62 protein-coding genes and 1 tRNA gene (1 of these 63 running past the window's edge) are annotated in these 57,671 nt (G+C 33.1%); 29 read left to right on the top strand and 34 right to left on the bottom strand.

The genetic code is table 11. The annotated features are described in order from the left end of the window. Positions 1-104 precede the first annotated feature (104 nt). Positions 105-1,010 carry an IS982 family transposase gene (locus tag CSW08_RS00460; RefSeq protein WP_106657880.1) on the top strand — a complete coding sequence of 302 codons (906 nt, stop codon included), beginning with the start codon at positions 105-107 and terminating at the stop codon, positions 1,008-1,010. Positions 1,011-1,070: 60 nt separating this feature from the next. On the opposite strand, the gene CSW08_RS00465 is transcribed toward CSW08_RS00460, so the two are convergent. Continuing rightward, positions 1,071-2,039 (bottom strand): endonuclease/exonuclease/phosphatase family protein, encoded by a 969-nt coding sequence (locus CSW08_RS00465; RefSeq protein WP_106657947.1) that lies wholly within the window; start codon positions 2,037-2,039, stop codon positions 1,071-1,073. A 74-nt stretch (positions 2,040-2,113) separates the two neighbouring features. On the opposite strand from CSW08_RS00465, the gene hflX reads away from it, so the two are divergent. After that, positions 2,114-3,331 carry a GTPase HflX gene (gene hflX / locus CSW08_RS00470; RefSeq protein ID WP_106657948.1) on the top strand — a complete coding sequence of 406 codons (1,218 nt, stop codon included), beginning with the start codon at positions 2,114-2,116 and terminating at the stop codon, positions 3,329-3,331. A gap of 50 nt (positions 3,332-3,381) precedes the next feature. Here the strand turns inward: hflX and CSW08_RS00475 are convergent, their stop codons facing one another. From CSW08_RS00475 to CSW08_RS00515, 9 genes are all read right to left on the bottom strand, one after another. Continuing rightward, positions 3,382-3,864, bottom strand: a complete 483-nt coding sequence (locus tag CSW08_RS00475; RefSeq protein WP_106657949.1) for an ExbD/TolR family protein — start codon at positions 3,862-3,864, stop codon at positions 3,382-3,384. A 29-nt stretch (positions 3,865-3,893) separates the two neighbouring features. Beyond that, positions 3,894-4,505 carry an ExbD/TolR family protein gene (locus tag CSW08_RS00480; RefSeq protein WP_106657950.1) on the bottom strand — a complete coding sequence of 204 codons (612 nt, stop codon included), beginning with the start codon at positions 4,503-4,505 and terminating at the stop codon, positions 3,894-3,896. A 2-nt stretch (positions 4,506-4,507) separates the two neighbouring features. Further along, entirely contained in the window at positions 4,508-4,936 is a 429-nt protein-coding gene (locus CSW08_RS00485) for a hypothetical protein (RefSeq protein ID WP_106657951.1), read from the bottom strand. A gap of 21 nt (positions 4,937-4,957) precedes the next feature. Beyond that, positions 4,958-5,725: a MotA/TolQ/ExbB proton channel family protein gene (locus CSW08_RS00490; protein WP_106657952.1), complete on the bottom strand. Its 768-nt coding sequence runs from the start codon at positions 5,723-5,725 to the stop codon at positions 4,958-4,960. Between the two features lie 72 nt (positions 5,726-5,797). Continuing rightward, positions 5,798-5,885: transfer RNA gene (locus CSW08_RS00495), tRNA-Ser, on the bottom strand. Between the two features lie 74 nt (positions 5,886-5,959). Continuing rightward, a complete protein-coding gene (locus tag CSW08_RS00500; RefSeq protein ID WP_106657953.1) occupies positions 5,960-6,991 on the bottom strand; it encodes an asparaginase in 1,032 nt (343 codons plus the stop codon). A gap of 2 nt (positions 6,992-6,993) precedes the next feature. Next, entirely contained in the window at positions 6,994-7,761 is a 768-nt protein-coding gene (locus CSW08_RS00505) for a TatD family hydrolase (protein WP_106657954.1), read from the bottom strand. A 65-nt stretch (positions 7,762-7,826) separates the two neighbouring features. After that, positions 7,827-8,561 (bottom strand): tetratricopeptide repeat protein, encoded by a 735-nt coding sequence (locus CSW08_RS00510; RefSeq protein WP_106657955.1) that lies wholly within the window; start codon positions 8,559-8,561, stop codon positions 7,827-7,829. Positions 8,562-8,656: 95 nt separating this feature from the next. Continuing rightward, a complete protein-coding gene (locus CSW08_RS00515) occupies positions 8,657-9,238 on the bottom strand; it encodes an RNA polymerase sigma factor (RefSeq protein WP_106657956.1) in 582 nt (193 codons plus the stop codon). Between the two features lie 135 nt (positions 9,239-9,373). Between CSW08_RS00515 and CSW08_RS00520 the strand changes: the two genes are divergently transcribed. From CSW08_RS00520 to CSW08_RS00545, 5 genes are all read left to right on the top strand, one after another. Continuing rightward, positions 9,374-9,811, top strand: a complete 438-nt coding sequence (locus CSW08_RS00520; RefSeq protein WP_106657957.1) for a hypothetical protein — start codon at positions 9,374-9,376, stop codon at positions 9,809-9,811. 174 nt (positions 9,812-9,985) lie between these two features. Next, positions 9,986-10,960, top strand: coding sequence for a hypothetical protein (locus CSW08_RS00525; RefSeq protein WP_106657958.1), 975 nt, complete (start codon positions 9,986-9,988; stop codon positions 10,958-10,960). A gap of 340 nt (positions 10,961-11,300) precedes the next feature. Continuing rightward, positions 11,301-13,256 carry a DUF7849 domain-containing protein gene (locus CSW08_RS00535; protein WP_449393982.1) on the top strand — a complete coding sequence of 652 codons (1,956 nt, stop codon included), beginning with the start codon at positions 11,301-11,303 and terminating at the stop codon, positions 13,254-13,256. Positions 13,257-13,275: 19 nt separating this feature from the next. Continuing rightward, entirely contained in the window at positions 13,276-15,864 is a 2,589-nt protein-coding gene (locus CSW08_RS00540) for a CHAT domain-containing protein (RefSeq protein WP_106657961.1), read from the top strand. Further along, a complete protein-coding gene (locus CSW08_RS00545; RefSeq protein WP_106657962.1) occupies positions 15,833-16,276 on the top strand; it encodes a retropepsin-like aspartic protease family protein in 444 nt (147 codons plus the stop codon). Before CSW08_RS00540 ends, CSW08_RS00545 begins: the two co-directional genes overlap by 32 nt. A 599-nt stretch (positions 16,277-16,875) precedes the next feature. Here the strand turns inward: CSW08_RS00545 and CSW08_RS00550 are convergent. From CSW08_RS00550 to CSW08_RS00565, 4 genes are all read right to left on the bottom strand, one after another. Beyond that, on the bottom strand, positions 16,876-17,616 hold the full coding sequence (locus CSW08_RS00550) for a succinate dehydrogenase/fumarate reductase iron-sulfur subunit (RefSeq protein ID WP_106658037.1): 741 nt from the start codon (positions 17,614-17,616) through the stop codon (positions 16,876-16,878). Between the two features lie 94 nt (positions 17,617-17,710). Next, on the bottom strand, positions 17,711-19,723 hold the full coding sequence (locus tag CSW08_RS00555) for a fumarate reductase/succinate dehydrogenase flavoprotein subunit (RefSeq protein WP_106657963.1): 2,013 nt from the start codon (positions 19,721-19,723) through the stop codon (positions 17,711-17,713). Between the two features lie 10 nt (positions 19,724-19,733). Then, positions 19,734-20,411, bottom strand: a complete 678-nt coding sequence (locus CSW08_RS00560; RefSeq protein ID WP_106657964.1) for a succinate dehydrogenase cytochrome b subunit — start codon at positions 20,409-20,411, stop codon at positions 19,734-19,736. A 115-nt stretch (positions 20,412-20,526) separates the two neighbouring features. Beyond that, positions 20,527-21,759, bottom strand: coding sequence for a hypothetical protein (locus CSW08_RS00565; protein WP_106657965.1), 1,233 nt, complete (start codon positions 21,757-21,759; stop codon positions 20,527-20,529). A 159-nt stretch (positions 21,760-21,918) separates the two neighbouring features. Between CSW08_RS00565 and CSW08_RS00570 the strand changes: the two genes are divergently transcribed. Continuing rightward, positions 21,919-23,211, top strand: a complete 1,293-nt coding sequence (locus tag CSW08_RS00570; protein ID WP_106657966.1) for an aminopeptidase P family protein — start codon at positions 21,919-21,921, stop codon at positions 23,209-23,211. Positions 23,212-23,275: 64 nt separating this feature from the next. Here the strand turns inward: CSW08_RS00570 and CSW08_RS00575 are convergent, their stop codons facing one another. After that, positions 23,276-24,598 carry an aspartate kinase gene (locus CSW08_RS00575; RefSeq protein ID WP_106657967.1) on the bottom strand — a complete coding sequence of 441 codons (1,323 nt, stop codon included), beginning with the start codon at positions 24,596-24,598 and terminating at the stop codon, positions 23,276-23,278. A 294-nt stretch (positions 24,599-24,892) separates the two neighbouring features. Between CSW08_RS00575 and CSW08_RS00580 the strand changes: the two genes are divergently transcribed. The 4 genes from CSW08_RS00580 (at position 24,893) to CSW08_RS00595 (ending at position 26,977) form a co-directional block, all read left to right on the top strand. Further along, a complete protein-coding gene (locus CSW08_RS00580; protein WP_106657968.1) occupies positions 24,893-25,549 on the top strand; it encodes a hypothetical protein in 657 nt (218 codons plus the stop codon). Further along, positions 25,550-26,326 carry an alpha/beta fold hydrolase gene (locus tag CSW08_RS00585; protein WP_106657969.1) on the top strand — a complete coding sequence of 259 codons (777 nt, stop codon included), beginning with the start codon at positions 25,550-25,552 and terminating at the stop codon, positions 26,324-26,326. A gap of 61 nt (positions 26,327-26,387) precedes the next feature. Beyond that, a complete protein-coding gene (locus CSW08_RS00590) occupies positions 26,388-26,654 on the top strand; it encodes a hypothetical protein (protein WP_106657970.1) in 267 nt (88 codons plus the stop codon). Positions 26,655-26,722: 68 nt separating this feature from the next. Next, positions 26,723-26,977, top strand: coding sequence for a hypothetical protein (locus CSW08_RS00595; RefSeq protein WP_106657971.1), 255 nt, complete (start codon positions 26,723-26,725; stop codon positions 26,975-26,977). Here the strand turns inward: CSW08_RS00595 and thiL are convergent. Beyond that, the gene (gene thiL / locus CSW08_RS00600; protein ID WP_106657972.1) at positions 26,974-28,020 is read right to left on the bottom strand and encodes a thiamine-phosphate kinase; all 1,047 of its coding nucleotides are present in this window, start codon (positions 28,018-28,020) and stop codon (positions 26,974-26,976) included. The genes CSW08_RS00595 and thiL overlap by 4 nt on opposite strands. Positions 28,021-28,180: 160 nt before the next feature. Between thiL and CSW08_RS00605 the strand changes: the two genes are divergently transcribed. The 17 genes from CSW08_RS00605 (at position 28,181) to CSW08_RS00680 (ending at position 42,187) form a co-directional block, all read left to right on the top strand. Next, positions 28,181-28,510: a HesB/IscA family protein gene (locus tag CSW08_RS00605; RefSeq protein WP_106657973.1), complete on the top strand. Its 330-nt coding sequence runs from the start codon at positions 28,181-28,183 to the stop codon at positions 28,508-28,510. 35 nt (positions 28,511-28,545) lie between these two features. Further along, complete coding sequence (locus CSW08_RS00610; protein ID WP_106657974.1) at positions 28,546-28,917, top strand: four helix bundle protein; 372 nt, start codon at positions 28,546-28,548, stop codon at positions 28,915-28,917. Positions 28,918-28,945: 28 nt separating this feature from the next. Next, positions 28,946-30,394 (top strand): Fe-S cluster assembly protein SufB, encoded by a 1,449-nt coding sequence (gene sufB / locus CSW08_RS00615; RefSeq protein WP_106657975.1) that lies wholly within the window; start codon positions 28,946-28,948, stop codon positions 30,392-30,394. A gap of 69 nt (positions 30,395-30,463) precedes the next feature. Beyond that, on the top strand, positions 30,464-31,228 hold the full coding sequence (sufC, locus tag CSW08_RS00620) for a Fe-S cluster assembly ATPase SufC (protein WP_106657976.1): 765 nt from the start codon (positions 30,464-30,466) through the stop codon (positions 31,226-31,228). Positions 31,229-31,302: 74 nt separating this feature from the next. Then, the gene (gene sufD, locus CSW08_RS00625) at positions 31,303-32,616 is read left to right on the top strand and encodes a Fe-S cluster assembly protein SufD (protein WP_106657977.1); all 1,314 of its coding nucleotides are present in this window, start codon (positions 31,303-31,305) and stop codon (positions 32,614-32,616) included. A 166-nt stretch (positions 32,617-32,782) separates the two neighbouring features. Further along, complete coding sequence (locus CSW08_RS00630) at positions 32,783-33,997, top strand: aminotransferase class V-fold PLP-dependent enzyme (RefSeq protein WP_106657978.1); 1,215 nt, start codon at positions 32,783-32,785, stop codon at positions 33,995-33,997. Positions 33,998-34,185: 188 nt separating this feature from the next. Continuing rightward, a complete protein-coding gene (locus CSW08_RS00635; protein WP_106657979.1) occupies positions 34,186-35,388 on the top strand; it encodes an MFS transporter in 1,203 nt (400 codons plus the stop codon). Positions 35,389-35,432: 44 nt separating this feature from the next. Then, positions 35,433-35,594 (top strand): hypothetical protein, encoded by a 162-nt coding sequence (locus tag CSW08_RS18040; RefSeq protein WP_157831403.1) that lies wholly within the window; start codon positions 35,433-35,435, stop codon positions 35,592-35,594. A 155-nt stretch (positions 35,595-35,749) separates the two neighbouring features. Then, positions 35,750-36,814, top strand: coding sequence for a zinc metalloprotease (locus CSW08_RS00640; protein ID WP_106657980.1), 1,065 nt, complete (start codon positions 35,750-35,752; stop codon positions 36,812-36,814). 74 nt (positions 36,815-36,888) lie between these two features. After that, positions 36,889-37,671 carry an META domain-containing protein gene (locus CSW08_RS00645; RefSeq protein ID WP_106657981.1) on the top strand — a complete coding sequence of 261 codons (783 nt, stop codon included), beginning with the start codon at positions 36,889-36,891 and terminating at the stop codon, positions 37,669-37,671. A gap of 125 nt (positions 37,672-37,796) precedes the next feature. Beyond that, positions 37,797-38,219, top strand: coding sequence for a SufE family protein (locus tag CSW08_RS00650; protein ID WP_106658038.1), 423 nt, complete (start codon positions 37,797-37,799; stop codon positions 38,217-38,219). 80 nt (positions 38,220-38,299) lie between these two features. Beyond that, positions 38,300-38,626, top strand: a complete 327-nt coding sequence (locus CSW08_RS00655; RefSeq protein ID WP_106657982.1) for an SUF system Fe-S cluster assembly protein — start codon at positions 38,300-38,302, stop codon at positions 38,624-38,626. A 51-nt stretch (positions 38,627-38,677) separates the two neighbouring features. Further along, a complete protein-coding gene (locus CSW08_RS00660; RefSeq protein WP_106657983.1) occupies positions 38,678-39,202 on the top strand; it encodes a GNAT family N-acetyltransferase in 525 nt (174 codons plus the stop codon). A gap of 168 nt (positions 39,203-39,370) precedes the next feature. After that, positions 39,371-39,778 (top strand): energy transducer TonB, encoded by a 408-nt coding sequence (locus CSW08_RS00665; protein ID WP_106657984.1) that lies wholly within the window; start codon positions 39,371-39,373, stop codon positions 39,776-39,778. A gap of 67 nt (positions 39,779-39,845) precedes the next feature. After that, the gene (locus CSW08_RS00670; RefSeq protein ID WP_106657985.1) at positions 39,846-40,352 is read left to right on the top strand and encodes a DUF2480 family protein; all 507 of its coding nucleotides are present in this window, start codon (positions 39,846-39,848) and stop codon (positions 40,350-40,352) included. Between the two features lie 71 nt (positions 40,353-40,423). Then, on the top strand, positions 40,424-41,362 hold the full coding sequence (locus CSW08_RS00675) for a DUF3078 domain-containing protein (RefSeq protein WP_106657986.1): 939 nt from the start codon (positions 40,424-40,426) through the stop codon (positions 41,360-41,362). Positions 41,363-41,494: 132 nt separating this feature from the next. Continuing rightward, positions 41,495-42,187 (top strand): porin family protein, encoded by a 693-nt coding sequence (locus CSW08_RS00680; RefSeq protein ID WP_106657987.1) that lies wholly within the window; start codon positions 41,495-41,497, stop codon positions 42,185-42,187. On the opposite strand, the gene CSW08_RS00685 is transcribed toward CSW08_RS00680, so the two are convergent. The 18 genes from CSW08_RS00685 to CSW08_RS00770 form a co-directional block, all read right to left on the bottom strand. Further along, a complete protein-coding gene (locus tag CSW08_RS00685) occupies positions 42,182-42,790 on the bottom strand; it encodes a hypothetical protein (protein WP_106657988.1) in 609 nt (202 codons plus the stop codon). The two genes, CSW08_RS00680 and CSW08_RS00685, sit on opposite strands and share 6 nt — an antisense overlap. Next, a complete protein-coding gene (rpoN, locus tag CSW08_RS00690; RefSeq protein WP_106657989.1) occupies positions 42,787-44,247 on the bottom strand; it encodes an RNA polymerase factor sigma-54 in 1,461 nt (486 codons plus the stop codon). The genes CSW08_RS00685 and rpoN overlap by 4 nt, the downstream gene beginning before the upstream one ends. Before the next feature lie 84 nt (positions 44,248-44,331). Next, entirely contained in the window at positions 44,332-45,765 is a 1,434-nt protein-coding gene (asnS, locus tag CSW08_RS00695; RefSeq protein ID WP_106657990.1) for an asparagine--tRNA ligase, read from the bottom strand. A 103-nt stretch (positions 45,766-45,868) separates the two neighbouring features. Beyond that, positions 45,869-48,268, bottom strand: a complete 2,400-nt coding sequence (locus CSW08_RS00700; protein ID WP_106657991.1) for an efflux RND transporter permease subunit — start codon at positions 48,266-48,268, stop codon at positions 45,869-45,871. A 57-nt stretch (positions 48,269-48,325) separates the two neighbouring features. Continuing rightward, complete coding sequence (locus CSW08_RS00705) at positions 48,326-49,597, bottom strand: hypothetical protein (protein ID WP_106657992.1); 1,272 nt, start codon at positions 49,595-49,597, stop codon at positions 48,326-48,328. A 71-nt stretch (positions 49,598-49,668) separates the two neighbouring features. After that, positions 49,669-50,226 (bottom strand): ribosome recycling factor, encoded by a 558-nt coding sequence (frr, locus tag CSW08_RS00710; protein ID WP_106657993.1) that lies wholly within the window; start codon positions 50,224-50,226, stop codon positions 49,669-49,671. A gap of 49 nt (positions 50,227-50,275) precedes the next feature. Next, positions 50,276-50,983, bottom strand: a complete 708-nt coding sequence (gene pyrH, locus CSW08_RS00715) for a UMP kinase (protein WP_100613451.1) — start codon at positions 50,981-50,983, stop codon at positions 50,276-50,278. A gap of 124 nt (positions 50,984-51,107) precedes the next feature. After that, a complete protein-coding gene (tsf, locus tag CSW08_RS00720) occupies positions 51,108-52,082 on the bottom strand; it encodes a translation elongation factor Ts (protein WP_106657994.1) in 975 nt (324 codons plus the stop codon). An 84-nt stretch (positions 52,083-52,166) separates the two neighbouring features. Then, complete coding sequence (gene rpsB, locus CSW08_RS00725) at positions 52,167-52,955, bottom strand: 30S ribosomal protein S2 (protein ID WP_106657995.1); 789 nt, start codon at positions 52,953-52,955, stop codon at positions 52,167-52,169. 239 nt (positions 52,956-53,194) lie between these two features. Then, entirely contained in the window at positions 53,195-53,581 is a 387-nt protein-coding gene (gene rpsI / locus CSW08_RS00730) for a 30S ribosomal protein S9 (protein WP_106657996.1), read from the bottom strand. Next, positions 53,581-54,036, bottom strand: coding sequence for a 50S ribosomal protein L13 (rplM, locus tag CSW08_RS00735; protein ID WP_106657997.1), 456 nt, complete (start codon positions 54,034-54,036; stop codon positions 53,581-53,583). Before rplM ends, rpsI begins: the two co-directional genes overlap by 1 nt. A gap of 285 nt (positions 54,037-54,321) precedes the next feature. Beyond that, the gene (locus CSW08_RS00740; RefSeq protein ID WP_106657998.1) at positions 54,322-55,143 is read right to left on the bottom strand and encodes an RES domain-containing protein; all 822 of its coding nucleotides are present in this window, start codon (positions 55,141-55,143) and stop codon (positions 54,322-54,324) included. A 40-nt stretch (positions 55,144-55,183) separates the two neighbouring features. Beyond that, positions 55,184-55,426 carry a hypothetical protein gene (locus tag CSW08_RS00745; RefSeq protein ID WP_106657999.1) on the bottom strand — a complete coding sequence of 81 codons (243 nt, stop codon included), beginning with the start codon at positions 55,424-55,426 and terminating at the stop codon, positions 55,184-55,186. A gap of 6 nt (positions 55,427-55,432) precedes the next feature. Further along, the gene (locus tag CSW08_RS00750; RefSeq protein WP_106658000.1) at positions 55,433-56,071 is read right to left on the bottom strand and encodes a hypothetical protein; all 639 of its coding nucleotides are present in this window, start codon (positions 56,069-56,071) and stop codon (positions 55,433-55,435) included. A gap of 17 nt (positions 56,072-56,088) precedes the next feature. Beyond that, entirely contained in the window at positions 56,089-56,505 is a 417-nt protein-coding gene (locus tag CSW08_RS00755; protein ID WP_106658001.1) for a hypothetical protein, read from the bottom strand. Positions 56,506-56,513: 8 nt separating this feature from the next. Then, positions 56,514-57,095 (bottom strand): hypothetical protein, encoded by a 582-nt coding sequence (locus tag CSW08_RS00760; RefSeq protein ID WP_106658002.1) that lies wholly within the window; start codon positions 57,093-57,095, stop codon positions 56,514-56,516. A gap of 142 nt (positions 57,096-57,237) precedes the next feature. Continuing rightward, complete coding sequence (locus CSW08_RS00765; protein WP_238987172.1) at positions 57,238-57,519, bottom strand: helix-turn-helix domain-containing protein; 282 nt, start codon at positions 57,517-57,519, stop codon at positions 57,238-57,240. A gap of 7 nt (positions 57,520-57,526) precedes the next feature. Continuing rightward, positions 57,527-57,671, bottom strand: the 3' end of a protein-coding gene (locus CSW08_RS00770) for a type II toxin-antitoxin system RelE/ParE family toxin (protein WP_106658004.1). 209 nt of this gene lie beyond the right edge of the window; 145 of the gene's 354 nt are visible here — the last part of the coding sequence; its start codon lies beyond the right edge, outside the window; its stop codon occupies positions 57,527-57,529.

Below are 57,671 nucleotides of genomic sequence, written 5' to 3' on the forward strand. Positions count from 1 at the left end.
TAACGTGAGTTCGACGTAAAAAAGTTGATTTATTTATAATAAAAAAGCGAAAAATTTAGTAAATTAAAGTTCTGAATTTCAATTATATAACTAAATATTTCGCTATGATTTCCGATTCTAAAATTACTGAAATTTTCTGTTCTATTGATGATTTTTGTCTTGAATTTGTCCCTTTTTGGCAAAAAAGCCTACTGGCCAATGGAAAAAAGCGCACCAGAGCTTCAAAAATGGGCCTCTCTGAAGTAATGACCATTCAAGTGCTTTTCCATTTATCCGGGTATAAAACCTTCAAGGATTTTTATATAGGCTATGTCTCAAAACATCTAACCAGTTATTTTCCAAACCTGGTATCCTATAATCGTATGGTGGAACTCAAAGGGCAAAGCTTTATGCCCCTGGCTATTTACCTCAAAGTTTGTGGATTGGCAAATTGTACGGGGATTAGTTTTATAGATTCTACGCCCCTAAGGGTTTGTGACAAGCGAAGAATTAACCAACATAGGGTATTCAAGGATTTGGCACAAAGGGGACAATGTTCCCTGGGTTGGTTCTATGGTTTCAAATTGCACATAATCACCAATGACCAAGGCGGTATCATTGATTTTATGATAACTAAAGGCAATGTGGATGATAGAAAACCTTTACGCTTCAAAGCCTTTGTTAAAAAGCTGTTTGGGAAGCTCTTTGGTGACAAAGGCTACATCTCCAAAGATCTATTTACTGAGTTGTTCTATAATGGAGTGCATCTGGTAACCAAGCTTAAAAAGAACATGAAAACAAAACTATTGACCCCTGTGCAAGATGCTTATCATTTAAGAAAAAGGGCCATTATCGAAACTATTTTTGACCAACTCAAGAACATTTGCCAAGTTGAACATTCTAGACATAGAAGCGTAACCAACTACTTCAATAATATTTTTGCCTCACTTATTGCCTATAATTTTAAAGATAGAAAACCTTCTTTAAAAAACAACTTCGTCGATACAAAGCAACTGTATTTAACTTTATAATTACATCGAACTCACGTTAACTTAATTATTTAATGACGGTTAATAGTTTAAGTGATTATTTTACTTCTTAAAAATAGCATACACCGGAAAGTGATCACTATAACCCCCAGTGTATTTTTTACCAGCATAGGTTCTAAAAGGAGAGCCTTTATAATGACCTCTATAAGTCTTTAAGAAATCATCATCAAAAATATTGGCTTTAAAAAACTCAAACTGGTTTTCTGAGCTTTTAAAAAAATTAAAGGAAAGGATGATTTGGTCAAACAAATTCCATTTTCTATTGTGTATGGTCGAGCCCCTACTAAAAGAACGAATCGTTTCCATAGGGTTGTGCAGTTGGTTGGTCTCAACTAAGGCTCTAATACTGTCGCTAAAGGGTTCATCATTAAAATCGCCCATAACAACAATTTTAGCATCGACATCCCCTGTTCTTAAAAACTGTATAATCTCACTCACTTTATGGCTAGAAGCCATCCGTTTGTACTCGGTTTCTTTTTCGCCTTCGCGTCTGGATGACCAATGGTTTATAATTAAGTGAATTTTTTCTCCATCTAATAATCCACTCACCAATAAAATGTCTCGGGTAAAGCCTAAATGACCCTGGTCATTAACTAAGTCTATTGAAAACGTTTCAGAATGTGTTACTTTAAAAACGGTTCTGTCATAAATGAATGCCACATCAATACCACGTTCGTCTAAAGAGTTGTAATGAATATAATTATAGTTGCAGCCTTCAAGGTTTGGTTGGCTAATAAGGTCTTTAATAACTTTGGCGTTTTCAATTTCTGCCAACCCAACCAAAGCGGGGTGTTTTCCTGTTTCGAGCCTACCAATATTTGAAATGGCAAAACTTAGTTTTCTAAGCTTATTTTCATACCGTTGATACGTCCATTTTTTTACAGAATTAGACGTGTAATCGTTGTCATTAGTTCGCTGGTCATCATAAACATCAAATAGGTTTTCACAATTATAAAATGCCAGGGTTTGCATATCGTTCCTTACTAAAATGTCTTCCAATGAATCTGTCATAAATACAAATAAACCCCAAAAATATAAAAATTAAAATGGCTGTAATTATGTAACTTTGTACATTAAATTTTTTTATGTTAGAAAAGAAAGATATTACTTTAGAAAGAGCTGTTTTAATAGGGATTGTTACTAAAAATCAAGATGAAGATAAATCTAAGGAATATTTAGATGAGTTGGAGTTTTTAACATTTACTGCTGGTGGCTATGCCGTAAAACGCTTTACGCAAAAGATGGACATGCCCAACCCTAAAACCTTTATGGGAACCGGTAAAATTGAAGAAATAAAGCAATATATTGACGACAATGATATTGGAACCGCCATTTTTGATGATGAACTCTCGTCTGCGCAAGAACGAAACATCAGTAAAATTCTTAATTGCAAAGTATTGGATAGAACTAATTTAATACTCGATATTTTTGCTCAACGTGCCCAAACCAGTTATGCTAGAACACAAGTGGAATTAGCGCAATGTGAATATTTATTGCCGCGATTAAGGGGTATGTGGACGCATCTTGAGCGACAAAAAGGAGGTATTGGTATGCGTGGTCCCGGTGAAACCGAAATAGAAACGGATAGACGTATAGTACGTGATAAAATTTCCCTTCTAAAAGAACGTATTAAAACAATAGACAAACAAATGTCTGTACAGCGTGGTAATCGTGGAGCAATGGTAAGAGTTGCTCTGGTTGGTTACACTAATGTTGGTAAATCTACTTTAATGAACGTGATTAGTAAAAGCGAAGTATTCGCCGAAAACAAACTGTTCGCCACATTAGATACTACCGTGAGAAAAGTGGTGATTCAAAATTTGCCATTTTTGTTAAGCGATACCGTTGGGTTTATTAGAAAATTGCCTACCCAATTGGTAGAAAGTTTTAAAAGTACACTTGATGAAGTTAGGGAAGCCGATTTATTACTTCATGTAGTTGATATTTCGCATCCTAATTTTGAAGAACATATAGAATCTGTCAACAAGATTTTAGGAGAAATTAAAAGCAATGATAAGCCCACCATTATGGTGTTCAACAAGATTGACGCCTATGAAGCGGAACCTTTTGATAAAGAAGATTTGACCGTAGAGAGAACAAAAGCCAATTATAGTTTAGACGAATGGAAACGTACTTGGATGGGCAGGGTAGGCAGAAACAATGCCTTATTTATTTCGGCATTGAACAAACAAAATTTAGAAGATTTTAAAAAGAGGGTTTATGATGAAGTTCGAGAAATCCATGTAACTCGTTTTCCTTATAACAAGTTTTTGTATCCTGATTATGACGAATCTCAAGAATAAAAAAACGCTTCTGAAAAGAAGCGTTTTTTTGTGTATGATAACAGAGATTACTATTCAGCATTTGCTGACACATCACCTGTTCCTGTAGTATAGTTTATTTTTAAAGCATTGGCTTTTCTTAGCTCTTGCTTAACATCACCAACGATACCCATATTAGATTTTTTATCAACCTTTAAGGATACTGTTATAAAAGGAACAAGTTCTTCTCTTAAAGCAGCTCTTTCTTGGTTTATAAAAGGGACTATTTCGCTTACATCAGCAAAGTCATCATTTAACTGTATTCTGGCTTCTGTACCAAATTTAGAAGCATAATTGTCGCTAGGTTTTCCAATATAAATATAACTTATTGGATTCTTCTTATCTAGTTTTTCTACTTGATTTGCTAATGGTAAAATATTAGCTATTTTAAGAGTGTTCTCTCTCATTACCGTAGCCACCATGAAGAAGAATAACAACATGAATACAATATCAGGCAATGCTGCTGTATTAACTGGAGGCAAACCCCCATCCTTTTTTTTATTAAATTTTGCCATAATTGTTGTTTTTTTCTAAATGAAAGTTATTATTGTACTTCAGATAATTTTTGAGGAATCTCTAATTGTATCTGCTCAATAACTTCTTTTAACTTAGTTTTATTACCCCCCCATCTTACATCATCATGCTTAGCCTGCATTTCAATAAAATTCATATTAGGAAATCCTTTTTGTGCTCCTATCTCAAGAGCCCTTCTATTCCTTAATTCATTGTAAGCTGCTACCAATTCATTTTGAACCGATATGTATGCCGCATAAGATGTTTGTCTTTCATTTTTTAAAGAGATTACTGCTTTATCTGTTGGGTTGTCTGAAGACGCTGGGTCTCTTTTGCCCTTACAAAAACTACAAGTACCATCACCATTATTATCCAAAAACTCAATGGCAGCTGCTCTTAAATCTTTAATTTCCATAAGATTATCTTCTACTAACAATTGGTCATTATTATTAAGCGATACAGTAAAAATGTTTTTTTGTCTAATAATAGGAGGTTCTGTTTCGCTATCATCAATAGGAGGCAGTTTTCTGCTAATCCCTGAATCTTTAGGTATGGTTGTAGTAACCAAGAAAAATATTAATAATAGGAAGGCAATGTCGGCCATTGAGCCTGCATTAACTTCGGGTGCTGCTCTTTTTGCCATAATTATTTAGATATTTTTTTAAATCCAGAAAAGACCATAGATGCTATTGCCAAAAACCCTAAAATATAAAAAGCAATTAAACCTGCCCCTACGTTTTTAGATATGGCTTCTGTAATACCTAATCCTTTACTGTTAAATGGTGTTAAGTCTAAATCTGTGCCGGATGATAAAACATATGATATAAGAATAACTGCTATAAATGCACCAACAGACATTAACGTCTTTTTGATATTTCCAGAGAACAATCCTTTTATCACATAAATTAAAACCAGTATAAGTACAATTGCTAAAATTACATAAGCAACCATTAGCATATTTCCACTCATATTTATTGCAGTAGCCTCATCTCCTGATATAATCACTAAAGCAAGTCCTGCCCCAATGACACTAAGAATGATCGCTACAATCTTTAATATTTTATGTAAATCCATAAATTTATTTTTTTATAATGATTACTTCTTTTGTCTGATTAACAAATCCATTAACGTGATAGAAGCATCTTCCATGTCGTTAACAATGCTATCAATTTTTGCAATGATGTAATTGTAAAATATTTGAAGTATAATGGCAACAATAAGTCCAAATACTGTAGTTAAAAGGGCAATTTTAATACCACCTGCTACCAAAGCTGGGTTCATATCTCCTGCTGCTTCAATTTTATCGAATGCATCAATCATCCCTATTACTGTACCCATGAATCCAAGCATCGGTGCTAATGCGATGAATAATGAAATCCAAGACACGTTTTTCTCTAATTGTCCCATTTGAACACCACCGTAAGCTACAACAGCCTTTTCAGCAGCATCTAAACCTTCGTCGGTTCTGTCTAAACCTTGATAGTAAATAGAGGCAATAGGGCCTTTGGTGTTTCTACAAACTTCTTTTGCGGCTTCTACACCACCAGAAGCTAAAGCATCTTCTACATCTTGGGTTAATTTTTTTGTGTTAGTTGTAGAAAGGTTTAAAAAGATAATTCTCTCTATAGCAATAGCTAAACCAAGAATTAAACATAATAATACAATCCCCATGAATCCTGGGCCTCCTTCAATAAACCTCTTTTTTAATTCTTGATGAAATCCCAACGTTTCTTCGGCAGGAGGGTCATCTTGTGTTACACTAGCTACGGTGGTTAGAGCTGCGCTAGTAGTTGCAGTAGTTGCATTAACAGTTCCAAAAGCCATCATTCCTGATATGGCAAGGATAGAAAATAATCTTTTCATGTTCAAATCTTGATTTATTAGTTAAAGTGTTAAAGATATAAAAAAAATACGTTAAAAAAATAAAAATATCAGCAGAGAGGAAGGGATTCGAACCCTCGATACGCTTTTGGCGTATACACACTTTCCAGGCGTGCGCCTTCGACCACTCGGCCACCTCTCTTTATTCTGAGAATTTTATTTTAGGCAGGCAAATAACAAAAAAATTGTTAAATGCTAAAACTTTAAAAGTTAATTTTATGACAATTCTCCTCGTAACGACATTTCATAGTTTGTTTTGAACTCTTCATAGGAAAATCCACCTTCCAACATATGCATAAGTTTGCAAATAGCAGATTCTGTCGTCATGTCCCTTCCTGAAATAATCCCTATCTCTTTAAGTTGACTACTGGTCTCATATTGCCCCATATTAACGCTGCCACCAATACATTGGGTTATGTTAATAATATATATTCCTTTTAAAATAGCTTCCTTTAATAAATTGATAAACCAAGTTTCCGTCATGCAGTTTCCAGCACCAAATGTTTCTAAAATAACACCTTTTAATTGCGGCGTGTTTAATATGGTTTTTAAAAACACTTCGGTTATTCCAGGGAATAGTTTGATTAGTGCGATATTGGTATGTAATGTTTTATGAACTTTTAAAGGATGGGTCACATTTGGTTTCCATAAATAGGGATAGTTAATTTTTAAATGAACCCCAGATTCTGCTAACTCTGGATAATTTGAAGATGCAAAAGCTTCAAAGTTTTCAGCATTAATCTTGGTGGTTCTATTGGCTCTATATAATTTATATTCAAAATATAAACAGACTTCAGTAATTACGGGTTTGTCCTCATTTTTTAAAGATGCTAGTTGAACGGATGTAATTAAGTTTTCCTTGGCATCGGTGCGTAAATCTCCAATAGGTAATTGGGAACCAGTAAAAATAACAGGTTTGGATAAATTCTCTAGCATAAAGCTTAGTGCAGAGGATGTATAACTCATAGTATCGCTTCCATGTAATATTACAAAGCCATCAAACGTATGGTAATGGGATTCTATGATGTCTGAAATTTGCACCCAATGATTGGGGTTCATGTTACTAGAATCTATGGGGTTTTTAAATGAAAATGTATTGATATTGCAATCTAATTGTTCTAACTCTGGAATTTTATCCAAAAGATTTTTAAAATCGAAAACACGCAACGAGCCAGTTTCAGGATCTCGTATCATGCCTATGGTGCCTCCCGTATATATAAGTAATATGTTTGATTTGGTTTTATGCATACTTAAATTTTGAAAATGTCTTTAGAATTTTGAGTTGTAATGTCTGCTATTTCTTTTGAAGGCATATTATATAGTTGTGATAATTTTTCCAACACCTCTATGATATAAGCGCTCTCATTTCTTTTACCTCTAAATGGAACAGGTGCTAAATATGGCGAGTCTGTTTCTAAAACAATATGCTTCAAATTTATTTCATTTAAAAACTGGTCAATTTTTCCGTTCTTAAAAGTTATTACCCCACCTATACCCAATTTCATATTATAGGAAATGGCTTGGTTCGCTTGTTCAATTGTACCTGTGAAACAATGGAAAATTCCAAATAATTCATCACTCTTTTCAGTTTCTAAAACTTCAAAGATTTCATCGAAAGCTTCCCTGCAATGAATTACTATGGGTAACTTATATTTTTTAGCTAATTGAATTTGGTGTTTAAACGCTTCTTGCTGAATACCAAGTGTTGACTTATCCCAATACAAATCAATGCCAATTTCACCTACTGCATAAAATTTTCGTTTTGCGAGCATGGCTTCAACATACCTTAACTCGTCTTTATAATTATCTTTAACATGCGTTGGATGCAAGCCCATCATTAAAAAAATATTTTTGGGATAATCCTTTTCAAGTAGAAGCATTGATTCTGTATATGTAGAATCGATGGCTGGAATAAAAAAACGTGAAACGCCTTCATTTAATGCACGAGTTATCATGGCATTTCTATCTTCATCAAAAGCGTCGCTGTATAAATGAGTATGCGTATCGGTAATTATCATTCGGTAAAAATAAAAAAGTCACCATTAAATTGGCGACTTTCTCATTATCTATTTTATTGGTTATTTTAATCTAATTTTTTTATAAGTTTTTGAGCTTCGTCATAATCGTCTGCATCTTCTGGAATGGTTTTTAAAATTTCTAAACACGCATCGTAGTCTTTTTGTTTTAAATCACTTAATGCCAAATACCAAATAGCTTTGTTTTTATATGCCGATTGTCCTTTGCTCAAACTAGTTAATAAACTTTCGGCCATTTCAAATTTGTTTAATTCTAAATTGGCTACAGCTCTATAAAATTGTAATTCAGCATTGTCTTTATCTATTAGCATTAAACTTCTAAAAGCTTCTTCCGCTTTAGCGAAATCTTTAGTATTAAAAGCATTTTCGGCTGTTTTTAACAAAGCATCTTGTTCGCCTCTAACGGTTAAACTAATGCTATTATAATCTGCAAAATCTTCATAAACTGGACTTGAAAAATTATTAAACACGGTTATACCAATTAATAAAGCTACGGTTGCTGCCACAGCATATTGCCAAATTTTAAAACGAATCACTTTTATAGGGGCATCTTGTTTTTCAAAATAAGTTTTTGAAATATTTTCTAAATTACTTTGAAATGCTGTTGAAGCTGCTTCGTTTTCAAATTTATGTTCTAAAAAAGAAGAAAGTTCTTTATAAGTATTGAAACTGTCGTTGAATTTTGAATCTGCTTTCAATTGTGTTTCAAAAGCGTTTTTTTCGGTTTCAGAAAGGTCTCCTAAAATATAATTTTCAAACAATATGTAATCTTGCTCTTTCATGTGTTCAATTTTATTGTTTTTTAGCAGTCACATGCTACATCTATTTAATCTTTTGTTATAGCATTAAAGATTTAGTTATAGATGTTTCATAATGGTTACTTATTAAGTAGGTTAAATTTTGGCGACTCTTGAACCAACTCTGTTAATTTACCAATGCATAAAGATTTCTTTTTTCGGGCGTAAGCGTATGTTACACCTAAACTTGAGGCTACTTCTTCCATCGATTTTATTTTAAAAGTAGCGGTTAATAATTCTTTACAAGCAGTTCCTAGTTTATTGAACATTTCAGTAAATAAGGCTTGTTTTTCGCCAAACACATCGGTTTCAAATGCTAGTTCTTGAGCGTCGTCACCTTTATATAAAACTTCCTCATTAATTGTTACCTCTTTATGGGCTGTTTTTTTCAGTTCATTTAACCATTTGCGTTTACACAATAAAAAGAAATAAGCATCAAAAGGGCAGGTAAGTTCTAATTTTTTTTGGCTAGCCTGATTATATATAGTTATTAAAGTGTCTTGTACAATGTCTTGTGCATGGTCGCTATCACCATTATTCTGCTTGATGTAGTTAATAACCTTTGGTACGAATTTATCATAGATTGCTTGTATGATAAAGGCGTTGTTTTTAAGCAATCCATCGATATATTTTTGGTCTTCATGTAATTTTTTTTCACTCATTAACCCTTGTATTTACTGCTAATTTAAAAAAACTTTAAAATAAATGGGTAACAAATTTTAAATGGTTTTGATATAAGGGTGTAACAGCAAAATGCTAAAACAAAAATTTTAATTAATCCATAAAAATTAGAAATCATGAAGAAATCAATTTTAATTATCGCAACAGTAGCTTTTTCAATATTAAACATAAATGCTACAAATGAAAATTCGACCCTTAACACTTCAACTGAAGTTGTAATCCTAACAAATGAAAACATTGCTCAAGTATTCGATTGGAAAGTAGAAACCGATAAAGGCGTATATTCTGGAACCTCTCTTTCGCTTGAAAGTGCCAAAGAAATGATTGCTTTAGCCAGCTCTGGTGAAATTGTTTTAGGAACTGAAATTAAAAGTTACCTAGTTTTAAAATCTGAAATTAACGCTAAAAGAAATTACTTCTGGGAAGTTGAAACAGCAACAGGTTCAGCAAAAGGTTATGCATCTTCTGAAGCTTATGCCCATAAAATGATAGCACTAGTAGCATCGGGTGATGCCATTGTTTCAAAAATAATCATCAGTCAACCTCAACAATAAAAAAAACACCAAAACAGGGTAACAAAATAGTTGCCCTGTTTATATAACAATGAAATCGCCATTAATAACAAGTTTGTTGAAAACAAACACCTATGAAAATAAAGCGATACCATATGACCTTTAAAAAACAATTTAATATTTACATATAAATAATAACTTTAAAACCCAATAATCATGAAAAATTTAAAACACATTTTAGGAACACTTTTATTAACGGCTTTAGTATTTACAAGCTGTTCAAAAAACGACAACGACGAATTAATAATCCCCGCAACAGCTCAAGAATTTGATGCTTTAAAAGAAGAAGCTTTAACCGCTTTAACCCAAACATTTCAATTTAATGCAGAAGATGGCTCTGTTACCTTTACCTCAGAAAAAGGCGTTGAAATTAACATTAATGGCGCCTGTTTAACCAAAAACGGGGACGCCGTAACCGGTGCCGTAGAATTAGAATTTATTGAGTTATTTGATAAAGGCAACATGCTTACAACAAACAAACCTACAATGGGTATTTTACCAAGCGGTGACAAAGCCTTATTAATCTCTGGTGGTGAGTTTTTTGTACAAGCTACTCAAAACGGTATAGCTTTAGATACCAACTGCGCATTCCAAATGATAATTCCTGCTGATTTAACAGGTGGTATAGATAACGATATGATACTCTGGAATGGTATTATTGATGATAACGGAGATCTTGCTTGGGCTGAAGACAAACGTGATGGCGCCAACGGTCAAGGGGGCGTATTCGCAGAAGGCAACCAATACTATGGTTTTTTCCAATCGTTTGGATGGTCTAACGTTGATAGATTTTACAGTGACCCACGACCAAAAACAACTATTTTAGTTGGTGTTCCAACAGGCTACAACAACACAAATAGCTCGGTATATTTATCTTATGATGGTGAAGATTCTGGTTTAGCTGGTCTTGACACTTACGATGCCCAAACTGGATTATTCAGCGAGCATTACGGACAAATTCCAATCGGATTAGAATGTCACGTTATTTTCGCAACCGAAGAAGATGGCAACTGGAAATACGCTATAAAAGCGGTGACTATTGTTGAAAATGGTGTTATCACATTTACAGAAGGTGAAACGTCTATAGCTACCGAAGCACAACTTACTACCATTATAAATGGTTTACCATAAACAGCTACTCATTTTAATTACCTACTTAAAAATCATGGTTTGCTACAATTCTTAACCTGCTTTTTTATCCCAGAGACACTTAGTTTCTGGGATTTTTTTATAAAACCATTTAATAACGGGTAACAAAACACCAACTTTATTGATATAATGGTATACAGAACACATCATGAAAAAGTTTGTTTTTATATTCATTATAGTATGCATCATTTTATTTGTAATTGGTGCTAATATAGCTATCATACTATCTAACTTACATCCATTATAATAACAGATACTAATTAAAAACAGTTTCATAAATGCCACTTTTTGTATATTTAAAATCTATTTAAACCTCATTATGATGAACAAACGGTTTTCTTTTCTATGTTTATTTTTAATTAGCGTTTACAGTTATGCTCAAAAACTAATTGTAAACGATACGCTAACAAGAGTTGCAAACATTAAAAATACAACCAATGGCAATGACGTTTTGTTTACTCCTGAAACGCCCACATTAAACCAAATAGCAGGAGCTCCTAAAGCATTTTACACCCATTACTGGGAATTTGGTGATGGCCATTATAGCACCGAAGAAAAACCAAAGCACGTTTATAAAAAAACGGGGGAATATGAAGTGAAACTTTGGGCAACCAATAATTATGATACTGGCAAACCACCCACAACACGTCCTAAAAAAATAGCCATAAGCGACATAACAACAGCGTATAATGACGCTGCAAGTATGGAAGAAGATTTTATATTAAAAAGTAACCGAGAACCCGTGCCCGACGAAGAAATGGTGGTAATTGTTAGTTATAAAAACCCAAAAGATTATACTGCAAATGGGAAATTGTTTTTGTTTTATAACGAGCATCAATACAAAGCCAATAACTTCGAACTACTAGAAACCAGAACTTATCATAATGAAAAGAATATAGATGCAGATGGATTTGCTTACACACATAATATTGATGACGATGGCAGTTATTTGGCATCTTCTAATAATGAGTTTATTGAGGCACGCACTTTTTCCCAAGATTCTACCGAAAAAACCAACCTGCCTTTAACCATTGCAAACTCTAAAGCCTTTTACAAAAACTGGAGTCTTTTGGAGTTTGATAACATGAAACCCCAAGAAGAGCGCAACCTCTTTTTCAGTTTAAAAACCACCCCCGAAATGCTTAAAGATACCAGTGCCATTATTTCCGTGCGAGGTATTTATGTGCCCGATGCCAATTACGACAACCATAAAGTAAAAGACATGGAAATGGAAATTGTAACCTCGCACGATCCTAATAAAATGTCATCAAACGGCACGTTCATGAATTACAGATTGGTACGTTTTAAAACTTTAAAATATAAAATTAAATTTCAAAACAACGGTGAAGGGCCTGCACGAACCATTCGCTTAGAAACCGATATTCCTGAAATGCTGGACAAATCAACATTGAAAGTTTTAGATATGTATCCCAAATGCGATATCTGTCCCAAAAAAGAGGTATTGTATAGCTGCTTGGACACCATGTTTACAGATACTCAGGCTATATTCACATTTAAAAATATTTACCTGCCCGGAAGTGAGCAAAAAAATGTGAAAGAATACGATTCTACCAAAGGCTTAGTAAAGTATAGTATAAAGTTTGCCAAAGATTTTCATAAACAAAAAACCAAAAGTAGAACTGCTATTATCTTCGATAAAAACGACCCAATAATCACCAACTATTCCACCACGCGTTTTTTACCGGGAATTTCTATTGGTGCCAAAGTTGGGATTAATTCTTTTTCAGATTTAAATAATTCTGAAAGCTACTTTTTTGGAGCTACGCTGTCGCCATACAAATCGTATCGCTGGTATTGGCAGGTTGAATTGATGAATAACTTTCATAATTATGATGCCAACACCAATGTCACAGAAGAGTTTGTTCAAGATGCACAAGGTATTCGTTTTTTGCAGCGTACCACAACCCGAAATTCTTTTGAAAACATCGATTGGGATGTGCCCATTTTAATTCGTTATAATATGAATAATTACATCGGTCTTGGAGCCGGTTTACAAAATACTATCTCACTTAGCGAAAAACAAAAACAATCTGTTTTAACCGAGCGGTTCGAAGGCGATACCACAGACGGACCTATTATAGATTCCAAAGAAGATTCTGTAAATACAACCAACTCATTTACCAATTTAAGAACCGGCTTGTTATTTGAAGCTACCGCAGGTTTTGCTAGAATCGGTCCCAGTTTAGGCGCACGCTATATTATAAATTTTGAAAACGATTTTAATTATTGGCAATTCTATGCCATTTGGAAGTTTTGAAGCTTAAGCTGATTAATCTATGGGAAAGAGCATCATTATTCTAATATTTTTTTTCTCTGGAATCTCTTTTTCCCAAAATTTAGAAGAAGCCATTTATACTGCTGCCGAAACATTTATTAGCAATAAAAATGATGCGTCATTAAAACTTTTAAATCAGCAAGAATCTTCATTTAAAACTCACGTAAAAACTAAAGACGAGCAATTAGCACTCGTTTTTTTACAGTGCCACAAAGGTTATTATTTAGATGAACATTCCAAATTAAAAGAAGCCATTTCTACATATGAAGATGCTCTAAAACGATTCAATAGTAATGAGCTTTCAAAATTTTCAGATTTTGATATTATAGAAAGTTGCCTAAAACCATTGGGTAATTTATATACCAAAACGGGCGATTACACCAACGCAGTTAGTACCATAAACCAATACATTTTTTTAGCTGAAAAAAATAAAAACACCAAGCATCAAATTAGCGGTGCTATCAATTTAGCCAAACTATACCAAACCCTTAACAAGCACGAAACGGTATTAAAAATTGTTGATGATGCTTTTAAATTTTCTAATATAAACAGCCATCAAAAAGCATTGCTTCAAAACATAAGAACGAATAGTTTAGCGGCTTTAAATAATTACGAAGCCGCTTCACTATTAAACAATACTTCAACTTCCTTAAACTTTGAAAAGTATAAAAACAATTATTTAATAGAACTTCAAAAAGGCAATTATCCGGAAGCTTTAAATGCGTTCAACAAAGCACATGAATATCTTTCTGAAATAAATTTATCTGTAAGAGATTTGGCGAAATTTTATGTTGAAAAAGCACAATTATACCATTTACTTAAACAGCCAAATGATGCTTTAAAGAGTTTGCAACAAGCCATCAAAATATTGTTGCCAAATTTTAATGGAAAAGGGTTGCCCAACAAAAAAGATTTGTACTCAGAAAATACATTTATAAATATTTTCGATTTGCATGCTTCTATTCAAACCAACCCAGAAAAAGCATTAGAGAGTTACGATTTAAGCTTTTATGTTTCTGATTTATTGCAAGAAACCTGGACGTCGCAAGAAACCAAAATTTTTAACGAAGCCTCAAACCGAATTAGGAGTGAGCACTGTATCGATATACTTTTTAACATCTATAAACAAACCAAAAAAAAATCACTTTTGTTTGAAGCCTTTCAATATTCAGAAAACAATAAAGCTTCGGTTATAAAGGATATGAATCTGAAAAAATTGCGCTTGCAACAGTTTCCTAACGATAGTTTACTCGCTAAAGAATTTCATCTTCTAAAAACCCAAGAATATTACACAGGCTTGTTAATAAAAGAGCAGCTTGGCGCCAATAAAGCTTCAGCAGTAAACCATTTAAGTGAAAAATTAAGTGCTATTAGCCTTCAATTAAAAACATTAAAAATAGCTATTTCAAAAAAGTATCCAGAAAGCAACAAGGCATATACTTTAGAAAGTTTTCAAAGCAAATTAGCAAAGGATGAAGCTGTTTTGGTTGCCTATTTCTTCGGAAAAAATACTTTATACCAATTCGTGATTTCAGAAAAAGACATCGACATTGAAAGCATTCGGCTAACCGAAGAAATCAAAAAAAAGATAATAAGCTTTATTCATTTATTTGATGACTCTTCCATAATAAATAACGATATAATCAACTATACCAATCAAGCTTTTACAATTTTTAAATTACTAAACTTTAATAAGCTTTCAACCCATAAAAATGTTGTGATTATTCCCGATGGGTTATTAAATTTTATTCCATTTGAAGCCTTACTTACTTCTAAAACCACAACCACGTCGTATTCAAAAATGCCTTTTGTAGTTAAAAGTCAAAATATTATTTATAATTCGAGTGTAACATTTTATTTAACCGAAAATCAAGAACGAAAAAGCAAAGACCTGCTTGGGTTTTTTCCTGTATTTGAAAACACCAATCAAAAGCTTACCTATTCTGTAAACGAAGCACATGCCATTGAAAAAGAGATGCCTTCCAACCTGTTTATGAATATAAAGGCATCCAAACAAAATTTTATAGAAAATGCTGGTAATTATAGCATCTTGCACTTATCAACTCATGCCAGTAGTGGCGATTTTGTAAACCCAGCCAACATATCGTTTTACAATGATACCTTGTTTTTAAATGAATTGTACAGCTTAGACTTAAAGCCCGATTTAGTGGTTTTAAGTGCATGCGAAACCGGTATTGGCAAACTTTATAAAGGCGAAGGTGCTATGAGTATTGCCAGAGGATTTCAATATGCGGGTGCAGATAATTTACTATTTTCTTTGTGGCAGATTAACGATTTATCGACTTCACAAATTATACAATCGTTTTATGAAAATTACAATAAATCGGAATCGGCATTTGTAGCGAACAATAATTCTAAAATAGCATATCTTGAAAACGAAGCTATTAGTAATGAAAAAAAGTCGCCCTATTATTGGAGTGCTTTTGTTTACTATGGAACACTAGATAAAGCAAAACCAAATAACATGATATTTTATATAATTTTTGGCACATCCATACTTCTTATTATAGTATTTTTATTTTTCAAATTTGAGCAGCATGTTAGAAACACTAGAAAAATTTCTTCTTAAAAAAAACTATATTAAAGTTAAACTTCATTTAACTAAAACAAATCATTTTGAAATTAAAGCAACAATTAACGGACGTAAAGGATTATTTATTTTGGATACAGGGGCGTCCAATTCTTGTGTGGGTTTTGAAGCTATTGAGACATTTAAACTGGATGTTGAAGATTCTGAAATTAAAGCAGCAGGAGCTGGTGACGCAAACATGGACACCAAAATGTCAATAAAAAATAAAGTAAAAATAGGAAAATGGCGTAGTACTAAAACCGCTTTGATATTGTTTAACCTCACTCATGTAAACACAGCGCTTATAAATCATAAATCTAAGCCAGTGGATGGGATTATTGGTGCTGATATTTTAAAAAAAGGAAAGGCTATCATTGATTATGATAAAAAATATCTTTATTTAAAGTTATAAGAGGTTCTTTTGGACATCGTAAATAGCAGCTCATCCCTATTTTCAACTAATAATTATTATCTATAGTAATTGCATAATAGCTTATAAAAATACGTAGAACTGCGTGTGTTTTATAACACATCCATAATGTACTTTTACAAGGCTATTAATTAGTTCTTAGGGAGAATTATTGAAGGCTCTGGATTACAATATTCTGGGGCTTTCTTTTTTATAAATTTATAAGTATTTTATTAATGTAACAAAATACTTATAGACTTGTGTTTTATTTCTTCCAAATATTTTTAATTTTACATCGCTATTAATAAATTCTTAGAGAGAGAATTTTTAAAAAAAACTCTGTGTCGTAATGGCACAGAGTTTTCAAAAATTAATATTTTAAGATAACCCAAAACTATTCGTTACCTATACCTATGGAAAATAAAAGTAAATTCTTGAATGCGTTTTTCTTAATTTCTTTGATTGTTCTGGTAATTGCTATTGTCACAATTAACATTGTGGTTAATTTTTTCTAGATCTATTAGGCAATTAAACCATTGTAAGCGAAAAGTGCGACACTCTATCGGCCGCACTTTCTTTTTGTAATTATTTTTTTTCAAATTCTAAATAGACGCTTTCATTAGCTCTCTATTCATTCTAGCTATATTTTCTAAAGAAATCCCTTTCGGACATTCTATTTCACAAGCACCAGTATTTGTACAATTTCCAAAACCTTCTAAATCCATTTGTGCCACCATGTTTCTTACTCGATCTGCAGCTTCTACTTGTCCTTGTGGCAATAAAGCATATTGAGATACCTTAGCACCAACGAATAGCATGGCGCTAGAGTTTTTACAGGATGCCACACAAGCCCCACAACCAATGCACATGGCTGCATCCATAGCTTCATCGGCTGCATGTTTAGAAATTGGAATGGAATTGGCGTCTTGGGTATTACCAGATGTGTTAACCGAAATATAACCCCCTGCTTGTTGGATGCGTTCAAAGGAACTTCTATCAACAACCAAATCCTTTATGACAGGAAAAGCGGTTGCTCTAAATGGTTCTATAGTGATGGTATCCCCATCCTTAAACATGCGCATATGTAATTGGCAAGTGGTTACACCTCTATCTGGGCCATGTGCTTCACCATTAATATACATAGAGCACATACCACAAATACCTTCACGACAATCGTGATCAAAAGCAACTGGATCTTCACCTTTATTTACAAGTTGTTCATTCAAAACATCCATCATTTCTAAAAAAGACATATGTTCTGAAATTTCAGTAACTTTATAATCCACCATTCGACCCTTTGCCTTTGAGTCTTCTTGTCTCCAAATTTTTAGTGTTAAATTCATATATTTTAGTTGTTGGTTGTTGGTCATTGGTTGTTAGCTGTTTGATGTGGTTATACAAATTTTAAACCATCAACTGACAACCACAAACCATCAACTATTTATAACTACGTTGTTTTAGTTCAATATCTTTAAACTCTAATTCCTCTTTATGTAAAACGGCAGCAGATGGTTCTCCTTTATACTCCCACGCTGCTACAAAAGCGTACTCTTTATCATTACGTTTTGCTTCTCCTTTTTGTTCTCCATCAAGTTCCACGGATTCTTCCCTAAAATGACCACCGCAAGATTCGTTACGCATTAAGGCATCTTTAGCAAACAATTCCCCTAACTCTAAAAAGTCTGCAACACGTCCAGCCTTTTCCAATTCAGGATTCATCTCATCTAACTTACCAGGTACTTTTACATTTTTCCAGAAATCTTCTCGAAGTTCTTTGATTTCAGCCATGGCTGAAATCAGTCCTTGTGCATTTCTCGACATTCCTACCTTATCCCACATAATTTTACCTAATTTTTTGTGGTAGTAATCTACAGAATGTTCTCCTTTATTATTAATGAAGAAATTTAATCGCTCTTTAACATCATTTTCAGCTTCATCAAATTCTGGAGTGTTCGTTGGAATTTTTCCTGTTCTAATTTCATTTGATAAGTAATCTCCAATGGTATAAGGCAATACAAAATAACCATCAGCCAATCCTTGCATTAATGCTGAAGCTCCCAATCTATTGGCACCATGTTCAGAGAAGTTAGCCTCTCCAATACAGTATAAACCATTAACTGTAGTCATTAAATTATAATCTACCCAAATACCACCCATGGTGTAATGTGTAGCAGGGTAAATCATCATAGGTGTTTTATAAGGATCTTCATCTACAATTTTCTCATACATTTGGAATAAGTTCCCATATTTTTCTTCTACTATAGCGCGACCTAAGTCATATATTTTTTCCTTGGAAGGATTTTCTAAATTTTGAATTTTAGCTTGAGTTTTTCCGTAACGTTCGATAGCTGCAGCGAAATCTAAATATACAGCTTCACCAGTTGCATTCACACCAAAACCGGCATCACAACGTTCTTTAGCAGCTCTAGAAGCCACATCACGAGGTACTAAATTACCAAAAGCTGGATATCTGCGTTCTAAGAAATAATCCCTGTTTTCTTCGGGAATATCCGTCGGTTTCATTTTTCTCTGTTGAAGAGACTTAGCATCTTCAATATGTTTTGGCACCCAAATACGGCCATCATTCCTTAAAGATTCAGACATCAATGTTAATTTAGATTGATAATCTCCTGAACGAGGAATACAAGTAGGATGGATTTGTGTGAAACATGGATTGGCAAAAAATGCGCCTTTTTTATGAATTTTCCAAGCAGCCGTGGCATTACTTCCCATGGCATTGGTAGACAAATAATATACATTACCATAACCTCCTGTGGCAATAACAACAGCATGAGCTGAATGTCGTTCAATTTCTCCAGTAATCAAATTACGAGCTATAATGCCCCTTGCTTTTCCATTAACTTTTACAACATCAAGCATTTCATGACGGTTAAACATTTCTATTTTACCTCGTGCAATTTGTCTGTTCATTGCTGAATATGCTCCTAGCAATAATTGTTGTCCGGTTTGTCCTTTTGCATAAAACGTTCTGGAAACCAATACGCCACCAAATGACCGATTATCCAATAATCCACCATAATCACGCGCAAAAGGAACACCTTGAGCCACGCATTGATCAATAATATTAGCTGATACTTCAGCTAAACGATATACATTAGCTTCACGAGAACGGTAATCGCCTCCTTTTACAGTATCGTAAAACAATCTGTATGTAGAATCACCATCACCCATGTAGTTTTTAGCAGCATTGATACCACCTTGGGCAGCGATTGAATGCGCACGACGCGGGGAATCTTGATAAGCAAATGCTTTTACATTATAACCTAATTCAGCTAAAGTAGCCGCGGCTGAACCACCAGCTAAACCAGTTCCAACTACGATGACATCAATATGACGTTTATTAGCCGGATTTACTAAATTGATATGATTTTTATAATCTGTCCATTTATCTTTAATTGGACCTTCAGGTATTTTTGAATTTAAAGCCATATTTCTAAGATTAATGGTTAAAGTGATGATACAAAGCAATAAATATAAATCCTAGTGGGATTAAAATTGAATATGCTTTTCCTATGCTTTGCAAACTTTTCTTTCTTATTGTTGAACCTCCCATAGATTGGAAAGCTGATGCAAAACCATGCATTAAATGCAGTGATAAAAATATAAATGCTATAACATAAGCACCAACCCTAATTGGGCTAACAAATTTTTCTTGCAATTCGTGGAAGTATCGGTATCCTTCAACCCCTTCATGCACACCAGACATATCGCCTTGTATGTATTTGGTATTGATTTCAGGAAACCAAAAATCAATAAAGTGTAAAATAATAAATGCCAAGATTACCAATCCAGTATAAATCATGTTTCTACTCATCCAAGTAGAATTGGCAGATCCATTGTTTTTCACATAAGAAATTTGTCTTGCTTTGTTGTTCCTAATTTCAAGTATAAATCCCATAATAAAGTGAAATACAACACCAAAAATTAAAACAGGTTGTAATACAAATTGTATTAAAAAGTTTGTTCCCATGAAATGGGAAACCTCATTAAATGCATTTTCACTAAAAACAGACAAAATATTTATGGCGAAATGCTGAAGTAAGAAAAACATAAGAAACAAAGCCGAAAGTGCCATGGCTACTTTTCTTCCAATCGAAGATTTAAAAAATCCACTCATTTTTTTGAAGTTATTTTATAAGAATACAAATGTAAGTTAGGTTAAGGTTTCAGACAACAAACATTTATCATGTTTTCGTTATTTAGAATGATTTTAAATTTTTTATAGAAAAAAATTAAAAATTAAAACGAGGGTTAACAATGGTATTGTATATTGAACCGAAAGAATAGCTAATACCAATCCTGAGGGAATATTCAAACCCGGAAGCAAGTTGCTGTTGGCGCAATAGTAATTCTTCCAAGGATACATCTCCGGCAGGTAAGTTTATTTGATTACTGACTATACGATAATTACCATTAATATTTAAATTAAAGCCTTTAAACACCCTTATGCTGGTGCCGAGGTAAAACCTAAAAGCATTTAAGGTAGTATCGTTTAAATATTGCTCGAAGGAAGCTTCTGCAAAAATATTCCCCCATCTTTTATTAACCGTGCCCCCCAAAATTACTTCATGCTCCCAGAGGTGCTCATCATCTTTTGCAAAAACTGAAGTTTCAATATATTCATTATAGATCATTCCATTTCTATAGGATAGCACCAGCTGCTTTTCTGCTGATTTTGAATAATCAAAAAAGTTGAACTCGATTGCAGGTTTTAATTCCCAATAAAAATCCTGATTGCTGTAAACTGAAGAACCTATTCTGCCAAAAGCTCCAACAGACCAGTTTCCTCCAATGCTAATAACATCACTAATTCTAATATCTTTTGATTGCCTTATAGCGTTTATTTCCTCATTTTCATAATTAAAAGTAGATTTATTTTCACTATAACTAGCTCTAATTGAAAACTTATTCTGTTCTGTAACTCTTTTTGCTGATGCGCTGAAGTCCACATCCAATTGTTTTCGTTGTTGTTCACCATCAATGTCGCCTCTGGCATTTAATTCAAACACCCAATAATTCCAAGGGTCATCAACCACTTCCTCTTCACCTTGCCCCTCCCTTTTATTAACAGTTATTGTAACAACATCTGTTTGCTCCCTCTTCAGCCAGTATCTAACCAACCCTAGCTTTATAAAATTTAATATTCTATTACGAACATCATCATTGGTCATATTCGAATCTGTTGAAAAACTTATTTTATCCGATAGATACTCCAATTCGTTTTTCCCGATAAAATCTATGTCATACAAACTGCCGCCGCTGCCATTTATTTGTCTTACAAAAAAGAGATGGACATCAGCAAAATTTTGATCCCTAACAAATTCTACATTATTAAGGTTTTGTTTAATATAGGTATTATCACAAAAATCACAATCCAAGAAAACCCTTACAGTAGAATTACTATCTTGAGAAAAAGATTGAAAAGCAAAACAAAAAATTATAATGGTAAGTAGTAGTTTAGTCATGGTGAGTAGTAATTAAGCATAAGAAATTAAATTTTCCGAAACTATGTAATATAATGCTTTTAAAAGGCTCAAACAGGTTTTTTTAACATTTTATTAAGTTACTTAATAAATTTATAAATATAATTTGCTTTTTTTACTTTTACATGAAAAAAATATTTTATGAAATACCATCCCATAAACAATTCACTATTTATTAAAAATCGTAAAAATTTCATAGCTAAAATGAAACCTAATAGTTTAGCTATATTTAATTCTAACGATATTTATCCTATTAGTGCCGATAGTACCTTGCCTTTTGAGCAGCACAGAGACATTTTTTATTTAAGTGGCATTGACCAAGAAGAAAGCATGTTGGTTTTGTTTCCCGACTGTCCTAAAGAAAAGCATCGTGAAATTTTATTTCTAAAAGAAACTAATGAACATATTGCAATTTGGGAAGGCGAAAAACTAACCAAAGAAGCCGCTTTTGAGGTTTCTGGAATTCATACCGTTTATTGGCTTAATGATATGGAAAAAACCTTGCATGAACTTATGACGCAATGCGAAACGGTTTATATAAATACCAATGAACATTATAGATCTTCTTTAGAAACTGAAACGAGAGAAGATCGCTTTACAAAATGGCTTAAAAATAAATATCCTGCGCATTCGGTTGCCAAAAGCAATCCCATATTACAAGGATTACGTTCTGTAAAAGACCCAATTGAAATCGATTTAATACAACAAGCTTGTAATATTACGGAAAAAGGATTCCGTTGTATCTTGAATTTTGTAAAGCCCAATGTTTGGGAATATGAAATTGAAGCGGAATTTATTCACGAGTTCATGAAAAACCGTTCCAAAAAATTTGCTTACACGCCCATTATTGCTTCTGGAAATAATGCCAACGTGTTGCATTACATTGAAAACAATCAGCAATGCAAAGCAGGCGATTTATTGTTAATGGATGTTGCCGCTGAATATGCAAATTATTCCAGTGATATGACCAGAACTATTCCTGTTTCAGGGAAATTTACAACTAGACAAAAGGATGTTTATAATGCTGTAAACCGAGTAAAAAACGACGCAACAAAAATGTTAACACCAGGAACGCTTTGGGCCGATTATCATGTTGAAGTGGGTAAACTTATGACTTCGGAATTATTAAGTTTAGGGTTATTAGATAAAGCCGATTTGCAAAATGAAAATTCAGAATGGCCGGCTTATAAAAAATATTTTATGCACGGCACATCTCATCACATGGGTTTAGATACGCATGACTACGGCATTTTAACAGAACCCATGCAAGCCAATATGGTATTTACTGTAGAACCCGCAATTTATATTCCTGCCGAAGGATTTGGAATTCGATTAGAAGACAATGTTGTTATTCAAGAAGCGGGAGAACCATTTAATTTAATGAAAAACATTCCTATTGAAGTTGATGAGATTGAATCTTTAATGAATCCTTAAAAAAACAAAAAGGCCGTTTTAAAGAAAAACGGCCTATAGCTAATTTACTAAATAGAAGTGTAATTTAAAGAGTGACTAATTCAAATAAATAATCGTTTAGTTTTCTTAGCGTGTTAATTTTATCTTTTGAACGAACCAATAGAGAGATATTATTGTTACTACCTCCATAAGAAATCATTCTAATTTTTACGTCTTGAAGTATTTGGAACATTTTATAGGTGTCTTCATGATTTACAATGGAGTGTCCTACTAAACATATAATACTTTGGTCTTTATCTACTTCAATTGAAGCAAATTTTTCTAATTCCGTAATAATCTTATTTAAATTTTTATCATCATCAATCGTTAATGATACAGCAACTTCCGAAGTCGTAATCATATCAATGGATGTTTCATAAACTTCAAAAATTTCAAATACTTTTTTTAAGAAACCATGTGCTTGTAACATTCTGCCAGACTTAATTTTTATGGCAGTAATATTGTCTTTAGCCGCAATGGCCTTAATACCATTTTCGCTAGTATCGCTAGAAATTAGTGTGCCGTAAGCACTTGGATTCATGGTGTTTTTAAGTCGGACAGGAATATGGTCTTCTCTAACGGGAGTTACCGTTTGCGGGTGTAATATCTTGGCTCCAAAATAGGCCAATTCCGCAGCTTCATCAAATGAAAGATTTGAAATTGGTCGCGTATTTTCAACATATCTTGGATCGTTATTATGCATCCCATCAATGTCTGTCCAAATTTGCACCTCCTCAGCCTTTAAAACAGCTCCAATAATGGTTGCGGAATAATCACTTCCTCCTCTTTGCAAATTTGATATATCGCCGTTTTCATCTAAACAAATAAACCCTTGGGTAATGTATATTTCTGATTTTGGCGCATTATTTATAACCGTTACTATGTCCTTTTTAATAGATACTAAGTCTGGATCTTTAAATTTATCTATTCGCATAAAATCTAAAGCTGGCAATAACGCAGAACTTACGCCTTCTTGCTCTAAAAAGCAATTAAACATATATGTAGAAAGTAATTCACCTTGGGCTAGAATAGCATTTTCAAGAATTTTCGAATAATCTTTATAGGTGCATTCAACCAAAAAAGTAAAAACACTTGTAATATAATCTTTAGTCTTTTTGTTTAAGGATTGATTCGTAAGAAGTCCATCTACTACATTAAAATAATGCTCATGGAGTTTATTAATTGTATCAATAGATTTATTGGGTTCTTTATATTCAATATCCTTCGCAATAGCAACCAAAGTATTGGTAGTGCCCGACATAGCCGATAGCACAACTAGTTTTTGCTCGCCATCATTAATGATGCTTTTTACGTTTTTTATATTTTCAGTGGAACCCACAGAAGTCCCTCCAAACTTTAATACTTTCATATATTTATTCAAAAAATACAGTGCAAAAGTAACTTTCAATTTCAAATTAGCTATATTTTTATAAAAAATTGTTTATTTTAGCACAAATTGTTAAATAATTAACACGAAATATCGATTTCTAAACTTGTTTTAAAGAAAAAGATACTGAATGTTGCGTGTGACCTTTAATGAAACAATAAAATATAGCAAATGATACACCCTTGAGAACCACATTCACACACACGAGGATGATTATTCAGGGTGTTCCTCCCGATAGCTATCGGGATGCCCAAATTAAAACTATAATATAAACAGATGAAAACGGTATCCAACTGTGTTGAAGACATTTTAATTACCCAACCATACCTAGAAGAAGCTCTTTCCAGGAACATTATAAACTTTAGCGCATTGGCCCTTGAGCTAACAGAGCCAATAAGCAACATGTTAAAAAAAGATGTAAAACCGGGTGCCATCATGATGGCGTTAAGACGGTATAACCCACCTATGGCATTAACCAATTCTGTTAAAATGAAAAAATATATGCAGAATTTAGGAGATATAACGGTTAGATCTAATTTAACGGACTTTACAATTAAAAACTCTGAAACTATTATTGACAATCATGCAAAAATTTTAGAGCGTATAAATCAAGAATCCAAATTATTCTATACGTTCACCAGAGGTATTCATGAAAGTAACTTTATTATTTCCAGTAGTTTAAAGGAGTTTATTCAAGAAAATTTAAAAAATGAAACCTTTATAGCTTCTCAAGATGGCTTATCTGCAATTAGCATCAATTTACCTCAAGACAATTCTAAAATTTCAGGATTGTACTATCACTTTTTTAAGCGATTGGCATGGGAAGGTATTGTTTTATACGAAGTGATTTCAACGACTAATGAGTTTACTATTTTAGTGGAAGATGAGTTTGTAGATAAAGCGTTCGCTGCGATTAAAAAACTAAAAAATTAAATGGTTTTAGAATACAAAGGCATCTCTATTTTTTACACTGATTCTGGCAAAGGGAATCCTGTTATTTTGCTTCATGGGTTTTTAGAAAACATCTCTATGTGGAATCATTTTATTCCGAAACTATCACAAAATAACAGAGTCATTTGTATAGATTTATTAGGACATGGTAAAACCGGTTGTTTAGGTTACATACACACCATGGAGCTTATGGCCGAATCTGTTGAGGCCGTTCTTAATCATTTAGAAATCAATAAATCCATCTTTATAGGGCACTCTATGGGTGGTTATGTGGCACTAGCGTTTGCTGAAAAAAAACCTGAGGCTGTTAGTGGATTGTGCTTGATGAATTCAACGGCTATTGCTGATAGTCAAGAAAAAAAGATTAACAGAGATAGAGCTGTTATTGCCGTAAAACAAAACTACAGAACGTTTATAAGAATGGCTGTTTCCAATTTATTCAGACCAAAGAATAGAATTATTTTTTCTGATAAAATAAATGAAGTCATAAATGAGGCACTTCAAACACCATTACAAGGTGTTGTTGCCGCTTTAGAAGGCATGAAAATTAGAAAGAATCGAGAATTTTTATTGCATACAGGTACTTTTAATAAATTGATGATTATTGGTAAAAAAGATCCTGCTTTAGACTACATGTCTTTAATTGAACAAATTAAAAAAACAGATGTAAAAATGGTAGAATTTCCCGATGGACATATGAGCCATATTGAAAATGAAAGTAAATTACTTCACGAAATAATGCATTTCATCGAAAATTAATTGCTTTTGTCGTATTATTGGATTTTTTGATTATATTTAAAGACCAATAAATTATCAACCGATGCAAAAAAGTACTCAAAAACCAAACTTCATTCCAAAAATATATTGCAATCTTTTTGGTCATGATTATGAAGTAAGCAAAAAAGTGACTTACTATGTAAAGGAATACACTTGTAGACACTGCCAAAAACAATTGACCACAAACAGTAATGGTCACTTAATTGAACTTACTCCTAAGTTTAAAGAGATAAATGCTATTTTAGAACGGATTCACGAAAAAAGAAACGTACGTTCAAGGGAAAAAATGGTCGTTTCATCGATTTATTAGAAAATTATTAAAAAACCCCCAATCATATTATTAATTTAATAGCCTCTAAGCTAATTAACCACTAAAATATGAAACATATTCATTGCAAGATGTTTGGACATGATTTTCAAGTAACGAGAGATGTTACGTATCATGTGAAGGAATATACTTGCAGACACTGCCAAAAGCAATTAACAACTAACAGTAACGGAAGTTTAATAGAACTCACGCCTAAGTTTAAAGAAATTAACGATATATTAGAGCGTATTCATCATAACCGCATGATGAAAAAATTGAAAAATAAAAAGGCTACAAATAAAAGAGGCGTATTAATTTCTGCCTAATCATTAAAATTTTTCCAACCTTGCGCTTTTAAAGGTATTTTTGATTCTGCTCTTGTCACCAAGTGCATTCCAGCTTCTTCTTCTTTCATAAAACCAATGACAGTAAAATTAGGATTTGCTTTAATTTTAGGATAATCTTCTTGAGATATTGTGAATAATAACTCATAATCTTCTCCTCCATTTAAAGCAACCGTTGTACTATCAATCTTAAATTCTTCACAAGCAGAAATAACAACTGGGTCTAAAGGAATTTTTTCTTCATATAAGTCACAACCAACATGGCTTTGTTTGCATATGTGAATAATTTCAGAAGATAATCCGTCACTAATATCAATCATAGATGTTGGTGTAACGTTTAACTCTGCCATTAATTTTATAATGTCTCGACGAGCTTCTGGCTTTAATTGTCGTTCAACAATATATGTGTAAGGTTCTAAATCTGGTTGGGAATTCGGATTCACCTTATAAACTTCCTTCTCCCGTTCAAGCACTTGTAGTCCCATGTAAGCGCCTCCTAAATCTCCAGTAACCACCAATAAATCATTTGGTTTTGCGCTGTTCCTATATACTATTTTTTCCTCATCAACTTCACCTATAGCAGTAATGGAAATTAACAATCCGGTGTTAGAAGATGTAGTATCTCCACCAATCAAATCAATATTATAAATATTTGCTGCCGTTTCAATGCCAGCATATAAATCCTCTAGTGCTTCCAACGGAAATCTATTTGATACAGCAATAGAAACCGTAATTTGCGTAGGTGTTGCATTCATAGCATACACATCGGATAAGTTAACCACAACGGCTTTATATCCTAAATGCTTTAGGGGCATGTAGCTTAAGTCAAAATGCACACTTTCAACAAGCAAATCTGTTGAAACTACTACTTTTTTATCTTTAAAGTTTAAAACAGCAGCATCATCACCTATTCCTTTTAGGGTTGATGTGTGATTTATTTTAAAATTTCTCGTTAAATGCTCAATAAGTGCAAATTCACCTAAATGGCTTAATGGGGTTCTTTCCTGGTTTTTATCTTCTATCATGCTGCAAAAATAAGAAGCATTGTTTATATATCAATATTTCTGTGCGAATCAATAAGGAAAACCTATAAAACCATATGCTAATATAATGTTAGGTTATGCAAAAATCCATGACATATATTGTATATTTGTACTCTATTTAGACAAAATCTATATAACAATTATGATTAAAGTTTCAGAAATAGCCAAAAAGAAAGTTGTAGAACTTATGCAAGATGACGGCTATAACCCGGTTACGGACTATGTTCGCGTAGGTGTTAAAAGTGGTGGTTGCTCTGGTTTGTCGTACGATTTAAAATTTGATAAGCAACAGCAAGAAGGAGATAAAGTGTTTGAAGATAATGGTGTTAAAATTATTGTAGACAAAAAGAGTTTCCTTTACTTGATAGGCACCACTTTAGAATATTCTGGAGGGTTAAACGGAACCGGATTTGTGTTTAACAACCCAAATGCAAATCGCACTTGTGGTTGCGGCGAATCATTTTCACTATAAGTTATAAAGTTGAAAGTAAACAAGTTTTAAAGTAAATGGCTAAATTTAATTCTTTTGAAGAAATAATATCATGGCAAAAGGCAAGAGAATTAAACACAGATATTTATAATTTAATTAAAGAGAATAAACATTTTAATAACGATTTTGGTTTAAGAGACCAAATAAGAAGGTCAAGCATTTCAATATCTTCAAACATAGCTGAAGGTTTTGAAAGAGAGACTACAAAAGAGTTCATTCGCTTTTTATATATTGCTAAAGCTTCCTCAGGAGAATTTCGCTCGCAACTATATTTAGCGTATGATATAAATTATTTAAGTTCAGAAGAATTTGAAAAATTAAAGTTAAAAGTAAACGAAGTTTCAAAGTTAATTAGTGGTTTAATAAAATATTTAAGCTCAACTTTATAACTTTTTACTTTACAACATTAATCTAATTATGAGTAAATACACAGAGGACGATTTAAGAGAAGAACTTAAAACCAAAGAATATGAATATGGTTTTTATACGGATATTGAATCCGATACATTTCCTATTGGTTTAAATGAAGACATAGTTAAAGCCATTTCACTTAAAAAGGGTGAGCCACAATGGATGACAGATTGGAGGCTTGAAGCCTTTAAAGCTTGGAAAGAAATGATAGAGCCAGAATGGGCCAATGTAAGCTATGTAAAACCAGATTTTCAAGGTATTTCGTATTATTCCGCTCCAAATAGTAAACCGAAATATGATAGCCTTGATGAAGTTGATCCAGAATTATTGGCAACATTTGCTAAGTTGGGAATTTCATTGGACGAACAAAAAAAATTGTCTGGTGTGGCTATGGATGTGGTGGTTGACTCCGTTTCTGTTGCTACAACATTCAAAAAAACACTTGGGGAAAAAGGGATTATTTTCTGTTCCATAAGTGAAGCTATCAAGGAATATCCTGAATTGGTAAAAAAATATATTGGCAGCGTAGTTCCGCAAAGGGACAATTTTTATGCTGCCCTAAATAGTGCTGTTTTTAGTGATGGTAGTTTCTGTTACATTCCTAAAGGTGTTCGTTGCCCCATGGAATTGTCAACCTATTTTAGAATCAATCAAGCTGGAACCGGACAATTTGAAAGAACGTTGGTCATTGCAGATGAAGGCAGTTATGTCAGTTATTTGGAAGGCTGTACAGCACCAAGTCGTGATGAAAACCAATTGCATGCAGCCGTTGTAGAATTAATTGCTCTTGACAATGCCGAAATAAAATATAGCACCGTTCAAAACTGGTATCCAGGAAATGCAGAAGGCAAAGGAGGCGTTTACAATTTTGTTACCAAACGTGGTATCTGCGAAAAAAACGCGAAAATATCTTGGACTCAAGTAGAAACTGGTTCTGCCATTACATGGAAATACCCAAGTTGTATTTTAAAAGGGGATAATTCGGTTGGTGAATTTTATTCTATTGCCGTTACCAATAATTTTCAACAGGCAGATACAGGGACTAAAATGATTCATTTGGGGAAAAACACCAAATCGACCATCATTTCAAAAGGAATTTCAGCAGGAAAATCCCAAAATAGTTACCGCGGATTGGTTAAAATCAGTCCGAATGCCGATAATGCCCGCAACTTTTCGCAATGCGATAGTTTATTGATGGGTAATGACTGTGGTGCCCATACCTTTCCGTATATAGAAGCTAAAAATAAAACAGCAAAAATAGAACACGAAGCTACTACAAGCAAAATTGGTGAGGACCAAATTTTTTATTGTAATCAACGTGGCATTAGTACTGAAAAAGCCATAGCCCTTATTGTAAATGGTTTTAGCAAAGACGTATTAAATAAGCTTCCTATGGAGTTTGCTGTAGAAGCTAAAAAATTATTGGAAATCAGTTTAGAAGGATCCGTAGGATAAAATAAAAATAATAAATTAAAGATAGATTTATAACACTGAATCTTGAATTTTAAACTTCGAATAAAAAGTATGTTAAAAATTAAAAATTTACACGCAAGTATTGATGATAATGGCGTTTTAAAAAGCATTTTAAAAGGTATTAACTTAGAAATTAAAGCAGGAGAAGTTCACGCCATCATGGGGCCAAATGGTTCTGGAAAAAGTACGTTGGCATCAGTTGTTGCTGGAAAAGAAGAATTCGAAGTGACTAAAGGAACTGTCCTTTTTAACGATGAAGATATTGAGGATTTGGCTGCCGAAGAGCGTGCTCACAAAGGTATTTTCCTATCATTTCAATACCCAGTTGAAATCCCAGGAGTTTCTGTAACCAACTTTATGAAAACGGCGATTAATGAAACCCGAAAAGCGAAAGGTTTGGAAGAAATGCCAGCTAAAGAAATGCTTAAATTGATTCGGGAAAAATCTGAATTATTGGAAATTGATAGAAAATTTTTATCACGTTCTTTAAACGAAGGATTTTCAGGTGGAGAAAAGAAACGAAATGAAATCTTCCAAATGGCGATGCTTGAACCCAAGTTAGCGATTCTTGACGAAACCGATTCCGGTCTAGATATTGATGCGCTTCGTATTGTCGCTAATGGTGTCAACAAACTAAAAAGTAAAGACAATGCCGTGCTTGTAATTACACATTACCAACGTTTGTTAGAATACATCGTTCCAGATTTTGTTCACGTATTATTAGATGGCCGTATTGTAAAATCTGGAGGTAAAGAATTGGCACATGAGCTTGAGGAAAAAGGCTATGATTGGATTAAAGAAGAGGTAAACGCATAAAATAAGTAAACAGATACAGCCGCAGTAAACAGTAAATACTGAAAGCTGAGACTGGTACTGAAAACTGAACAACAATGGATTTAAAAGAAAAATTATTATCATCTTTTTTAGTGTTTGAAAATCAGCTCGAAGATGACGCTTATATGAACGACGTTAGAAACGATGCCATAACAGCATTTGAAGAAAAGGGCTTTCCAACCAAAAAGGAAGAAGCTTGGAAGTACACCTCTTTAAACAGCGTTTTGAAAGAAGATTACAGCATTTTTCCAAAGCAAGAAAATGCTATAGAATTTAATGACATAAAAAAGTATTTTATTCATGATATAGACTCTTATAAAATAGTGTTTATTGATGGTAAATATTCGTCACATCTATCTCAAACCACGCATGATGGTATGGATATTTGCCTGATGTCTGCAGCAATGTCTAAACCAAAATACCGTTTGCATATTGAAAATTATTTCAATAAAGTAGCAACCAAAGACAGCTTGCCATCTCTCAACACTGCTTTTTCAAGCGAAGGGGCTTACATTCACATCCCAAAGAATAAAATGGTTGCAAAACCTATTCAAATCCTGCATTTTTCCACAGGAAATGAATCGGCAATCATGTTGCAACCACGTAACTTAATTGTGATAGATGAGAATTCACATGTGCAAATCATTGAACGCCACCAAAGTTTAAGTAACAATGCGGTGTTAACGAACAGTGTTACCGAGATTTTCGCAAACAAACGCGCTATTGTTGATTATTACAAAATTCAAAACGATAATTTAAACGCTTCCTTAATAGATAATACGTTTATAAACCAAAAAAGGGAAAGTGTTGCGTCAGTGCATACCTTTGCTTTTGGCGGAAAATTGGTTCGCAACAACTTGAATTTTTATCAAAATGGCGAACGTATCGATTCTACTTTAAAAGGCATTACCATTATTGGAGACAAACAGCATGTGGACCATAATACCTTGGTACACCATATTGAGCCAAATTGTGAGAGCCATCAAGATTATAAAGGTATTTTTGGTGAAAACTCAACTGGTGTTTTTAATGGTAAAATCATTGTTAATAAAGAAGCTCAAAAAACGAATGCCTTTCAAGCGAATAACAATATTTTAGTAAGCGATAAAGCAACCATAAACACGAAGCCGCAACTAGAAATTTTTGCTGATGATGTAAAGTGTTCGCACGGTTGTACCATTGGGCAGTTAGATGAAACGGCCATGTTTTATATGCGTACGCGTGGTATACCAGAAAAAGAGGCCAAAGCCCTTTTAATGTACGCCTTTAGTAATAATGTTTTGAGTTCGGTTAAAATCCCAGAGATAAAACAACGTATTACCAAAATTATCGCCAATAAATTAGGCGTTAATATGGGGTTCGACTTATAATTCCCGCGCAGACAGGAATCTTATTTTGAGAACCAAAATTTATTTTTTTTGGAGCTAATCCCGCTTTCGGCAGTCGCTTTTTTCTTTCTGTCATTCCTGCAAAAGCAGGAATCTATAAATAAAAAGAGCTCCAACAAATGCCTCAATCGGGGCTAAACATATAACCATGTTCAACGTAGAAAACATACGAAAAGATTTTCCCATTCTTTCACGAAAAGTAAATGGCAAACCTTTAGTTTATTTTGATAATGCCGCTACATCGCAAACTCCGCAACAGGTTATAGATGTTATTGTAGACTATTATTCAAACTACAATGCTAATATTCATCGGGGTGTACACACATTAAGTCAAGAAGCTACCGATAAATACGAACAAGCCCGCAAAAAAATACAAGCTCATTTTAATGCCAAATTTGCACACGAAATTATATTTACTTCGGGTACAACACATGGTATAAATCTAGTAGCAAACGGATTTTCATCTCTATTAAAAAAAGGCGATGAGATCATCGTTTCTGCTTTAGAACACCATAGCAATATTGTACCATGGCAAATGCTTAGTGAACGCACAGGCGCAATATTGAAAGTCATACCAATGAATTTGGATGGTGAATTGGTAATGAGTGAATATGATAAACTTCTTTCAAAAAACACGAAACTTGTTTTTGTAAACCATATTTCAAACGCCTTAGGAACCATAAATCCTATTGAATATATTATTGAAAAAGCACATCAAGTAGGTGCTGCTGTATTAGTTGATGGTGCCCAATCATGTCCACATATTAAACCCGATGTTCAAGCTTTGGACGTCGATTTTTATGTCGTCTCTGCCCATAAAATGTGCGGTCCAACAGGACAAGGGATGCTGTACGGAAAAGAAAGTTGGTTAAAAAAATTACCTCCCTACCAAGGTGGCGGTGAAATGATTGCCGAAGTAACCTTTGAAAAAACAACCTATGCAGAGCTTCCTCATAAATTTGAAGCTGGCACGCCAAATATTTGTGGTGGCATCGCTTTTGGGGCAGCCATCGATTATATGAATGCTATCGGATTTGATGCCATTGCCACCTACGAACACGACCTTTTAGAATACGCTACAAAAAAATTATTAGACATTGAAGGCTTGAAAATCTACGGAACTTCAAAACACAAAACCTCAGTGATTTCATTTAATTTAGAAAGCATTCACCCATATGACGTTGGTACTATTTTGGACAAACTTGGTATTGCGGCTCGCACAGGCCATCATTGCGCCCAACCTATTATGGATTACTTTAAAATTCCAGGAACCGTTCGTGCTTCATTCGCGTTTTACAATACAAAGGCCGAAATTGATGCTTTGGTTGAAGGTGTCAAAAAAGCAAAAACAATGCTTTCCTAAACTCATATTAATGTTTGGTCTTATCAACCGCTTTGCAATTTAACATCGTTCTTTAAAAAAAAATAAAGGATTAGAGTAAATGGGTTTAAAACATTTGATATTCATGCAGACAATGCAAATCTTTGCAGAGATGTTTTTTCAATAGAATTATTATAGCATATAATGTCTCACAGTTAATTAATTAAAATTTGAAAGAATATTTTACTTTTTTTAAAAAAAATTTTAAAGAAGTAAGGTTTGGATGGACATTAACGTTGTTATCTGGTTTTGGGCAAACTTATTTTATTTCTTTATATGTGCCAGAAATAATTAAGGTATTTGGTATTTCAAACGGCCTATTTGGGGGTATTTATGCTGCTGCAACTGTAATTACATCTTTTCTTCTCATCACTTTAGGACATTTCGTAGATCATAAACCGATAAAAACAGTCACTTTTTATACCATTTTAGGATTAGCTCTTTCTTCTATACTGTTAGGTTTTTCTGAAATTCACATGATTGTTTTGTTTTTGGCATTATTAGGATTACGATTAACAGGACAAGGATTATTAAGTCATATAAGCCAAACGGTTTTATCTCGAAGATTTGATTTGGATAGGGGAAAGGCTTTAAGCATTGCATCTTCGGGTTATTCGGTTGGGGAAGCGATTTTCCCAATAATTGTCACTAGTTTATTGTTATGGTCTAACCTTAAAACGACCTCTTTGCTCTGTGCTGCTTTTCTAGTTTTCTATTTAATCCGTATGCGTTTTTTAGATTTGAAAAAATTTGATAAAGATCTTGACCTAGAAAGTAAAATCTCTGGAAAAATTTTATTAACGGATTTTAAAGACATCATTTCAGAAAGAAAATTTTTCATCATTATGCCATCTAGCTTTGTAATGAGTTTTGTTTCTACCGCCTTTTTCTTTTATCAGTACATTTTTGTCAAAGATTTAAAATGGTCAGTCACTTTATATGCTTCTTTTTTTATTGTTTATGCCATTACTCGATTTATAATGAGCCTTATTGGAGGCCTATTGGTAGATAGGTTTAGTGCTAAAAAACTCTTTCGATTTTATCTCATACCCTTAGGCATAGGCCTCTTCCCTATGGTGGTGAGCAATCATATTCTGGCAGCATTATTTTTTCTGGTAATGATTGGCATTACTACAGGACTGGCAGGAACGGTTAAAACCGCTTTGCTTGCAGAAGTATATGGAACCGGTAAGTTAGGTACTGTGAGAAGTTTTTTTAATATGTTTATGGTTTTGAGTACTGCTGCGGGGCCACTTGTTGTCGGTATTATGATGGATAATGGCATTAATTTCAACATGATTATTCTCTTATTAATACTACTTACTTTTGCGGTAATACTAAATAATCAAAGAAGTCTATTTCGGAAAAGCTAAGTATTTTGAAATAATAGTTTTGTTCAAATCTTATTTAAATTAGTATGACTTTGTTTATTCGTACAGACCATCATTGTGTCCAACGCATTAAGGATTCTTTTAAAATTCCAGAAACCGTTTGTGCGTCACTAACGTTTTTCAATGCAAAGGCTGAAATTGATGATTTGCTGGGAGGTGTTATAAAGCAAAAAAAGTTATTGTATTAGCTCTATTTTCCTAAAATAATCCCATATTACGTTGTTGTATATTTAACAAAAAGACATTTTTTTGTCGAATAATTAACATATTTATTGAAAAAAAGTGTGCTATTTTCTAAAAATAATATATCTTCATCATCGACTAATTCAAATTTATATTAAAAATGAAAAAATTATTTTTAAGGATGGCTGCCGTAGCATTAGTATTTACTGCATGCGACAATGACAAAATTGAAGTTACTCAAGAACAACAAATTGATATGAGCGACTTTTATGTTTTTACCGATTTTAATGAAGATTTAAGTTCTAAATCCGTTAATTCAAAAGAATCGCTTAAAACGTGTTACACCATGGATGTACTAAACAAGCAACTTATTGAAAATCCAGGTTTAGAAAAGAAAATGTTTGATATTGAGTTTCATACACGCCAATTTTTAACTGCCAAAGGCAAACCTGGAGGCGGTGGTGGACAACCAGGTGGTGGGGGAGATACAGATATTGATGTACTTCCTGTTGATGACGGTTTAGGCACCATTAGTATTCCTGTTTATATTCACATTGTATTGCCTAATGCTAACGATGTAACAAATTCACAAATACAATCTCAAATAAATGTTTTAAATAGTGACTTTAATAGCCCCAACACCAACTTGTTACCTTCAGGTGCTACGAATTTTGTAAATGATGCAACAACTACCGACGTTAACTTTACCTTAGCCGGTACTTTTAGACATGACAACAATACAGCATCTTGGGGAACAAATAATGCAATAAAATCGGCATACCCACCTATTACACCACAAACCCATTTAAATATTTGGGTATGTAATATTGGTGGTGGCATCTTGGGATATGCACAATTTCCAGGAGGAAATTCAAACACCGATGGTATTGTATTATTATACTCAAGTTTACCAGGGGGTTCTGCGGCACCTTATAATTTAGGAAGAACAGCAACTCATGAGGTTGGTCATTACCTAAATTTACGACATATTTGGGGAGATGGAAGATGTAAACAAGATGATTTTGTTACAGATACTCCAAGTTCAGACGGTGCAAATTATGGATGTCCATCTTACCCAAGAATTAACTGTAGTACAGCGGACATGACCATGAATTATATGGACTATACTGATGATGCTTGCATGTATATGTTTACAGATGGACAAAGAAACAGAATGCGAGCTATTTTCTCTTCAGGTGGCTCGAGAGCAGCTATGGCAAACTAAAGGTTTGTTTAATAAATATTAAAAAGACGTCAATTTTGGCGTCTTTTTTGTTATATTAAAACAAAAACAAAAACATGAAATTCCTAGTCATTTTATCTTTTTTAATCTCTTTAAAAGCATGCAACCTTGCCACTAAAACGGCGACTCTTCAAGAAAACAACTCAAATAATTTGATGGCTATTAATGGAATATATGATGTTAAAACTTTAAATGACAATGATGTTATTGCGAATAAACTAACGATTGATTTTAATAGCAAAGAACAACGAATTTCTGGATTTTCAGGGTGTAACAGATTTATTGGAAGTTACTCATTAGAAACGGATTCAATTAGAATTAACCTGTTAGCCTCCACTAAAATGTTCTGTGGAGACACAGCAAATCAAATGGAATTTGAGATGCAGGAAGCCTTATCAATAACGGATAAAATTATCTTAAACGATAGTATTTTGCAGTTTCTTAGCAATAAAAAAGTGCTATTAACTGCTATCAAAAAAAATGACAACATAGCTTTCAACTATTCGGCAATGTCGAGAGGAAGATTTTTAGATATTATTGTCAATGATTCCATTCTTTCAATCTCAAAAGACAGAGAAGCAAAACCCATTTCAAAAGCCATCACCAAAGAAAATTGGAAGAAACTAAATTCACTTTTAGAAACCATAACTTTAGATAGCATCGCTACATTAAAATCGCCAACAGAAGCTCGTTTTTACGACGGGGCTTCCATAGGCACATTAAAAATCTCTAAAAATGGCACTGTTTACGAATCTTCCAACTTTGACCACGGAACACCTCCTTTGGCAATAGAAGCTCTTGTTAAAGAAATACTATCATTATCAGAAAACGTTGATTAACAAAAATTCATCTGCCTATGTTATTTTTTTAGAGGTCAGATGCAATGCCGTTTTAGACATTTAAGTTGGGTTTATAAATTTGTTAATGGGCATTTCTTATTGTATTTTTGTTTAAAATTATGATTGTGAGTATTGAAGACATACAAAAAGAACTAATTGATGAGTTTTCCATGTTTGAAGATTGGGAAGAACGTTATCAATACATGATAGATTTAGGCAAGGATTTACCATTAATTGCAGACCAATACAAAACCGACAGCAACATTATTAAAGGTTGCCAAAGTAAAGTTTGGGTTCATGCCGAAATGAAGAACGACAAATTGGTTTTTACTGCCGATAGTGATGCCATCATTACCAAAGGCATTATTGCTATTTTAATCCGTGTATTTTCAAATCAGCATCCAAAAGATATTATTAATGCCGAAACCGAATTTATTGATAAAATAGGTCTAAAAGAACATTTATCGCCCACTCGTGCCAATGGCTTAGTGAGTATGGTGAAACAACTTAAATTGTATGCGATTGCATATCAAACGCAGTTGAAATAGTTTGGTCGTTTGTTGTGGAGTTTTTTAGAAAGCTCTCGACTTAACGACAAACACCGCAACAAATAAACATTAAAGAAAAAATGAGCGAACAAGATACAGAAGATAATACATTAGGTGATAAAATAGTTAGGGTTTTAAAAACGATTTACGATCCAGAAATTCCAGTAGATATTTACGAACTCGGATTGATTTACGATGTGTTTGTAAATGAAGATTCTGATGTAAAAATATTGATGACCTTAACAACGCCAAACTGCCCAGTAGCCGAAACGCTACCTATGGAAGTGGAAGAAAAAATTAAATCCCTTGATGAAGTACATAGTGCCGAAGTAGAAATTACGTTCGACCCACCATGGACACAAGATTTAATGAGTGAAGAAGCCAAGTTGGAATTGGGGATGCTTTAAAAATGGTTAGCACCAAGCTATAATAAAGCTCGCGAACTGAATTTAAAAACCGTGAAAAAAGAAATTCCATCAATAACGACCGACCGACTTTTACTTAGGACGATAACCGAATCCGATCTTGAAAATATCTACTACGGACTTTCCAATCCCGATGTGATAAAACATTACGGAATAAGTTATGATAGTTTGGAAGCTACAAATGAACAAATGACTTGGTTTTCTGATTCAAAACAATTTTGGTGGGCGATTTGTTCAATTGATAATGGAACATTTTATGGAGCTTGTGGACTGAATAACTTATCAATAGAACACAGAAAAGCAGAAATTGGACTTTGGCTACTTCCCGACTTTTGGGGACAAGGAATTATGACAGAGGCAATGCCTTTGATTTGTAGTTACGGATTTGAACAGCTCGAACTTCATCGGATAGAGGGTTTTGTAGAATCAGATAATCAGAACTGTAAAAAAGCAATGGCAAAACTTGACTTCCAGCACGAAGGAACAATGAAAGACAGTGAAATAAAAAATGGGAGATTTATAAGTATTGATATTTACGCAAAATTAAAGACAGTCTAACGGAAAAAAAACCAGATGCTAACGCCGTGTAAAAAACATTGCTTATTTTAGTTTAATCGTTTGGATATTTGCTCGTTTGCTAGCTTATAATTTTCCTGCTGAAAATCCTCATATGCAAACATGCAACGTTCCTAACATAAACACTTTGTGTGCCATTTGCAAAAACCTATGAATAAAATTTTACTATTATTATTTGTAACAAGCGTCTGTTTTAGTCAAAGTGACGGAGTTAAAATGATATCGGATAAAATTAAATCATCTGAACAAACAAGGTTTGATAGTATTGCAAAATCCTTAAATTATAAAGGCGGAGACCAAATTAAAGTTACAGTCCTTTTTACAATTAATGATAATGGAGATATTATGGATATCATGGCAAGGTCAGTTCATCCTGAATTTGAAAAAGAAGCTATTCGAGTTGTAAGTGAACTTCCTAAAATGGTTCCTGCCGAATATAATGGAAAAAGAATTAGCCAAAAATATACTCTTCCTTTGGTATTTGAAATTGAAACCGAAAAAGAGAAAGCCAAAAGATTACGGAAAGAAAAGAAGCAAGAAGAAAGTCAAAAAAAATAGCTATAACACCGTGCATAAAAAATTGCTAGTTTCACCTAAACACCAAACAACTTAACACCATACATTTTTGGAAGAAGACATCATAAATCGTGTAGCAAATAGCCAACTAGTAACCGTTGACTTAGAGGATTATTACCCTAAAGGCAACCGCATTCTTTTTGATATTAAAGATTGGCTGCTTGAAGGTTTGGTGTTGTGTGAAAAAGATTTTAGGGAATACATTTCCCAACATGATTGGTCGCAATATCAAGATACTTACATAGCTTTAACATGTTCTACCGATGCCATTATTCCTGCTTGGGCCTTTATGCTCATCTCCATTCATTTACAGCCTTATGCAAAAAAAACCATTATTGGCGATTTGGAATCTTTAGAAACGTCCATTTATCAAGATGTTATCAATAATTTAGATGTTTCAGCGTTTATAGATAAACCACTAATTATTAAAGGATGCTCTAAAAAACCTGTTCCCAAAAATGCGTATATCATGCTTTCAAATAAATTAAAGCCTCTTGCAAAATCTATCATGTATGGTGAAGCATGTTCCTCGGTGCCGCTTTATAAAAAGAAATAAGTTCATTAAACTTTTTGGTAATCACAATAAAAAATAATTCTCGTAGTTATATTTGCTCAAATTTTATAAAAATGAAAAAAACACTATTACTATTAACTTTTTTTATAGGACTCATCAATGTTAATGCTCAAACTTTAGAAGAACTTAAAGAAACCTTATCCGTTCAAAAAGATTCTCTTAAAGCAGCTCAAGGCCGTGTGGACGCTACCCAAGGAAAAATTGATGCGTTTCCTGGTTGGAAAAAAGGTGCTTTTGGTACTATTGGTGGAAGTGTTTCTAATTTCAGTAATTGGTATGCCCAAAAATCGCCTAATAATAGATCTGGAAATATTGGCTTTACCGTAAACGCATTTGCAAATTTGAATACAGATCTTTATTTCTGGAGAAATTCTGGAAATCTAAATTTATCATGGGTTAAATTTAATGATAAAGACAACCCCAATGATAATACCCAATGGCGTGAGGCAAACGATGTTTTTAATGTATCTTCTTTATATGGTATGAAATTAAGTGAAACATTTGCTTTTTCTGGTTTAGGCGAATACAGAACTACCATTTTAAACAACTTTAACAACCCGGGCTATTTAGATGTCGGTGTGGGGGCTACTTACACACCTATTAAAGACTTGGTTGTGGTGGTACATCCATTAAACTATAATATGGTATTTAGTAGAAATGATGCTATTTTCCAATCGTCTTATGGCACAAAAATATTAATCGATTATACCAGACAAATTAAAGAGATTAGCTTTAAAACCAACTTATCTTTGTTCCAAAGTTATAAGAGTTCCAATTTATCGAACTGGACCTGGAACAACTCTTTTGGATATACATTATGGGAGATGATTGGAGTTGGATTTGATTTTGGACTGAGAAACAACAAGCAAGAAGCCTTAAAATATTCTGTTGATAATTATGATGTTACGGGAACAGATCCAGTCCCAACATTTGATAATATAAACAACAAACTACAAACCTATTGGATGATTGGTTTAAACTATAAATTTTAATAAGTAACTATTTAGAAATAAGAAGGTGTTCTTTTAAGAGCGCCTTTTTTATGCTTAATAATTTGATAGGGTAAAATTGTATATTTGTTGTCTCAAATTTTTTATATGTGGTTGTCAGGTAAAAATTAATACATGAAAGGATATTTAGTTTTAATAGGGCTTATTGTTTGCAGTTACCTTGAAGCACAAGAAAACAACACTAAGATTGTAGATTCTCTATATAAAGAAGATCAGTTTTATGCGGGTGTAACCTATAATCTTATTGGGAATAAACCTAATGATCTTTCCCAAAATGGGTTTTCTTTGGGTTTTCATGCAGGTTTTATAAAAGACATGCCTATAAATAAAGATAGAAATATTGCCATAGGTATTGGGTTAGGATATTCTGCCAATTCATTTAATCAAAATTTGCTTGTAGTAAAAGATGATTTAGGTAATATTAATTACAGTATTATTGACGAAAGCAATGTCTCCTTTTCTAGAAATAAATTTTCTCAGCATTTAATAGAACTTCCAATAGAGTATAGGTGGAGAACATCAAACCCTACAGATTATAATTTTTGGCGAATTTACGCCGGGTTTAAAATAGGATATGTATTTACGAATACAGCAAAGTTTAGAGGAAGTTTAGGGGAATTTAAATATAATAATATCGAAGACTTTAATAACTTCCAATACGGATTAACAGTAAGCATGGGGTATAATACATGGAACTTGTACATGTATTATGCTTTAAACCCTATTTTTTCTAGTGATGCCAAATTAAATGGAGAAACTATTGATATGAATGCCATAAAAATAGGATTGATGTTCTATGTACTATAGCCAATTATTAATAAGTAATAATTGAGGAATCAACCCAACAAAAAAGCCGAAAATAAGTTCTTTATATGTATGCGCGTTAAGATGTAATCTGGAAGTGGCAATGGCTCCTGTGATTATGCTCATTAAAGCTAACGTGCCATTAATGTTGATACTAAAATGGATACTTAGGGCAATAAAGAACATAAACAAACCCGAAACAGATATCATATGTATGCTAGCTTTAAATTTCATAATAACAAGTATCAAACAAGTAAGGGTAGATATTAATATTCCTAAAAAGAAATAGTAAAGTTCAATAATTTGATGGTCACTTATAACCCTTTCAAGAACTAATAGAATAACAAGACAATTAATAGCTAGAGGGATAATACGTTCTTGGGTAGTTTCTAGTGCTATTGAGTTTACCTTACCTAAGGTTTTCAATAAAAAATATAGTAGAATAGGTAAAACAATTGTTAAGATAAAAAGCGAGATTATTTTAGCATAAATAATTTCTTGTGGGAAGTATTTTGGGCTTACTTTAAAGTAAAAAAGAACCCCTAATAAAGGCATTATTAAAGGATGGAATATATACGAGATACTTTTTAAGATATGATTTATCATATCTTTTTGCGTAATCGTGCTACAGGAATATCTAATTGCTCCCTGTATTTAGCAACGGTGCGTCGGGCAATAGGGTAGCCCTTATCTTTTAAAATGGCGGCTAAAGTATCATCAGTTAATGGTTTTCTTTTGTCTTCTTCTTCAAGAACTGTTTCAAGAATTTTTTTTATTTCTCTGGTTGAAACATCTTCACCTTGATCATTTTTCATGGATTCTGAAAAGAAATCCTTTATAAGTTTTGTGCCATAAGGCGTATCTACATATTTACTGTTGGCAACTCTTGAAACCGTTGAGACATCCATAGAAATTTCATCTGCAATATCTTTAAGAATCATAGGTCTTAGGTTGCGCTCATCACCCGATAAAAAATATTCTTCTTGGTAATGCATGATGGCGCTCATGGTTATAAATAACGTTTGTTGGCGTTGTTTTATAGCTTCAATAAACCATTTAGCGGCATCCAATTTTTGTTTGATGAATATAACGGCATCTTTTTGGGATTTCGATTTATCTTTAGAGTCTTTATAACCCTTAAGCATATCGTTATATTCCCTAGACACATGAAGTTCTGGAGCATTTCGGCCATTAAGCGTTAATTCCAATTCGCCATCTACAATTTTTATAGCAAAATCTGGAACCACATGTTCTACAATTCTATTATTACCAGAGTATGAACCTCCAGGCTTAGGATTTAAATGTTCAATTTCCCTTATGGCATCTTTCAGTTGAAGTTCGCTAATATCAAATTTTTGAATGAGCTTATCGTAATGTTTTTTGGTAAACTGATCGAAAGCATTGTCAATAATGTCAATGGCTAATTCAACATCTGGATTTTTTTCTTTTCTATGTAATTGAATACTTAAGCACTCTTGAAGATTACGAGCGCCCACACCTGCAGGATCCAATTGATGTACAATTTTTAATACATGCTCAATCTTATCTTCAGTGGTGTAAACATTTTGTGTAAACGCCAAATCGTCCATAATATCTGTTACAGATCTACGGATGTATCCGCTTTCATCAACGTTACCAACTAAAAATTCTGCAATGTTATATTCATCGTCAGTAAGCCTATAGGTATTTAATTGGCTGATTAAGTGTTGTGTGAAGGAGGTTCCTGCGGCATAAGGCATGGTCTTTTCTTCATCATCACTACTATAATTATTTACTTGGGTTCTGTAATCTGGTACTTCGTCATCACTTAAATACTCATCAACATTAATATCATCATTACCTATGCTTTCACTATCATCATAATCGTCTGTAGAATTATCTAAATCGGAATCATAATCGCTTTCAACTTCTTCTGTACCACCTTCGAGAGCAGGGTTTTCTTCCAATTCTTGCTTTAATCGTTGTTCAAAAGCTTGTGTAGGCAACTGAATCAATTTCATCAATTGAATTTGCTGCGGAGATAGTTTTTGTGATAATTTAAATTGTAAATGTTGTTTAAGCATTTGTATGATTTGGTTTAAGAATAAAAGTATAAAAATTATACCAACAATGGGGGTTTACTAAGAATCTTTTATCTTAAATTAATATTAAAACTCAGCATTTTGAGGGGTTCTCGGGAATGGTATAACATCCCTTATATTGCTCATTCCTGTTGCAAACATCACTAAACGTTCAAACCCTAACCCAAAACCAGAGTGCACGGCGGTTCCATATTTACGCAAATCCAAATACCACCATAAATCTTCTTCTGGAATATTAAGGGCAGCCATTTTTTTCTTGAGTACATCTAAACGTTCTTCACGTTGGGCACCGCCTACTATTTCGCCAATACCAGGAAATAAAATGTCCATAGCTCTAACCGTTTTCCCATCCTCATTCAAGCGCATATAAAAGGCTTTAATATTGGCTGGATAATCATATAAAATAACAGGGCATTTAAAATGTTTTTCAACTAAAAAGCGTTCATGTTCACTCTGTAAATCGGTCCCCCACTCATCAATAATGTATTTGAATTTCTTTTTCTTGTTGGGCGTACTGTCTCTTAAAATTCCAATGGCTTCAGTATAACTTAAACGCGTAAAATTGTTTTCTGTTACAAAATTTAATTTTTCAATTAGACTCATCTCACTTCTTTCGGCTTGTGGCTTTGTTTTTTCCTCGTCTAAAAGCCTCTGATTTAAAAAGTCTAAATCCTCACGATTGTTATCTAAAATATACTTAATAATGTATTTTAAAAAACTTTCTGCCAAATCCATATTACCTGCCAAGTCCATAAATGCTACTTCAGGCTCTATCATCCAAAATTCTGCAAGATGTCTGGATGTATTGGAGTTTTCAGCTCTAAATGTTGGTCCAAAAGTATATACTTTACCTAAAGACATGGCGTAAGTTTCTGCTTCTAGCTGACCAGAAACCGTAAGATTGGTTTCTTTTCCGAAGAAATCTTGAGAGTAGTCAATTTGCCCATCTTTTGTAAGCGGCGGTTTTTTAGCGTCTAAACTGCTTACACGAAACATTTCTCCAGCACCTTCGGCATCACTTCCAGTTATTATTGGGGTGTTTACATAGTAAAAACCATTCTCATTAAAATAGCTATGTATTGCGAACGAGAGGGCTGATCGTAAACGCATGACAGCACTAAACGTACTGGTTCTAGTACGTAAGTGGGCATTTTCCCTTAAAAATTCAAACGAATGTTTTTTAGGTTGTATAGGATACGTTTCAGGATCTGAATCTCCTAAAATTTCAATATTTTTCACAATGATTTCAACGTTTTGTCCCTTGCCAAGACTTTCTACTAACTCGCCTTTTATATGAACTGCCGCACCTGTGGTAATACGTTTTAAAATGATTTCCTCTGTATTTTCAAAGTCAACAACACATTGAATATTGTTAATGGTAGAACCATCGTTTAATGCAATAAATCTATTAGCCCTAAAGGTTCTTACCCAACCTTTAATATCTACTTCTGCTATTGCTATTTTTTGTGATAACAATTCTGAAACAGTACGTGTTTGCATGTGTATAAAATTTAAATGTAAATATAAAAAAGACTTTTGGCTTTCTAGTTAGAATGCCTGAAAAACGAGTTTAATAATAAATTATAAATAAAGGAATTTCTAATTAAAAGATTGAATTGTCGCCATCATCGTCTTCTGGAATGATGTTGATAGCAGGTTCTCTTAATACTTCTTTATTGGCTATGCTTCTTTCTAAGGACAATAATAATGATGGTAGAAGTACTAAGTTTGATAACATAGCGAACAATAAGGTAGCCGAAACCAAGGCGCCTAAAGCCACTGTGCCGCCAAAGCTAGAAATAGTAAATACGGAAAAACCAAAGAATAAAACAATGGACGTATAAAACATACTAACACCAGTTTCGCGCAACGCACCATAAACAGAGGTTTTTATTTTCCAGTTATTTGCCTGTAATTCTTGTCTGTATTTTGCCAAAAAGTGAATAGTGTCATCTACCGAAATTCCAAAAGCAATACTAAACACCAAAATGGTTGATGGCTTTATTGGAACGCCTAAATAACCCATTAAACCAGCAGTAATTAATAACGGCAATAAGTTGGGTATGAGCGATACAACAATCATTCTAAAAGACCGGAACATAAAAGCCATAAATAATGAAATAAGTAAAATGGCAAGCGATAAAGAAATGACTAAATTTTTAACCAAGTATTTAGTCCCTTTTTGAAATACCAAGGCCTTACCGGTCATAGTAACAGTATATCTGTCCTTTGGAAATACTTTATCTATTTTGATTTGAAGATCTTCTTCAATACGTTCCATTTTATCGGTACCAATATCCTTCATAAAGGTTGTGATGCGCGCGTATTGTCCCGTACTATCAACAAAATTATTAATCAAGTTAATATTAGATGTTGAGTTTTTTGCGTACGATAAAATAAAGTTATTTTCTTGTGAGGTTGGTAGTTGATAATACAACGGATTTCCATTGTAATAAGCCTGTTTTGAGTATTTAACCAACCCAACGACAGATATAGGTTTCGATAATTCGGGTATTTCTATGATTAACTCTTCCAACTCATTCATCCGCTTTAAGGATGGCAGTTTCATAACACCTTGTTTTTGTTTGGTGTCCACCATAATTTCCAGCGGCATAATGCCATTAAACTCACGTTCAAAAAAACGAATATCCTCAAAAAATTCGGTTTTTTTGGGCATATCTTCAATGAGGCTTCCAGAAATTTTTATCTTATAAATGCCAATAATACTAGCTATAAGTAAGATTACCGAGGTTGCGTAAATTGCTATGCGCCGATGTTTTACCATCTGTTCAATCCAATTAACAAAACCGCCAATCCATCGCTTATTTAAATGTTCTAAGTGGCGATCTTTTGGGTAGGGTAAAAAAGAATAAATAATAGGAATGATAAGCAAGCACAACAGAAAAATACCAACAATACTTAACGAAGCAACAACCCCAAATTCTTTTAAAAGTTTACTTTCTGTTAGAATGAAGGTAGCAAACCCAGAAGCAGTGGTTAAATTGGTCATTAATGTGGCATTCCCAATTTTTGTGATAACACGCTGTAATGATTTTACTTTATTACCATGTAGTTTTACTTCATGCTGGTATTTATTAATTAAAAAAATACAATTAGGGATACCGATTACTATAATTAACGGAGGTATAAGCGCTGTTAAAACAGTAATCTCGTAGTTTAACAATCCTATAATACCTAATGTCCACATAACACCAATGCATACAACAATAAGTGATATAAATGTGGCTCTTAATGACCTAAAAAAGAAAAAGAATATCAACGATGTAACTAATAATGCAGCAATGATAAATAGACCAATTTCATCAACAATGTTTTGTGCATTGAGGGTTCTTATATAGGGCATTCCAGAAATCCTTACATCTAGCTTTGTAGCGTTTTCAAAGGTTTCTGTTTTTGGCAACAACACATTAACAATAAAATCTTTTCTGGCAGATGTGTTTACAATATCCTTTTTTAAATAGATAGCAGTACGAACCGTTTTTGTTTTGTTATTGAACAAGAAATTGTCATAAAAAGGATATTTATTAAAAAGTTCATCTTCTAGTATTTCAATTTGTTTAGAAGATGAAATGGAATCTTTTATAAATGGACTTAAAATGAATTTTTCATTAAGGGTGTCCTTAACGAGCTTTTGTAAATCTTTAATAGAAATAACAGATTCTACAGCGTCATATGTTTTAAAACTATCTGATAATGCATTCCAAGCATTTAATTTTTCAACAGAAAACAACGTGGAATCCTTAACCCCAATCACAATGAGGTTCCCTTCTTCACCAAAGGTTTTTAAGAAATTGTCATAGGTAAGGTTAATAGGGTGCTCATCAGGTAAAAGATTGGCTTCTGTATAGGTGAAGCGCATATGTTTCCATTGGGTGCTGAATAAAACAGTGATGATTAAAATACCAACAAGAATCGCAATTTTATTACGTAAAATAAGTCTCGCCGTAACTGACCAAAAATTTGTTGTAAAAAGCTTAAACATCCTTTAATTTAAAGTTGGCAAAGGTAGAAAAAACAATGAGTTAAGTGATTAATTGATCTATAATGTTAAGTTAAATGTAAATTTAAAAGCGATATTATCATCAATATTCGGTAAATGATAAGCGCCATATCTGTAAGCAAAACTTAAACCGAAGCCAAAAAATAGTTTGTTAATTTCAAACCCAGATTCTGAGTATCCCTTTTCTAAAGTTCCAAAAGAGATATTTTGATGTCTATCTATGTTGTCCATATCACCAATGGCAAATCTGCTTATTAATACCAATTGAGGTTTATACTTTTCAGAAATATTAAAAGGTTTCAAAGCGTGTTTTATTTGTAGCGTTGTAAATTTATCAGAGAAGAATTCATTGAAAAACATGGTTTCAAAACTACTTGTGCCCGCAACAGAAAAACGTCTTAAAATCTTTTCTTTGTTGATATTGTTAGGGTAGGCGTGATACAAATGCGTTAATGGCGCATGACCATTGGATATACCAGAAACTATTGTGATTTCAGATAGGCTTTTGTTTTTGTGCTGTATTTGTTGAATGGTCTTGAATTCGAAATTAGAAAAATTAAAATCACCTTCAAAAACATCCTTAAAACTTTTGGTATATTGAAATGTGAATTTTGGGAAGCCATCTTCTCCTTCTTCAACACCTTTTTCAGCTAGTTCAAAATTACTAAATGGGCTCCATTGTACTGCTATTTTTGCCAAGCTAAGATTGAATAAATTATAATTGGCGCCATTTAAGGCAAACTCATAGGCATAAGTTGGATTTATATCATTTATGGATAATTGTGTTTCTGCTAAAATATTCGGACTTAATTGATATTCTAAAGAGATAGATCTTGAGATAATTTTATGGAATAAACTAATGTTTAATAACCTAGGTTCAAAGAGTTGAAAAAAACGCTTGTCGGTTAAAAAAGGATAACTGCCCGTTTCTTGTAAATCATCGGTATACGAAATATCCAGCCAAGTATTGGTTTTTTCTGCTATTCTGAAACCTGCGCCTATACTATACTTAAACCGATGATCTTTAAAGCCATAAACAACATAAGAGTTTATTCTGAATTTTTCTGAAAAAGCATCATTTGTTATACCGCCCAAGCCTGTTCTTAAAGCTTCATATTGGTTGTATTTAACCAGATATCTTAAATCAAAATTGAAGTATTTGGTGGGTAAATATCCATCCGCCAATTGTTTTAAAAAACCACTTTTTTTAATAGAATCTTGAGTTGGTTCAGTACTAGTTTCCGCTGTAGTTTGGGCTCGCACCAACCAAGAAAAAAGCAATAAAAACGCGAGGGTACATAATTTTGACATTAATGGCGATGTGTAAAGCTAAATTTATACAAAAGAAGCGATCCCGATAGCTATCGGGATCGCTTCCAAAATTATACTGTCATAATTTCTTTTTCTTTGAGCTCGAACATATCGTCAATTTTCTTAACGTATTTGTCAGTCATTTGTTGTATGTCTATCTCCGCATTCTTTTTAAGGTCTTCAGAAATATCATCAGATTTTTTGATTTCATTATTAGCATCCTTACGAGCACTTCGTACACCAATTTTAGCATCTTCGGCTTCTGCCTTGGCTTGTTTGGCTAGATCACGACGTCGTTCTTCTGTTAAAGGGGGCACGTTAATAATAATTGTATCTCCATTGTTCATAGGATTAAAACCAAGATTGGCGTACATGATGCCTTTTTCAATTTCCTGTAGCATGTTTTTTTCCCAAGGTTGCACAGTAATCGTTCTACCATCAGGCGTGTTTACGTTTGCCACTTGATTTATTGGTGTTTGATTACCATAATAATTTACAAGTACACTTCCCAACATGGCAGGACTAGCTTTTCCTGCTCTAATATTTACCAATTGCTTTTCTAAATGCCTAATAGCACTATCCATGGATTCTTTGGCCGTATCTAGTATAAATTCTATTTCCTCGTTCATTGTTTTAAACTTTAATGGTAAGTTATTGTTCAAAAAATTATGTCAAACTCTATATGTTTACTTCGGTGCCTACTTTTTCTCCGGAAACAACCTTTAAAAGGTTTCCTTTTTTGTTCATATCGAACACAATAATAGGTAAATTATTTTCCTGACTGAGTGTAAATGCTGTGGTGTCCATTACTTTTAATCCCTTTTTTAAAACTTCATCAAAAGATATAAAATTGAATTTAATAGCGGTACTGTCTTTTTCAGGATCTGCATTGTAAATACCATCAACTCTGGTGCCTTTTAAAATAACATCGGCTTCAATTTCTATAGCTCTTAAAACAGCGGCGGAATCTGTAGTAAAATAAGGATTTCCTGTTCCTCCACCAAAAATAACCACGCGCCCTTTTTCTAAATGACGAATAGCTCTTCTACGTATGAAAGGTTCTGCCACTTCATTAATTTTGATGGCAGACTGTAATCTTGTTTGCATGCCTGCATTTTCTAAAGCACTTTGTAAAGCCAATCCATTTATAACGGTCGCTAGCATACCCATATGGTCGCCTTGAACACGGTCCATCCCTTTGCTTGCTCCAGAAACACCTCTAAAAATGTTTCCACCACCTATAACTATAGCGACTTCAACACCTTTGTCGGTTATGGTTTTAATATCTTCAGCGTATTCGGCTAAACGTTCGGGATCTATACCGTATTGGCGATTTCCCATTAAGGCTTCACCTGATAACTTAAGAAGTATTCTTTTGTATTTCATCTTTACTTTTGAAAGTTTAGCAAAGCTACATAAAAATTTTATTTTATAAATTTATATAAAACTGAATTGAATAAAAAAAGCCACTATGATTTATAGTGGCTTTCAATTAACTTTATACTTTTTCTTAACCTAAAGAAACACGTTTAAAACCTGTAATAGCAACATCTCCATATGAAGCTACATATTTGGCAACGTTTATTTTATCATCTTTAATAAAGTTTTGATCTAATAAACATTGTTCTTGGTCTAAAGTCGTGTTATCTGAAATAAAACGGTCTATCTTACCTGGTAAAATTCTATCCCAAATTTGCTCTGGTTTACCTTCTGCTTTAAGTTCTGCTTTTGCAGCTTCTTCAGCTCCAGCTAATACTTCAGGAGTTAATTGAGCCATAGAAATGTATTTAGGTACATTTTTTAATGTTTTACCTAAACGCGCTAATTCTTCATTGTCTTTTTCGATAACCGCTATTCTTGCCTCAAGTTCTGAAGCGATAAAAGCAGGATCAAAATCTTTATAAGACAATGTAGAAGCACCCATAGATGCTATTTGCATAGCAACGTCTTTAGCCAGCGTTTCTGCATTTTTAACCTTAGCAGATAAACCTACTAAAGCAGCAATTTTGTTAATGTGAACATAGCTACCAACATAAGGAGCTTCTAATTTTTCAAATGCATTGATGTCTAATTTTTCACCTATAACGCCCGTTTGTTCAATTAATTTTTCGGCAACGGTCATGCCTCCAAAATCGGCAGCCAAAAATTCGTCTTTGGTATTATAGTTAAAAGCCAAATCTGCTAATTGATTTGCTAATGCCACAAAGTTTTCATTTTTACCCACAAAATCCGTTTCGCAACCTAAAACAATCGCAACGCCTACAGTATTGTCAGCATTAACTTTTGCTATGGCAGCACCTTCAGACGATTCACGATCGGCTCTGTTTGCAGCAACTTTTTGTCCTTTTTTACGTAAAACATCGATGGCTTTATCAAAATCACCTTCAGCTTCCACCAAGGCTTTTTTACAATCCATCATACCGGCACCGGTAGCTTGTCTTAATTTGTTTACTTCTGCTGCTGTTATTTGTACTTTAGCTTCCATATATTTTTTAATTTAAAAAGTCGTTCAATAAATTTCCAACAAAGAAAATAACTAAACGACTTATTTATGTTGTATTAATGTTATTTATTCTTCTTCGTCCGCTGCAACTTTTACAGATGTCGCTTTAGATTTTGTTTTTGTTACGATTTCTTCAGACTCATCAGAATCTTCAAAACCGTCTTTTTCAGCTTTACGATCTGCTAAACCATTGGCAATAGCCGTAGTTACGTGAGATAAAATTTTATCAATCGATTTAGAAGCGTCATCATTTGCTGGTATCACATAATCAACTTGACGTGGGTCTGAGTTGGTATCAACCATTGCAAATATTGGAATGTTTAATTTTTGAGCTTCTTTTATCGCGATATGCTCACGTTTTATGTCTACAACAAATAAAGCACCTGGTAAACGAGTCATATCTGCTATAGAACCTAAGTTTTTCTCTAACTTAGCTCTTAAACGATCAACTTGCAAACGTTCTTTTTTAGATAATGTCAAGAAGGTTCCATCCTTTTTCATTCTATCGATTGAAGCCATTTTTTTAACAGCTTTTCTAATAGTAACGAAGTTGGTTAGCATACCACCTGGCCATCTTTCTGTAATGTAAGGCATGTTGATAGCTCCTGCTTTTTCAGCAACAATATCTTTTGCTTGTTTTTTTGTTGCAACGAATAAAATTTTACGGCCAGAATTTGCAATTTTGCTTAACGCTTCACTTGCTTCTTCAATTTTTACCGCTGTTTTATAAAGGTTAATAATATGGATACCGTTGCGTTCCATATATACATAAGGGGCCATGTTTGGATCCCACTTACGTGTAAGGTGACCGAAGTGTACACCTGCTTCAAGTAATTCTTTTACTTCTACTGCCATGTTTGTAATAGTTTACGTTCTGTTGATTAGCAATGTTCCTTTTTAGACTTTAGGCTTTAAGCAGTATGCTTTAGGCTATTGGCTTTAGGCTTCATTTAGATGCTTAACTAAATCCTGACTTTTAAGGTCATGGACAACAATAACTGGTTTATTTAAATGCTGAACTCGTTTCAGCAACTTTTTAATTGAACAAGATTCTCAGTATCTGATGAAACAGATCCTGAATCAAGTTCAGGATATTAACGTTTAGAAAACTGGAATTTTTTACGCGCTTTTTTCTGTCCGAATTTTTTACGCTCAACCATTCTTGGGTCTCTAGTTAATAAACCTTCTGGTTTAAGTGTCAATCTGTTTTCCGCATCTAATTCGCACATTGCGCGAGAGATCGCTAAACGAACAGCTTCTGCTTGACCAGTAATACCGCCACCTAATACACTTACTTTAATATCAAAGTTACCTTCGTTATTAGTCAATGCTAATGGTTGGTTAACTTTATACTGTAAAGTAGATGTTGTAAAGTAAGCGTTTAATTCCTTTTTGTTTACTGTGATGTTACCTTTACCTGGGGCAACATATACACGAGCAACAGCCGTTTTTCTACGGCCAATTTTGTGAATTACTTCCATTACATGAATTCGTTTAAGTTAATTGTTTTTGGTTTTTGTGCAGCATGGGTATGTGCAGTACCAACAACAACATTTAAATTACGGAATAATTCTGCTCCTAATTTGTTTTTAGGTAGCATTCCTTTTACCGATTTTTCTACAACTCTTGCTGGATCTTTTCCAAACAATTCTGTAGCTGTTAAACTTCTTTGACCACCTGGATACCCTGTGTGACGAATGTATGTTTTGTCATTCCACTTGTTTCCTGTTAAGTTGACTTTTTCTGAGTTGATAACAATGACGTTATCTCCGCAATCAACGTGTGGTGTGAAGCTAGGCTTATGCTTACCTCTTAATAGTTTTGCAACTTTTGAAGCTAAGCGACCCAAAGATTGACCGTCAGCATCAACTAAAACCCACTGCTTATCTACAGTAGCTTTGTTGGCTGAAATCGTTTTGTAGCTTAATGTGTCCACGTTATTAATTTTTTCTTATTAAACATTCCTCTCTCAAAAAGAGTTTGCAAATTTACAATTATATATTTGATTACCAAATACAGACGAATATTATTTATAGTTAATTTATTGGGTGGTTTTCAAGAGGTTTTTTATGGACGTTGAAAAATGGGATAAAAATTTTATTGATGAAGTATGATGGCTATACCTGTGTTAAAAAACTAGCGTTAAATTTTAGGAATGAATATTTGAAAATTAGTTTAAAATTGTTTGTTTTTTTCTTGTTTTTTTATTGTCAACTGGTTTTTACTTCCAATTTATTTTGTCAGTTTGTTTGTCATAGCTTTTGCTATCAATGGATTGTACTTCGGTATAAGTTTTGTTAGCCACTTTTTTAAATGTTGATTTTCTAGCTGCAATAAATTCCAATTTCTCATCGGCTACTTCTGGCCAAAGCACAATGTTCGTTCCTTCAAATTCCGATTTTACACTCGCATAAAGTATTCCGTCAACTTCTGGAAATTTTTCTTTTATATAATTTGAAAAGGCGCAGGTTATTTTATAGTTGGATTTATGTTTTTGTAGGTCAAGAGTGAACTCTTTAGCTATGAATTCGTTGAATTTTTTCAGCTCTTCAAATTCTTTACTTTTTTCAAACCCGTCGTAAAACTTTTTCATTTCGTCAAATCCCGAATTTTTTCCTATATTTTCATCTGTCGGTAGAATCATAGCGAGTTTAAGAGACTCCTTTAAGTCCCAAACGCCAATAGTCAAAACTTCTTCCTCGCTATTTTCGTTTCCTCTAAAAATAGATACAGCTTCTGAAATTCCAGTTATTTGGTTTTTATTATCATTACAGTAGAAAAATCCTTGTCCAGGTTCATTTGCTCTTCCAAAGTTTGTAATATTTAAAATATCCTTTCTGTAAGTTAGTTGGTCAGATTCTTCAAATAGGTTTTCACGATTGTTGTGTCTCCTAAATCGAATTAATTTATATGGTTTGTATTCATAAAATGGTATTGGAATTATTTGATTTTTCAGAATGTTTTTTATGTGAGAATAACTGGAAATCGTATCCTGTTCTTTCAGTTCGTTAAGTTTGTTGATTATTTGCTCGGATTTTGTCATTTTTAGCTTGCTGCCAACCTTATACTCAACAGTATTTTTATTACATTAAAAGTCCACCAATTCCTGATAATAAATGAATAATTATGCAAGTAATTCCGAAAATTTTTCCAAAATTGTTTTTAGAAAATAGAGAAATAAACCCAGCAATAATTAATGGAATAAGCAAAGCTCCTAAGAGGTATACGAGAAAATCTAACAAATGATTTGTATCAATGCCATAAATGACTAATACATAAATTAGCGCACTTATAATTCCCAATATATAACCAGTTTTATTTGTCATAATTGTTTAATTTTCATTTAAGTTTTTTTCAAATTCACTCATTTTAATTTTCATTTTGGCTGATGAAATTGAGGATTCAAGATGTGAGTTGTAAAAATTATAATTGTTGACACATTTTTGAGTATAAAATTTGATTTGATTATCAATTATTTCAAATTCGCAACTTTGGTCTAAAAGATTGATTATTTTTTTACTTAAATCGATAATATCGGAATCAATCTCAAAATTTTCTTTTGTTACATTAATTCCATATTCGTATTTGTCTTGAATTATTTTTAGTTTTTCTTTATTAAATTTTTCTGAAAGTTTAATAGAATCGAATAAGATTTTTAATTCAGAAATCAGCGCTTGATTGGTTTTATTAAAATTTACATTTAAAGAATCCAATCTTTTTAAAATCAGTTTTGATTCAGTTAGATTATTTTTTTTGTCCTCTTTTAATCTGTTAACACTTAAAAGCGTTGCCAAACCACTATTAGCTATGTCCGATTTACATTTTAAGTAGTTTTTATTTATTTCTAACACTTTTTCATAGATTAATGATTGAATTTTTTCATTATTCTTGTCAACTTGACTCTCGCAAGATAAAAGTGAAAAAGTGATTAATAATGTTAAGAAATATTTCAATGGTTTGTGTTTTTTCATATTGTTGCCAACTTTTTTTATTTCAATACATTATCAGTATTTAAATAAGTTTCATTCAAAAGTTGGTGCCAAAGTTGTAACATATGTACTGAATTTAAAGGAATTACAGGGTTTTCCCCTAATGAAAAATCTCTTTTAATTGTTATATAGAAAATTTCTTCATTTGTTTTTTTGATTATCCAATCAGTTTGTGTACGATTATTTCTTATTAAATTTGATTCAGAAAGACCGAATTTTGAAAGCCAATTATCAGTTAAAGGAATGGGTTGCCAATCTTTGTTACTATATATAATTTTTTCTGTTCCATTTTTATTCTCTAGGGTAATTGAGAGTTTAGACATATCAATTACCTTTAATATCTCATTATCAACATTAATGAATGCTGAATAGATTAATTCAGGGCTTAAAGAGTTATTTATATCAAACTTTTTCATTCTTACTGTCAAATTTTTCTTTCAAATCTTCTTTTTGACCTTTCGTATGATGTCTTTTCCCAAGTTGAATCGAAACCGTTCCAATATATTCTCATAAGATAACTGCCTGAAGTAGTCCAAATAACTACTTTTAAATCATTGTATTCAAAGACAATATTGTTGTTGTCATTATTACTTTTTAAGAATTTATTGTTTTTATCAATTTCGCTTTCGATTTTGTTTAAAAATTCAAAAGCTTGGTCTTTGGATAAGTTCTTAAATCCATAGCCTTGAAATATAACTCCTGCATCATTCCAATATTCACCATAGAACCCCAAAACTAAACCCTCTTTGTTTTGAGACTCACATTTATATAATAATGTGGTCATTTCGCCTGAACTTGCAGCGGCCAAAGGAATAGCTTCAAACTGCAAAGCACTTTCAGAAGTTTTTAGAACATTGTGGATTAGAAAAGTTTTTGCTTTAAACAGAGAAATATCTTTGCTAAATTCTTTTGCTTGAAAAAGATTGTAATCATTTTGTTGAATTTGAGCAAAAGTATTAATTGACATTATTAAAGTCAAAATGAAAATGGTTAGTTTTAATTTCATAAACTATTTAATTTAAATGTATGTTAACTTGTTAATATACTATATTTTTCCTACCTATCTAATCCACAAACCCCATCAAAGCATAAACCAATGCCCCTTGCCAATTAATAGGGTTAGAAGATTCTTTCGGTCAAGTGGTCCATTAGATTTTAATATTCAATTCAAGTCGCCCACCAAAACCAAGTTCAATGATTTTTTGAAGGGTCGAAATACGAGCTTCCTTCATGTTGTTCTCAATTTTTGAAATGTAGGATTTCGTTGTCCCAACTTTTTCGGCAAGTTGTTCTTGTGTCATTCCCATTTCTATACGCGTGTCGTGAATCAATGTGCCGATTTTGAAGGATTCATAACCTGCTTCCAATTCGTCACGTTCTTTTGTTCCAAGTTTACCGTAGTTTTTATCTTTGAACTCTTCTAGAGTCATTAAATTTTTATTTTTTGTATTCGTTTTCATATTCTGCCTTTATTTTAAGTGCCATTTCAATTTCTTTCTTCGGTGTCTTTTGAGTCTTCTTTTGAAAACCGTTTGCTACAACAACCAATTGTCCTTGGTCAAAAAAACAGAAAATTCTAAAA

Origin of the sequence: Confluentibacter flavum (assembly GCF_002843175.1) — a bacterium.
GTDB lineage: Bacteria > Bacteroidota > Bacteroidia > Flavobacteriales > Flavobacteriaceae > Confluentibacter > Confluentibacter flavum.

Excerpts from the sequence above, each read along its gene's own strand:
- CSW08_RS00460 (WP_106657880.1), top strand. The coding sequence starts at position 105 with ATGATTTCCGATTCTAAAATTACTGAAATTTTCTGTTCTATTGATGAT.
- CSW08_RS00465 (WP_106657947.1), bottom strand. The coding sequence starts at position 2,039 with ATGACAGATTCATTGGAAGACATTTTAGTAAGGAACGATATGCAAACC.
- hflX (WP_106657948.1), top strand. The coding sequence starts at position 2,114 with ATGTTAGAAAAGAAAGATATTACTTTAGAAAGAGCTGTTTTAATAGGG.
- CSW08_RS00475 (WP_106657949.1), bottom strand. The coding sequence starts at position 3,864 with ATGGCAAAATTTAATAAAAAAAAGGATGGGGGTTTGCCTCCAGTTAAT.
- CSW08_RS00480 (WP_106657950.1), bottom strand. The coding sequence starts at position 4,505 with ATGGCAAAAAGAGCAGCACCCGAAGTTAATGCAGGCTCAATGGCCGAC.
- CSW08_RS00485 (WP_106657951.1), bottom strand. The coding sequence starts at position 4,936 with ATGGATTTACATAAAATATTAAAGATTGTAGCGATCATTCTTAGTGTC.
- CSW08_RS00490 (WP_106657952.1), bottom strand. The coding sequence starts at position 5,725 with ATGAAAAGATTATTTTCTATCCTTGCCATATCAGGAATGATGGCTTTT.
- CSW08_RS00500 (WP_106657953.1), bottom strand. The coding sequence starts at position 6,991 with ATGCATAAAACCAAATCAAACATATTACTTATATATACGGGAGGCACC.
- CSW08_RS00505 (WP_106657954.1), bottom strand. The coding sequence starts at position 7,761 with ATGATAATTACCGATACGCATACTCATTTATACAGCGACGCTTTTGAT.
- CSW08_RS00510 (WP_106657955.1), bottom strand. The coding sequence starts at position 8,561 with ATGAAAGAGCAAGATTACATATTGTTTGAAAATTATATTTTAGGAGAC.
- CSW08_RS00515 (WP_106657956.1), bottom strand. The coding sequence starts at position 9,238 with ATGAGTGAAAAAAAATTACATGAAGACCAAAAATATATCGATGGATTG.
- CSW08_RS00520 (WP_106657957.1), top strand. The coding sequence starts at position 9,374 with ATGAAGAAATCAATTTTAATTATCGCAACAGTAGCTTTTTCAATATTA.
- CSW08_RS00525 (WP_106657958.1), top strand. The coding sequence starts at position 9,986 with ATGAAAAATTTAAAACACATTTTAGGAACACTTTTATTAACGGCTTTA.
- CSW08_RS00535 (WP_449393982.1), top strand. The coding sequence starts at position 11,301 with ATGAACAAACGGTTTTCTTTTCTATGTTTATTTTTAATTAGCGTTTAC.
- CSW08_RS00540 (WP_106657961.1), top strand. The coding sequence starts at position 13,276 with ATGGGAAAGAGCATCATTATTCTAATATTTTTTTTCTCTGGAATCTCT.
- CSW08_RS00545 (WP_106657962.1), top strand. The coding sequence starts at position 15,833 with ATGTTAGAAACACTAGAAAAATTTCTTCTTAAAAAAAACTATATTAAA.
- CSW08_RS00550 (WP_106658037.1), bottom strand. The coding sequence starts at position 17,616 with ATGAATTTAACACTAAAAATTTGGAGACAAGAAGACTCAAAGGCAAAG.
- CSW08_RS00555 (WP_106657963.1), bottom strand. The coding sequence starts at position 19,723 with ATGGCTTTAAATTCAAAAATACCTGAAGGTCCAATTAAAGATAAATGG.
- CSW08_RS00560 (WP_106657964.1), bottom strand. The coding sequence starts at position 20,411 with ATGAGTGGATTTTTTAAATCTTCGATTGGAAGAAAAGTAGCCATGGCA.
- CSW08_RS00565 (WP_106657965.1), bottom strand. The coding sequence starts at position 21,759 with ATGACTAAACTACTACTTACCATTATAATTTTTTGTTTTGCTTTTCAA.
- CSW08_RS00570 (WP_106657966.1), top strand. The coding sequence starts at position 21,919 with ATGAAATACCATCCCATAAACAATTCACTATTTATTAAAAATCGTAAA.
- CSW08_RS00575 (WP_106657967.1), bottom strand. The coding sequence starts at position 24,598 with ATGAAAGTATTAAAGTTTGGAGGGACTTCTGTGGGTTCCACTGAAAAT.
- CSW08_RS00580 (WP_106657968.1), top strand. The coding sequence starts at position 24,893 with ATGAAAACGGTATCCAACTGTGTTGAAGACATTTTAATTACCCAACCA.
- CSW08_RS00585 (WP_106657969.1), top strand. The coding sequence starts at position 25,550 with ATGGTTTTAGAATACAAAGGCATCTCTATTTTTTACACTGATTCTGGC.
- CSW08_RS00590 (WP_106657970.1), top strand. The coding sequence starts at position 26,388 with ATGCAAAAAAGTACTCAAAAACCAAACTTCATTCCAAAAATATATTGC.
- CSW08_RS00595 (WP_106657971.1), top strand. The coding sequence starts at position 26,723 with ATGAAACATATTCATTGCAAGATGTTTGGACATGATTTTCAAGTAACG.
- thiL (WP_106657972.1), bottom strand. The coding sequence starts at position 28,020 with ATGATAGAAGATAAAAACCAGGAAAGAACCCCATTAAGCCATTTAGGT.
- CSW08_RS00605 (WP_106657973.1), top strand. The coding sequence starts at position 28,181 with ATGATTAAAGTTTCAGAAATAGCCAAAAAGAAAGTTGTAGAACTTATG.
- CSW08_RS00610 (WP_106657974.1), top strand. The coding sequence starts at position 28,546 with ATGGCTAAATTTAATTCTTTTGAAGAAATAATATCATGGCAAAAGGCA.
- sufB (WP_106657975.1), top strand. The coding sequence starts at position 28,946 with ATGAGTAAATACACAGAGGACGATTTAAGAGAAGAACTTAAAACCAAA.
- sufC (WP_106657976.1), top strand. The coding sequence starts at position 30,464 with ATGTTAAAAATTAAAAATTTACACGCAAGTATTGATGATAATGGCGTT.
- sufD (WP_106657977.1), top strand. The coding sequence starts at position 31,303 with ATGGATTTAAAAGAAAAATTATTATCATCTTTTTTAGTGTTTGAAAAT.
- CSW08_RS00630 (WP_106657978.1), top strand. The coding sequence starts at position 32,783 with ATGTTCAACGTAGAAAACATACGAAAAGATTTTCCCATTCTTTCACGA.
- CSW08_RS18040 (WP_157831403.1), top strand. The coding sequence starts at position 35,433 with ATGACTTTGTTTATTCGTACAGACCATCATTGTGTCCAACGCATTAAG.
- CSW08_RS00640 (WP_106657980.1), top strand. The coding sequence starts at position 35,750 with ATGAAAAAATTATTTTTAAGGATGGCTGCCGTAGCATTAGTATTTACT.
- CSW08_RS00645 (WP_106657981.1), top strand. The coding sequence starts at position 36,889 with ATGAAATTCCTAGTCATTTTATCTTTTTTAATCTCTTTAAAAGCATGC.
- CSW08_RS00655 (WP_106657982.1), top strand. The coding sequence starts at position 38,300 with ATGAGCGAACAAGATACAGAAGATAATACATTAGGTGATAAAATAGTT.
- CSW08_RS00665 (WP_106657984.1), top strand. The coding sequence starts at position 39,371 with ATGAATAAAATTTTACTATTATTATTTGTAACAAGCGTCTGTTTTAGT.
- CSW08_RS00675 (WP_106657986.1), top strand. The coding sequence starts at position 40,424 with ATGAAAAAAACACTATTACTATTAACTTTTTTTATAGGACTCATCAAT.
- CSW08_RS00680 (WP_106657987.1), top strand. The coding sequence starts at position 41,495 with ATGAAAGGATATTTAGTTTTAATAGGGCTTATTGTTTGCAGTTACCTT.
- CSW08_RS00685 (WP_106657988.1), bottom strand. The coding sequence starts at position 42,790 with ATGATAAATCATATCTTAAAAAGTATCTCGTATATATTCCATCCTTTA.
- rpoN (WP_106657989.1), bottom strand. The coding sequence starts at position 44,247 with ATGCTTAAACAACATTTACAATTTAAATTATCACAAAAACTATCTCCG.
- asnS (WP_106657990.1), bottom strand. The coding sequence starts at position 45,765 with ATGCAAACACGTACTGTTTCAGAATTGTTATCACAAAAAATAGCAATA.
- CSW08_RS00700 (WP_106657991.1), bottom strand. The coding sequence starts at position 48,268 with ATGTTTAAGCTTTTTACAACAAATTTTTGGTCAGTTACGGCGAGACTT.
- CSW08_RS00705 (WP_106657992.1), bottom strand. The coding sequence starts at position 49,597 with ATGTCAAAATTATGTACCCTCGCGTTTTTATTGCTTTTTTCTTGGTTG.
- frr (WP_106657993.1), bottom strand. The coding sequence starts at position 50,226 with ATGAACGAGGAAATAGAATTTATACTAGATACGGCCAAAGAATCCATG.
- pyrH (WP_100613451.1), bottom strand. The coding sequence starts at position 50,983 with ATGAAATACAAAAGAATACTTCTTAAGTTATCAGGTGAAGCCTTAATG.
- tsf (WP_106657994.1), bottom strand. The coding sequence starts at position 52,082 with ATGGAAGCTAAAGTACAAATAACAGCAGCAGAAGTAAACAAATTAAGA.
- rpsB (WP_106657995.1), bottom strand. The coding sequence starts at position 52,955 with ATGGCAGTAGAAGTAAAAGAATTACTTGAAGCAGGTGTACACTTCGGT.
- rpsI (WP_106657996.1), bottom strand. The coding sequence starts at position 53,581 with ATGGAAGTAATTCACAAAATTGGCCGTAGAAAAACGGCTGTTGCTCGT.
- CSW08_RS00740 (WP_106657998.1), bottom strand. The coding sequence starts at position 55,143 with ATGACAAAATCCGAGCAAATAATCAACAAACTTAACGAACTGAAAGAA.
- CSW08_RS00745 (WP_106657999.1), bottom strand. The coding sequence starts at position 55,426 with ATGACAAATAAAACTGGTTATATATTGGGAATTATAAGTGCGCTAATT.
- CSW08_RS00750 (WP_106658000.1), bottom strand. The coding sequence starts at position 56,071 with ATGAAAAAACACAAACCATTGAAATATTTCTTAACATTATTAATCACT.
- CSW08_RS00755 (WP_106658001.1), bottom strand. The coding sequence starts at position 56,505 with ATGAAAAAGTTTGATATAAATAACTCTTTAAGCCCTGAATTAATCTAT.
- CSW08_RS00760 (WP_106658002.1), bottom strand. The coding sequence starts at position 57,095 with ATGAAATTAAAACTAACCATTTTCATTTTGACTTTAATAATGTCAATT.
- CSW08_RS00765 (WP_238987172.1), bottom strand. The coding sequence starts at position 57,519 with ATGACTCTAGAAGAGTTCAAAGATAAAAACTACGGTAAACTTGGAACA.